The organism is Streptomyces sp. NPDC096310 (assembly GCF_044763125.1).
Classification (GTDB): Bacteria; Actinomycetota; Actinomycetes; order Streptomycetales; family Streptomycetaceae; genus Streptomyces.
This window is the reverse complement of record NZ_JBIWFO010000013.1, coordinates 123,802-181,472: the sequence shown is the minus strand read 5'-3', so window position 1 is coordinate 181,472 and position 57,671 is coordinate 123,802. Positions and strand designations below refer to the sequence as shown.

General features: G+C 70.6%; 49 protein-coding genes and 2 pseudogenes (2 of these 51 only partly in view). 36 read left to right on the top strand and 15 right to left on the bottom strand.

Translation table 11 applies throughout. The features are described 5' to 3' along the window. Positions 1-518, bottom strand: the 5' portion of a protein-coding gene (locus ACIQ7D_RS23820; RefSeq protein WP_403940637.1) for a rhomboid family intramembrane serine protease. It extends 19 nt beyond the left edge of the window; 518 of the gene's 537 nt are visible here — the first part of the coding sequence; its start codon is at positions 516-518; its stop codon lies beyond the left edge, outside the window. 194 nt (positions 519-712) lie between these two features. On the opposite strand from ACIQ7D_RS23820, the gene ACIQ7D_RS23815 reads away from it, so the two are divergent. From ACIQ7D_RS23815 to ACIQ7D_RS23790, 6 genes are all read left to right on the top strand, one after another. Next, positions 713-1,441: a UbiX family flavin prenyltransferase gene (locus ACIQ7D_RS23815; protein WP_403940599.1), complete on the top strand. Its 729-nt coding sequence runs from the start codon at positions 713-715 to the stop codon at positions 1,439-1,441. Between the two features lie 105 nt (positions 1,442-1,546). Further along, positions 1,547-1,999, top strand: coding sequence for an Lrp/AsnC family transcriptional regulator (locus ACIQ7D_RS23810; RefSeq protein ID WP_403940597.1), 453 nt, complete (start codon positions 1,547-1,549; stop codon positions 1,997-1,999). 117 nt (positions 2,000-2,116) lie between these two features. Continuing rightward, positions 2,117-3,280: an aminofutalosine synthase MqnE gene (mqnE, locus tag ACIQ7D_RS23805; protein WP_403940635.1), complete on the top strand. Its 1,164-nt coding sequence runs from the start codon at positions 2,117-2,119 to the stop codon at positions 3,278-3,280. A gap of 13 nt (positions 3,281-3,293) precedes the next feature. Then, on the top strand, positions 3,294-3,824 hold the full coding sequence (locus ACIQ7D_RS23800) for a GNAT family N-acetyltransferase (RefSeq protein ID WP_403940595.1): 531 nt from the start codon (positions 3,294-3,296) through the stop codon (positions 3,822-3,824). Between the two features lie 104 nt (positions 3,825-3,928). Then, the gene (locus ACIQ7D_RS23795; protein WP_403940633.1) at positions 3,929-4,183 is read left to right on the top strand and encodes a DUF4229 domain-containing protein; all 255 of its coding nucleotides are present in this window, start codon (positions 3,929-3,931) and stop codon (positions 4,181-4,183) included. Positions 4,184-4,839: 656 nt separating this feature from the next. Continuing rightward, positions 4,840-6,942, top strand: coding sequence for an AMP-dependent synthetase/ligase (locus tag ACIQ7D_RS23790; RefSeq protein ID WP_403940631.1), 2,103 nt, complete (start codon positions 4,840-4,842; stop codon positions 6,940-6,942). 170 nt (positions 6,943-7,112) lie between these two features. On the opposite strand, the gene ACIQ7D_RS23785 is transcribed toward ACIQ7D_RS23790, so the two are convergent. Beyond that, entirely contained in the window at positions 7,113-7,316 is a 204-nt protein-coding gene (locus ACIQ7D_RS23785; protein WP_365814426.1) for a cold-shock protein, read from the bottom strand. A 479-nt stretch (positions 7,317-7,795) separates the two neighbouring features. Here ACIQ7D_RS23785 and ACIQ7D_RS23780 point away from each other — a divergent pair, with 479 nt between their 5' ends. From ACIQ7D_RS23780 to ACIQ7D_RS23760, 5 genes are all read left to right on the top strand, one after another. After that, complete coding sequence (locus tag ACIQ7D_RS23780) at positions 7,796-8,608, top strand: menaquinone biosynthetic enzyme MqnA/MqnD family protein (protein ID WP_403940630.1); 813 nt, start codon at positions 7,796-7,798, stop codon at positions 8,606-8,608. A 68-nt stretch (positions 8,609-8,676) separates the two neighbouring features. Further along, on the top strand, positions 8,677-10,587 hold the full coding sequence (locus ACIQ7D_RS23775) for a serine/threonine-protein kinase (RefSeq protein WP_403940594.1): 1,911 nt from the start codon (positions 8,677-8,679) through the stop codon (positions 10,585-10,587). A 103-nt stretch (positions 10,588-10,690) separates the two neighbouring features. Continuing rightward, positions 10,691-11,890, top strand: a complete 1,200-nt coding sequence (gene mqnC / locus ACIQ7D_RS23770) for a cyclic dehypoxanthinyl futalosine synthase (protein WP_403940592.1) — start codon at positions 10,691-10,693, stop codon at positions 11,888-11,890. Positions 11,891-11,924: 34 nt separating this feature from the next. Then, the gene (locus ACIQ7D_RS23765) at positions 11,925-12,395 is read left to right on the top strand and encodes an imidazolonepropionase-like domain-containing protein (protein WP_403940590.1); all 471 of its coding nucleotides are present in this window, start codon (positions 11,925-11,927) and stop codon (positions 12,393-12,395) included. 104 nt (positions 12,396-12,499) lie between these two features. Next, entirely contained in the window at positions 12,500-15,643 is a 3,144-nt protein-coding gene (locus ACIQ7D_RS23760) for a glycoside hydrolase family 2 TIM barrel-domain containing protein (RefSeq protein ID WP_403940588.1), read from the top strand. A 69-nt stretch (positions 15,644-15,712) separates the two neighbouring features. Here the strand turns inward: ACIQ7D_RS23760 and ACIQ7D_RS23755 are convergent, their stop codons facing one another. Next, on the bottom strand, positions 15,713-16,324 hold the full coding sequence (locus ACIQ7D_RS23755) for a hypothetical protein (RefSeq protein ID WP_403940586.1): 612 nt from the start codon (positions 16,322-16,324) through the stop codon (positions 15,713-15,715). On the opposite strand from ACIQ7D_RS23755, the pseudogene ACIQ7D_RS23750 reads away from it, so the two are divergent. From ACIQ7D_RS23750 to ACIQ7D_RS23740, 3 genes and pseudogenes are all read left to right on the top strand, one after another. Next, positions 16,323-17,196, top strand: a pseudogene (locus ACIQ7D_RS23750) (glycosyltransferase); the annotation flags it as partial. The gene ACIQ7D_RS23755 and the pseudogene ACIQ7D_RS23750 overlap by 2 nt on opposite strands. Positions 17,197-17,270: 74 nt before the next feature. Next, entirely contained in the window at positions 17,271-18,080 is an 810-nt protein-coding gene (locus tag ACIQ7D_RS23745) for an acyltransferase family protein (protein WP_403940628.1), read from the top strand. 110 nt (positions 18,081-18,190) lie between these two features. Then, complete coding sequence (locus ACIQ7D_RS23740) at positions 18,191-18,883, top strand: demethylmenaquinone methyltransferase (protein WP_403940584.1); 693 nt, start codon at positions 18,191-18,193, stop codon at positions 18,881-18,883. 83 nt (positions 18,884-18,966) lie between these two features. Here ACIQ7D_RS23740 and ACIQ7D_RS23735 read toward each other — a convergent pair whose 3' ends face one another. Next, positions 18,967-19,485: a GNAT family N-acetyltransferase gene (locus ACIQ7D_RS23735; protein ID WP_403940582.1), complete on the bottom strand. Its 519-nt coding sequence runs from the start codon at positions 19,483-19,485 to the stop codon at positions 18,967-18,969. A 97-nt stretch (positions 19,486-19,582) separates the two neighbouring features. On the opposite strand from ACIQ7D_RS23735, the gene ACIQ7D_RS23730 reads away from it, so the two are divergent. Further along, positions 19,583-20,875: a geranylgeranyl reductase family protein gene (locus ACIQ7D_RS23730; protein ID WP_403940580.1), complete on the top strand. Its 1,293-nt coding sequence runs from the start codon at positions 19,583-19,585 to the stop codon at positions 20,873-20,875. Positions 20,876-21,084: 209 nt separating this feature from the next. On the opposite strand, the gene ACIQ7D_RS23725 is transcribed toward ACIQ7D_RS23730, so the two are convergent. Both ACIQ7D_RS23725 and ACIQ7D_RS23720 read right to left on the bottom strand, forming a co-directional pair. Continuing rightward, entirely contained in the window at positions 21,085-21,636 is a 552-nt protein-coding gene (locus tag ACIQ7D_RS23725; RefSeq protein ID WP_403940578.1) for a glycoside hydrolase family 25 protein, read from the bottom strand. 110 nt (positions 21,637-21,746) lie between these two features. Next, a complete protein-coding gene (locus ACIQ7D_RS23720) occupies positions 21,747-22,697 on the bottom strand; it encodes a helix-turn-helix domain-containing protein (protein WP_403940576.1) in 951 nt (316 codons plus the stop codon). Positions 22,698-22,807: 110 nt separating this feature from the next. Here ACIQ7D_RS23720 and ACIQ7D_RS23715 point away from each other — a divergent pair, with 110 nt between their 5' ends. Together ACIQ7D_RS23715 and ACIQ7D_RS23710 are read left to right on the top strand one after the other, a co-directional pair. Next, positions 22,808-23,341, top strand: a complete 534-nt coding sequence (locus ACIQ7D_RS23715) for an ATP-binding protein (protein WP_403940575.1) — start codon at positions 22,808-22,810, stop codon at positions 23,339-23,341. Next, positions 23,338-23,460, top strand: a complete 123-nt coding sequence (locus ACIQ7D_RS23710; RefSeq protein ID WP_403940573.1) for a hypothetical protein — start codon at positions 23,338-23,340, stop codon at positions 23,458-23,460. Before ACIQ7D_RS23715 ends, ACIQ7D_RS23710 begins: the two co-directional genes overlap by 4 nt. 1,547 nt (positions 23,461-25,007) lie before the next feature. On the opposite strand, the gene ACIQ7D_RS23705 is transcribed toward ACIQ7D_RS23710, so the two are convergent. Continuing rightward, positions 25,008-25,871 carry a C40 family peptidase gene (locus tag ACIQ7D_RS23705; protein ID WP_403940571.1) on the bottom strand — a complete coding sequence of 288 codons (864 nt, stop codon included), beginning with the start codon at positions 25,869-25,871 and terminating at the stop codon, positions 25,008-25,010. Positions 25,872-26,730: 859 nt separating this feature from the next. Here ACIQ7D_RS23705 and ACIQ7D_RS23700 point away from each other — a divergent pair. From ACIQ7D_RS23700 to nuoN, 14 genes are all read left to right on the top strand, one after another. Further along, a complete protein-coding gene (locus ACIQ7D_RS23700) occupies positions 26,731-27,090 on the top strand; it encodes an NADH-quinone oxidoreductase subunit A (RefSeq protein WP_385003910.1) in 360 nt (119 codons plus the stop codon). Between the two features lie 19 nt (positions 27,091-27,109). Next, positions 27,110-27,664: an NADH-quinone oxidoreductase subunit B family protein gene (locus ACIQ7D_RS23695; RefSeq protein WP_313944763.1), complete on the top strand. Its 555-nt coding sequence runs from the start codon at positions 27,110-27,112 to the stop codon at positions 27,662-27,664. Further along, a complete protein-coding gene (locus ACIQ7D_RS23690; protein WP_403940568.1) occupies positions 27,661-28,443 on the top strand; it encodes an NADH-quinone oxidoreductase subunit C in 783 nt (260 codons plus the stop codon). The genes ACIQ7D_RS23695 and ACIQ7D_RS23690 overlap by 4 nt, the downstream gene beginning before the upstream one ends. Further along, positions 28,443-29,810: an NADH-quinone oxidoreductase subunit D gene (locus tag ACIQ7D_RS23685; RefSeq protein ID WP_403940566.1), complete on the top strand. Its 1,368-nt coding sequence runs from the start codon at positions 28,443-28,445 to the stop codon at positions 29,808-29,810. Before ACIQ7D_RS23690 ends, ACIQ7D_RS23685 begins: the two co-directional genes overlap by 1 nt. Positions 29,811-29,845: 35 nt before the next feature. Further along, positions 29,846-30,688, top strand: a complete 843-nt coding sequence (gene nuoE / locus ACIQ7D_RS23680; protein ID WP_403940627.1) for an NADH-quinone oxidoreductase subunit NuoE — start codon at positions 29,846-29,848, stop codon at positions 30,686-30,688. Continuing rightward, positions 30,688-32,049, top strand: a complete 1,362-nt coding sequence (gene nuoF / locus ACIQ7D_RS23675; RefSeq protein ID WP_403940564.1) for an NADH-quinone oxidoreductase subunit NuoF — start codon at positions 30,688-30,690, stop codon at positions 32,047-32,049. The genes nuoE and nuoF overlap by 1 nt, the downstream gene beginning before the upstream one ends. Then, positions 32,046-34,661, top strand: coding sequence for an NADH-quinone oxidoreductase subunit G (locus tag ACIQ7D_RS23670; RefSeq protein ID WP_403940561.1), 2,616 nt, complete (start codon positions 32,046-32,048; stop codon positions 34,659-34,661). The genes nuoF and ACIQ7D_RS23670 overlap by 4 nt, the downstream gene beginning before the upstream one ends. Next, the gene (gene nuoH / locus ACIQ7D_RS23665; protein WP_403940559.1) at positions 34,658-36,058 is read left to right on the top strand and encodes an NADH-quinone oxidoreductase subunit NuoH; all 1,401 of its coding nucleotides are present in this window, start codon (positions 34,658-34,660) and stop codon (positions 36,056-36,058) included. The genes ACIQ7D_RS23670 and nuoH overlap by 4 nt, the downstream gene beginning before the upstream one ends. A 61-nt stretch (positions 36,059-36,119) precedes the next feature. Further along, positions 36,120-36,701 carry an NADH-quinone oxidoreductase subunit NuoI gene (gene nuoI, locus ACIQ7D_RS23660; protein ID WP_403940625.1) on the top strand — a complete coding sequence of 194 codons (582 nt, stop codon included), beginning with the start codon at positions 36,120-36,122 and terminating at the stop codon, positions 36,699-36,701. Then, positions 36,698-37,621 (top strand): NADH-quinone oxidoreductase subunit J, encoded by a 924-nt coding sequence (locus ACIQ7D_RS23655; protein WP_403940557.1) that lies wholly within the window; start codon positions 36,698-36,700, stop codon positions 37,619-37,621. The genes nuoI and ACIQ7D_RS23655 overlap by 4 nt, the downstream gene beginning before the upstream one ends. Next, positions 37,618-37,917: an NADH-quinone oxidoreductase subunit NuoK gene (gene nuoK / locus ACIQ7D_RS23650; RefSeq protein ID WP_403940555.1), complete on the top strand. Its 300-nt coding sequence runs from the start codon at positions 37,618-37,620 to the stop codon at positions 37,915-37,917. The genes ACIQ7D_RS23655 and nuoK overlap by 4 nt, the downstream gene beginning before the upstream one ends. A gap of 14 nt (positions 37,918-37,931) precedes the next feature. Continuing rightward, the gene (gene nuoL, locus ACIQ7D_RS23645; RefSeq protein ID WP_403940553.1) at positions 37,932-39,851 is read left to right on the top strand and encodes an NADH-quinone oxidoreductase subunit L; all 1,920 of its coding nucleotides are present in this window, start codon (positions 37,932-37,934) and stop codon (positions 39,849-39,851) included. A 6-nt stretch (positions 39,852-39,857) separates the two neighbouring features. Beyond that, positions 39,858-41,462 (top strand): NADH-quinone oxidoreductase subunit M, encoded by a 1,605-nt coding sequence (locus ACIQ7D_RS23640; protein WP_403940551.1) that lies wholly within the window; start codon positions 39,858-39,860, stop codon positions 41,460-41,462. After that, positions 41,459-43,111, top strand: a complete 1,653-nt coding sequence (gene nuoN, locus ACIQ7D_RS23635; protein WP_403940549.1) for an NADH-quinone oxidoreductase subunit NuoN — start codon at positions 41,459-41,461, stop codon at positions 43,109-43,111. The genes ACIQ7D_RS23640 and nuoN overlap by 4 nt, the downstream gene beginning before the upstream one ends. 100 nt (positions 43,112-43,211) lie before the next feature. Here the strand turns inward: nuoN and ACIQ7D_RS23630 are convergent, their stop codons facing one another. The 4 genes from ACIQ7D_RS23630 to ACIQ7D_RS23615 all read right to left on the bottom strand — a co-directional run bounded on the left by ACIQ7D_RS23630 (position 43,212) and on the right by ACIQ7D_RS23615 (position 48,935). Beyond that, positions 43,212-43,817, bottom strand: a complete 606-nt coding sequence (locus tag ACIQ7D_RS23630) for a Uma2 family endonuclease (RefSeq protein WP_403940623.1) — start codon at positions 43,815-43,817, stop codon at positions 43,212-43,214. A gap of 117 nt (positions 43,818-43,934) precedes the next feature. Continuing rightward, positions 43,935-45,158 carry a fumarylacetoacetase gene (fahA, locus tag ACIQ7D_RS23625; protein ID WP_403940546.1) on the bottom strand — a complete coding sequence of 408 codons (1,224 nt, stop codon included), beginning with the start codon at positions 45,156-45,158 and terminating at the stop codon, positions 43,935-43,937. A gap of 165 nt (positions 45,159-45,323) precedes the next feature. Then, positions 45,324-47,411, bottom strand: coding sequence for a CocE/NonD family hydrolase (locus tag ACIQ7D_RS23620; protein WP_403940544.1), 2,088 nt, complete (start codon positions 47,409-47,411; stop codon positions 45,324-45,326). 33 nt (positions 47,412-47,444) lie between these two features. Then, on the bottom strand, positions 47,445-48,935 hold the full coding sequence (locus ACIQ7D_RS23615) for a peptide MFS transporter (RefSeq protein ID WP_403940621.1): 1,491 nt from the start codon (positions 48,933-48,935) through the stop codon (positions 47,445-47,447). A gap of 182 nt (positions 48,936-49,117) precedes the next feature. Here ACIQ7D_RS23615 and ACIQ7D_RS23610 point away from each other — a divergent pair, with 182 nt between their 5' ends. The 4 genes from ACIQ7D_RS23610 (at position 49,118) to ACIQ7D_RS23595 (ending at position 53,942) form a co-directional block, all read left to right on the top strand. After that, positions 49,118-50,128: a polyprenyl synthetase family protein gene (locus ACIQ7D_RS23610; protein ID WP_403940541.1), complete on the top strand. Its 1,011-nt coding sequence runs from the start codon at positions 49,118-49,120 to the stop codon at positions 50,126-50,128. Between the two features lie 442 nt (positions 50,129-50,570). After that, entirely contained in the window at positions 50,571-51,869 is a 1,299-nt protein-coding gene (locus tag ACIQ7D_RS23605) for an outer membrane lipoprotein carrier protein LolA (RefSeq protein ID WP_403940539.1), read from the top strand. Positions 51,870-52,009: 140 nt separating this feature from the next. Then, the gene (locus tag ACIQ7D_RS23600; RefSeq protein ID WP_403940537.1) at positions 52,010-52,981 is read left to right on the top strand and encodes an ATP-binding cassette domain-containing protein; all 972 of its coding nucleotides are present in this window, start codon (positions 52,010-52,012) and stop codon (positions 52,979-52,981) included. Continuing rightward, positions 52,968-53,942 (top strand): ABC transporter permease, encoded by a 975-nt coding sequence (locus ACIQ7D_RS23595; RefSeq protein ID WP_403940535.1) that lies wholly within the window; start codon positions 52,968-52,970, stop codon positions 53,940-53,942. The genes ACIQ7D_RS23600 and ACIQ7D_RS23595 overlap by 14 nt, the downstream gene beginning before the upstream one ends. Before the next feature lie 70 nt (positions 53,943-54,012). Here ACIQ7D_RS23595 and ACIQ7D_RS23590 read toward each other — a convergent pair whose 3' ends face one another. Beyond that, positions 54,013-55,056 carry a M28 family metallopeptidase gene (locus ACIQ7D_RS23590; RefSeq protein WP_403940534.1) on the bottom strand — a complete coding sequence of 348 codons (1,044 nt, stop codon included), beginning with the start codon at positions 55,054-55,056 and terminating at the stop codon, positions 54,013-54,015. Between the two features lie 248 nt (positions 55,057-55,304). Next, positions 55,305-56,048: pseudogene (locus ACIQ7D_RS23585) on the bottom strand (helix-turn-helix transcriptional regulator); the annotation flags it as partial. A gap of 26 nt (positions 56,049-56,074) precedes the next feature. Between ACIQ7D_RS23585 and ACIQ7D_RS23580 the strand changes: the two are divergent. Next, on the top strand, positions 56,075-56,443 hold the full coding sequence (locus ACIQ7D_RS23580) for a VOC family protein (RefSeq protein WP_403940620.1): 369 nt from the start codon (positions 56,075-56,077) through the stop codon (positions 56,441-56,443). Positions 56,444-56,545: 102 nt separating this feature from the next. On the opposite strand, the gene ACIQ7D_RS23575 is transcribed toward ACIQ7D_RS23580, so the two are convergent. Next, a complete protein-coding gene (locus ACIQ7D_RS23575) occupies positions 56,546-57,001 on the bottom strand; it encodes a VOC family protein (RefSeq protein WP_403940532.1) in 456 nt (151 codons plus the stop codon). Between the two features lie 67 nt (positions 57,002-57,068). Continuing rightward, a protein-coding gene (gene rarD / locus ACIQ7D_RS23570) for an EamA family transporter RarD (protein ID WP_403940530.1) crosses the window boundary here: on the bottom strand, positions 57,069-57,671 show its 3' portion. It continues 420 nt past the right edge of the window; the window shows 603 of its 1,023 coding nt (coding positions 421-1,023); its start codon lies off the right edge, out of view — the gene reads right to left on this strand; it ends in the stop codon at positions 57,069-57,071.

Genomic DNA, 57,671 nt, shown 5'->3' with positions numbered 1-57,671 from the left:
ACGGGCGGCTTCCTGCGGAACATGAAGGCGGCCATGACCCCGCCGATCAGCCCGAAGAGATGGCCCTGCCAGCTCACCGCCGGGTTGGTCGGCAGGACGCCCCAGAGCGCCGAGCCGTACACCGCGAGCACCAGCAGGCCGGTCACCATGTCCACCGCGCTGCGGTCCACGAAGCCGCGCACCAGCAGATAGCCGAGCAGCCCGAAGACGACGCCCGAGGCGCCCGCCGTGACCGAGTGGTCGGCGGCGGTGAGCCAGACGCCCAGACCCCCGACGACCATGATCGTCAGGATGACGGCGGCGAACCTCCGCAGCCCGTTGAGCGCGGCGAGGAAGCCGAGGATCAGCAGGGGCACGGTGTTGGACGCGAGATGGTCGAAGCCGTGGTGCAGGAACGCCATCGGGATGACGTCGCGCAGCTCACCGAAGTCGCGCGGGCTCAGCCCGTACGTGCTCAGCGAGCCCGTCGCGGTGTTCACCGCCTCCAGGATCCAGAGCAGCGCGACCCACCCGGCCATCAGCGCGGCGGCGCCCTTCACACGGTCGGCGCGGGTACGCGGGGTCGAGGCGGTCGAGGTGGTCGGTCCGACGGGTGAGTACGGCATCGCAGGCCCCCTGTGGTCCACGGTGATCCATGTGGCTCCCTTCTGCGGAGAACGTCCGGGACCCGGCCGTCGGTTCCTGACCGGGGCCGCCGGATAGGCTCGGAACCGTGAAGCCCGGATCGAACGCAGACCACCACAGTCCGCCCCGGCCGAGGCGCCCCTGGGTCGTCGGGGTCTCCGGCGCGTCGGGGACGCCGTACGCCGCGGCCGTGCTGCGCGGGCTGCTGGCGGCCGGCGAGAGCGTCGACCTCGTCGTCAGCAGGGCGTCCCGGCTGACGCTGCTCGACGAGACGGGCATCGCCTTCCGGGACGCGCACTGGCGGGAGGACCTGGCCGCCTGGCTGGCGCGCGGCGCCGACGGCAAGCCGGGGACCTTCACGGGCGGGCCGGCGTCCGATCTCTCGGACGTACGGCACTGGGCCGCCGGGGACCTGGCGGCCGGGCCGTCCTCCGGTTCGTACCCCTCGAAGGGGATGCTGATCGTGCCCGCCTCGACGGCGTGCGTGGCCGGGGTGGCGCTCGGGCTCTCGAAGGACCTGCTCCAGCGGACGGCGAGCGTCACGCTGAAGGAGCGCAGGAAGCTGGTCGTCGCCGTACGGGAGACGCCGCTGAACGGGCAGACGCTGGAGCACCTGGTGACGCTGGACCGGGCGGGAGCCGTGGTGCTGCCCGCCTCACCGGCGTTCTACGCGGGGGCGACGCACATCCAGGACCTGGTCGACTTCGTCGCCGGGCGGGTGCTGGACGCGGCCGGGGTGGAGCACGGGCTGTACCGCCGTTGGGAGGGGGAGCTGGGGGGCTCCCGTGCGCGGGGCGACGGGCTGAGCCACGGCTGATCATTCGTTTGATCATTTGGTAAATTCGCAGGACTTCGCCTCTTCATGCCTTAGATTCTCTCTATATCTTTGCGGGATCACTGAATAATGGAAGGTTTCAGGCATATGGACGCCGTGGACAGGCAGCTCATCCAGGCCCTCAGGGAGAACGGCAGAGCCTCGTACGCGGAGCTGGGCCGGCTCGTCGGGCTCTCCGGGCCCAGCGTCACCGACCGCATCAACCGTCTCGAAGCGGCGGGCGTCATCACCGGCTACCGCGCCACCGTCGACTCCGCCTCGCTCGGCCTCGGCGTCACCGCGCTGATCGGGATCTCGCTCTCCGACGCCGCCGACCACGAGGACGTGGCGCGCCGGATGCGCGACCTCGGGGAGATCGAGGACTGCTGGTTCATCGCGGGCGACGACTCGTACATGCTCAAGGTGCGCGCGAGCGACGTCGACGGTCTGGAGAAGACGATCGGGCGGCTGAGCGGTACGAAGGGCGTCTCCCGGACCCGTACGACCATCGTGCTCTCCACGAAGTGGGAGAACAGGGTGGGCGAACTGCCCGAGGACTGACCGAGGACCGACCGAGGACTGCCCGAGGGCCGCCTCGGGTTCTGTCGGTCGGAGGGCGTAGGCTCGACTGGCCCGATTGGTAGACGTATGGGAGGCGGCCTGATGACTGCATCTGTCCTGGATGTGGGTCTCAAGCGCGAGCTGGAAGCCAAGGTCCTGGCCGGTGAGCGGCTGACGCGCGAAGACGGCATCGCCCTCTACGAGTCGGACGACCTCGCCTGGCTCGGCGGACTCGCCCACGAGGTGCGGACCCGTAAGAACGGCGACGTGGTCCACTTCAACGTCAACCGCCACCTCAACATGACGAACGTGTGCACCGCGTCGTGCGCGTACTGCTCGTTCCAGCGCAAGCCGGGCGAGAAGGACGCGTACACGATGCGCATCGAGGAGGCCGTCCGCCTCGCCAAGGCGATGGAGGGCGAGAGCCTCACCGAGCTGCACATCGTCAACGGCCTCCACCCGACGCTCCCGTGGCGGTACTACCCGCGCTCGCTCAGCGCGCTCAAGGAGGCCCTGCCCGAGGTCTCCCTCAAGGCGTTCACCGCCACCGAGATCCATCACTTCGAGACGATCTCGGGGCTCTCCGCCTCCGAGATCCTCGACGAGCTGATCGAGGCCGGCCTGGAGTCGCTGACCGGCGGCGGCGCCGAGATCTTCGACTGGGAGGTCCGGCAGCACATCGTGGACCACGCCACCCACTGGGAGGACTGGTCGCGCATCCACCGCCTCGCACACGAGAAGGGGCTCAAGACCCCGTGCACGATGCTGTACGGGCACATCGAGGAGCCCCGGCACCGGGTGGACCACGTCCTGCGGCTGCGTGAACTCCAGGACGAGACCGGCGGCTTCCAGGTCTTCATCCCGCTGCGCTACCAGCACGACTTCGTGGACATGAAGGACGGCAAGATCCGCAACCGCCTCCAGGCGCGTACGTCGATGGCGACCGGCGCCGAGGCGCTGAAGACCTTCGCGGTCTCCCGGCTGCTCTTCGACAACGTCCCCCATGTCAAGGTCTTCTGGGTGATGCACGGCGTGCAGACGGCGCAGCTCGCCCTCCAGCACGGCGCGGACGACATGGACGGCTCGGTCGTCGAGTACAAGATCACGCACGACGCGGACAACTACGGCACGCCCAACAAGCTCGGCCGTGAGGATCTGCTCGACCTCATCCGCGACGCGGGCTTCCGCCCCGTCGAGCGGAACACCCGCTACGAGATCATCCGCGAGTACCCGGGCCCGGACCCGGACCGCCGCGAGACCCCGCAGGCGATGCGGGTCTGAGACGGGGCTTCCGATGGCGCTCATATTCGAGCTGGACCCGGCGGTGGACCGCGCCCTGAGCGACGGGGTCCTCGCCCTGTGGACGGATGTCTCCAACGCCGGTGGCGCGGTGGGGTTCGTACCGCCGGTGACGGCCGAGGACATCCGGCCCGAGCTGGTCAGACACTTCGCGACGATGGCAGAAGGCCGCACCCGGCTGCTGGTCGGGTACGACGAGGAGGGCGCCGTCGCCGCGGTGGCCTTCCTCACCCTCAACACCCACCGGCTGATGCGCCACTGGCTCTGGCTCTACACGGTGATGGTCCACCCCCGGTACCAGGGCCGGGGGTACGGCCGCGACCTCATGGCCGCCGCGGCCGACGCGGCACGCTCCGTCGAGGGCATCGAGGCGATACGGCTCACCTGCCGGGGCGGCACCGGCGCCGACGCGTTCTACGCGGCCTGCGGCTACAAGGAGGTCGGCCGGGTGCCGGACGCGATCAGGGTCGCCCCGGGCGACAACCGCGACGACATCACGATGCTGCTCCCGCTGGACCGGCGCTGAACGGTGCGTGCTTCACTGGTGGTACGCCTTTCGCCCATACGGAAGAAGAGAGAAGGCCCGCTGTGACCGCTGTGAAGACAGGCGCCACCCTCCGGTACACCGCGATGCGCCTGGGAATCTTCGTCGCCAGCTTCGTCGTCGTCGCCGGACTGGTCCAGGTCGGCGTACTGCCCAAGGGGCTCGGCGACTCGAACTTCATCTGGGTGCTGCTGCTCGCCATCGTCATCTCGGCGCCGCTCAGCTTCGTTCTGCTGCGCAAGCAGCGCGACGCCATGTCCCAGCAGATCGTCGGCAAGGTCGACACCGCGAAGGCCCGGCTGGAGGCCAACCGGGCGCAGGAGGACGGCGCCGTTCAGTGACGCCCGTCGTTCCGTCGACACCGTCCCGTTGACGTCGCCCCGTAGCGCCTTCCAGGGGCGGGCTCAGCGGCTCCGCCGGCTCAGGTCGCCGGGGGCGACGAGCCCCGTCTCGTAGGCGACACCGCCACCGACGGCCTGCCCGCGGGCGCGCTGGCCGGCACGCAGTCCTACGTCACCCTCAAGCAGGCATTCTCCGCGCAGGCCGACGCGCGCCTCACCATCGCGGAGGTGCTGCACAACGAGTAGCGGGGGCGCGGCTGTTGCCGGGCCGTAGGCTGGTCAGGACAGGGTCAGGGGCCCGGCAGGGGGAGCGGGCGTGGGGGCGGGGGCCACGGGGGCCACGCGAGTCCGCCGCCCTGCTCGCCGCCGTCTCGGCGGGACCGGCTGGGGAAGTCCGAGTTTTTCGGTGAGGAATCGGCCGGGTGCTGTGCCGGAGAAGTGCAGATGGCGGCCGGCCGTTGTCCTGAATCCCTGCGCGGTCGTAGCGTGACCATCAGTAAGGCTACTGAAGGGGCGGGAGCTGCGGGATCATCGAACGCTTCGGGCTGTGCGGGGACTCGGCTCGAACGCGCCTGACCCGCGCATCATGGCTACAGCCAGTACAGCAAGGCCGAACGAGGAGCACCCCCGTGTCCGACGCCCCGCCCGCCGACGCTCTGCCCGCCACCGCCGTACCCGTACCGCTGCCGGTGCCGGTGTCCGTACCGCCGCTGGTCGAGCCCGCGAAGGTCTGGCAGGACGGGGTGGTCAGAGAGGTGTCCGTACCGCCGCTCGCGCAACCCGTACGGCGCGGCTCGCTCGCGGGCATCCCCTTCGACAACGCCCGTGAGGCGCCGGACGCGGTCGTCATCAGCCGCAAGCGGACCGGGGCCGCGCCGGCGGCCAGGACCAGGCCGGGGCGCGGCAGGAGCGGCAGCGGCAGGAGCGGCAGCGGCGCGCAGTGGCAGGACATCACCGCCGCCGCCTTCGCCGCCGAGGTGCTGGCCGTCGCCAAAGGGCTGATCGCGCAGGGGCTGCGCCCCGGCGACCGGCTCGCGATCATGTCCCGTACGACCTACGAGTGGACGCTGCTGGACTTCGCCGCCTGGGCCGCCGGCCTGGTCACCGTCCCCATCTACCCGACCTCCTCGGCCTTCCAGGTCCGCTGGATCCTCCAGGACTCGGGCGCCGTCGCCTGCGTCGTCGAGGACGGGATCCAGGCGCGGCTGATCCGCCAGGAACGGGACCGGCTGCCCGGGCTCACCCGGCTGTGGACGGTGGAGAAGGGCGCCGTGGACACCCTGTGCGCGGCGGGGCGGGACATCCCGGACGAGGACGTCACCGTACGGCGGGCGGCCCTCGGCCCCGACTCCGTCGCGACTGTCAGCTACACCTCGGGGACCACGGGGCGCCCCAAGGGCTGCGTCCTCACGCACGGCAACTTCTTCGCCGAGGTGGACAACGCGATCGAACTGCTGCACCCGGTCTTCAAGGCGCCGGGCCAGGAGCGGTACGCCCCGGCCGCCCCGTCGGACGGATCCGCCGTGTCGGACGGGCCCGTTCCGTCCGACGCGTCCGGCACGCTGTCCACGCTTCTCTTCCTGCCGCTCTCCCATGTCTTCGGCCGGATGGTCGCGATCGGCTGTCTGCGCGCGCGGGTCCGGCTGGGCCACGCGCCCTCCATCAGGACCGAGGACCTGCTCGCGGACCTGGCCGGGTTCCGGCCGACGTTCCTGCTGGCCATCCCGTACGTCCTGGAGAAGGTCTACAACACGGGCCGCGCCACGGCGGAGCGGATGGGCCGGGGCGCCTCCTTCGACCGCGCCGCGCGGATCGCCCAGGCGTACGGCGCGGCGGTCGAGGCGGCCGTACACGGCGAGGGGCCCGGCCCGTCGTTCGGGCTGCGGGCCCTGCGGGCGCTCTACGAACCACTGGTCTACCGGCGGATCCGGGCCGCCCTGGGCGGCCGGGTGAAGTATGTGATCTGCGGCGGCTCCCCGCTCGGGCGCAGGCTGGCCGCGTTCTACTCGGGCGCCGGGGTGGTGACCTTCGAGGGGTACGGGCTGACCGAGACCACGGCGGCGTCGACCGTCACCCCGCCGCTCAAACCCCGGCTGGGCACGGTCGGCTGGCCGATGCCCGGTACCTCCGTACGGATCGCGGACGACGGGGAGGTGCTGCTGCGCGGCGCCCATGTCTTCGCGGGCTACTGGGACGCGGAGCGCGGCGAGGCCGTACGGACTCTGGAGCCGGACCCGGAGGCGGGCGCGGAGGTGGGGGCCGGTACGTGGGCGGCGGACGGCTGGTTGGCCACCGGGGATCTGGGGGCGCTGGACGCGGGCGGCTATCTGACGATCACCGGGCGCAAGAAGGACGTCATCATCACGTCCAGCGGCAAGAACATCGTCCCGGCGCCGCTGGAGGACTGGCTGCGCGCCCACCCGCTGGTCAGCCAGTGTCTGGTGGTCGGCGACAACCGTCCCTACGCGGGCGCCCTGATCACGCTGGAGCCGGAGGGCCTGGCGCACTGGCGGCTGATGCGGGGGAAGCAGGGCGCGCCGCTCGCCGCCCTCGTCCACGACAAGGAGTTGCGCGCCGCGCTCCAGCGGGCGATCGACGAGGCGAACCGGCTGGTCTCCCGCGCGGAGTCCATCCGCCGCTTCCACATCCTCGACGTGGACTTCACGGAGGCGGCGGGCCATCTCACGCCCACCCTGAAGCTGCGGCGTGCGGCGATCGCCGAGGACTTCGCGGCGGAGATAGCCGGCCTGTACACGTAAAGGGTCGTATACGGTGAACAGTCGTTCTCCTCGAATCCTCGGGGAATTCCAGGAGGCGGGCGGGGTAGGCGCGGGATAAAGGCAGGAGCCCCGCCTTCCCCACCCGAGTGGGAGAAGCAGGGCTCCTTGGGTACTGCGTGTAAGACGTCCGCGATCGCCGGACCTGGCAACTAGGCCGGGGTGACGTTCTCCGCCTGCGGGCCCTTCGGACCCTGAGTGACGTCGAAGGTCACTACCTGGTTCTCCTCAAGGGCACGGAAGCCGCTTGCGTTGATCGCGGAATAGTGGACGAAGACATCCGGGCCGCCGCCGTCCTGGGCGATGAAGCCGAAGCCCTTTTCAGCGTTGAACCACTTGACGGTTCCGGTAGCCATAAGCCCTCCTTGGGCCAAAGGGTTGCCCTGCTCCAGAACCTGCAAAGAAGTCTGAAAACTACAAAAGCCTGCGGGTCACATGCTCCGCAGGCTCTGTACTGCAAGGGAAACCAAACTGCAACTTGCGGCGAGCCTAGCACGCACCCTGTGCGCAGCGGTAGAGGGAAAGATCACTTCACCCGGACGTTTGTATAAGGGCCCGACGTGCTGACGAAACGGGGTCGCCAAGGGGGTGCCACGGGGTGGCCGGCCGGGCGACACAGGCCCGGCTCCGCGCCCCCGGAGCACTTCCCCGTACGGCACGGGTCTAGCCTCACGCTGTGGACAGTCCAGAGGAAAAGTCAGCGGCAGAAGCGACAGCGGAGACCCGGGCGGCGGCAGCGGCGGCGGGTGCGCCCGGCCCCGCCGGGGGCGACGGCGAGGACCACGGCGAGGCCGGCGGCAGCGGCGGCCGCGGCACCCGCCCGCGCGTCGGCCATATCCAGTTCCTGAACTGCCTGCCCCTCTATTGGGGGCTCGCCAGGACCGGATCCCTTCTTGATCTGGAACTGACGAAGGACACTCCGGAGAAGCTCAGTGAACGACTCGTGCGCGGCGAGCTGGATATCGCCCCCGTCACCCTCGTCGAATTCCTCCGCAACGCCGACGATCTCGTCGCCTTCCCCGATCTCGCGGTCGGCTGCGACGGCTCCGTCATGTCGTGCGTGATCGTCTCGCAGGTCCCGCTGGACCAGCTCGACGGCGCCCGTGTCGCCCTGGGCTCCACGTCCCGTACCTCGGTACGGCTGGCCCAGCTCCTGCTGAGCGAGCAGTACGGCGTAAGCCCCGACTACTACACCTGCCCGCCGGACCTCGGCCTGATGATGCGGGAGGCCGAGGCGGCCGTCCTCATCGGCGACGCAGCCCTGCGCGCCTCGCTCCACGACGCGCCCCGGCTCGGGCTCCAGGTCCATGACCTGGGGCAGATGTGGAAGGACTGGACCGGGCTGCCGTTCGTCTTCGCGGTCTGGGCGGCGCGCAAGGAGTACCTGGCGCGCGAGCCGGAGCTGGTCCGGGAGGTCCACCGGACGTTCCTCGCCTCCCGGGACCTCTCCCTGGTCGAGGTGGCGACGGTCGCCAAGCACGCCGCGCGCTGGGAGACCTTCGACGCGGAACTGCTGGAGCGGTACTTCACGACGCTCGACTTCCGCTTCGGCCCCGACCAGCTCGCCGGGGTGGCGGAGTTCGCGCGCCGGACGGGACCGACGACCGGATTCCCCGCCGATGTCCCGGTGGAACTGCTGACCGTCTGACTCCTAAGGTGCTTCCCACAGGGACGAAGGGCACGCCGTGAGGCACGCCTTCGACAGGGGGGACCGGCATGCAGCCGCTCGACAGAGGCGATCCGCCGGCCATCGGCCCGTACCGGCTGCTCGGGCGGCTGGGCGCCGGTGGGATGGGCCGTGTCTATCTCGGGCGCTCGGCGGGCGGCCGTACGGTCGCGGTCAAGGCCGTCCATCCGCGCTACGCGGCGGACGAGGAGTTCCGGGCCCGCTTCCGGCGCGAGGTGGACGCGGCCCGGCGGGTCGGCACCGGTCCCGGCGGGCCGCGCTGGTCGGCGCCCGTGCTGGACGCGGACCCGGAGGCGGACATTCCGTGGGTGGTCACGGGCTATGTGGCGGGCCCCTCGCTGACCCAGGCCGTCGCGAGCCACGGGCCGCTGCCCGAGACCTCCGTACGCGCGCTGGGCGCCGGTCTCGCGGAGGCGCTGGCGGCCGTCCACGCCCTGGGGCTGATCCACCGGGACGTCAAGCCGTCGAACGTACTGCTCGCCCTGGACGGCCCCCGGCTGATCGACTTCGGTATCGCCCGCGCCACCGACGGCAGTACCGCCTCGCTCACCTCGACGGGCGTCTCGGTCGGCTCACCGGGGTACATGGCGCCCGAGCAGATACTCGGCCGGGCCGTCACCGGCGCGGCCGACGTGTTCTCGATGGGCGCGGTCCTCACGTACGCCACGACCGGGCGGAGCCCCTTCCCCGGTGACATTTCGGCCGCCGCACTGCTCTACAAGGTGGTGCACGAGGAGCCCGATCTCGGCACGCTGCGGGGCGAGTTGCGGGATGTCGTCGCGCGCTGCCTGGCCAAGGACGCGGCGGCGCGGCCCGCTCCAGCCGAGGTCGGCCGGCTCCTCGCCGCCGACGGGGCGGGGGCGCTGGTGGCGGGCGGCTGGCTGCCGGGACCGCTGGTCGAGGAGGTCAGCCGGGCGGTGGTGCGGCTGCTGGACCTGGAGACGGCGGGGCACGGCCCCGACGCGCCGCCCGGACACCCCGGGCCGGAACAGACGGCCGGGCCCGGCCAGGCGACCGAGGACGGTTTCGGCCCCGGCCCCGCTCCTGTGCGGACCGGCCCCGGTCCCGAGCCCGAGCAGACCGGCCCCGTGCCCTTCAGCAGCGCCTCCGTCGGCGGCCCGCCCCTCACCGCCCCCTCCGCCAGCTCCTCCCTCGGCTCCTTCGGCCCGCCCGTACCCCTGCCCGTGCCGCACACGCCGCCGCCCACCGCGCCGCCCACGGTGGGCACCCCGGCGGACCAGGACGCCCGGCGGACCTTCTCGGTCTCCGCCGATCTGCGTACGCGTCCCGCCCCGGGCCACGGGGACGGTTCCGGTACGGCCGCCACCCATGTGCCCGGCGCCGCGCCCCGCCGCCCCGTGCGCCGGGTGAGCTGCACCGTCGCCCTCGCCGTGGCGGGCGTCCTCGCCGCGGTGACGGTCGGCGGCACCCTCCTCCTCAACCAGATGCGCGGCACCACGTCCGGCGACGAGAACGGCGACGCCGCGAGCCGCCCGTCCCAGACCATCCCCGCCACCCGCGAACCCTCCGACGGCGTCCCCTCGGGCCGTACCTCGGAGGCCGCCCCCGCCGGGGTGCCCGCGTCCTTCGTCGGCACCTGGAGCGGGCCGGTCACCGAGCGCAGCGGACTGCCGCACGGCACGCTCACCGCCGTGTTCGTCAAGGGCGCGCAGGGCGAGGACATCGTCCGTACGACGACCCGGATCACCGTGCTCGGCAAGACCGTGGAGTGCTTCGGCGTCGGCAAGCTGGTCTCCGCCACCGCCGATGTGCTGCGCGTCGAGGAGCGTACGGACGCGTCGAAGCGCGGTACGCAGTCCCTGTGCACCACGGGCGGTTCCGCCGAGTTGACGTTCACGCGCACCTCCGGCACCACCCTGCGCTACGTGTCCGCCGAGGAGGGCGCGGGCACCCCGGAGGGAACCCTCACCAAGGAGTGAGCGGTACACGCGGACACCCGCCCGCCATGGCGCCCGCCGACCACCGCGGAGCCTGGCGTAGGCTGAATCGGTCGTGACAACCCCTTGGGAAGGACCCGCCCCGGTGACCGAGAAGGCCGACCTCACGTCCGTTCTGGCCCGTGCAGCCGCGGGTGGGCGCATCACCCCCGAGGAGGCCCTCGACCTCTACCGCTCGGCGCCGCTGCACGCGCTGGGCGCCGCGGCCGACGGCGCCCGCCGCCGCCGGTACGCCGGTACGGAGCACATCGCGACGTACATCATCGAGCGGAACATCAACTACACCAACGTCTGTGTGACGGCCTGCAAGTTCTGCGCCTTCTACGCAGCGCCCAAGGACACCGCCAAGGGGTGGACCCGCGACCTCGACGACATCCTGCGCCGCTGCGCGGAGACCGTCGAACTGGGCGGTACGCAGATCATGTTCCAGGGCGGGCACCACCCGGACTTCGGCGTCGAGTACTACGAGAAGCACTTCGCGGCGATCAAGCAGGCGTACCCGCAGCTCGTCATCCACTCCCTCGGCGCCTCCGAGATCGAGCACATGGCCCGGATCTCCCAGGTCTCCGTCGAGGAGGCCATCCAGCGCATTCACACCGCCGGTCTCGACTCCTTCGCGGGCGCGGGCGCCGAGCTCCTGCCCGCCCGGCCCCGCAAGGCGATCGCGCCGCTCAAGGAGTCCGGCGAACGCTGGCTGGAGATCATGGAGGCCGCGCACGGGCTGGGCGTCGAGTCCACGTCCACGATGCTGATGGGAACGGGCGAGACCAACGCCGAACGCATCGAGCACCTGCGGATGATCCGCGACGTACAGGACCGGACGGGCGGCTTCCGCGCGTTCATCCCGTACACCTACCAGCCCGAGAACAACCACCTCAAGGGCCGCACGCAGGCCACGCTCTTCGAGTACCTGCGGATGATCGCGATCGCCCGGCTCTTCCTCGACAACGTCGCCCACATCCAGGGCTCGTGGCTGACCACCGGCAAGGAGGTCGGCCAGCTCTCGCTGCACTACGGGGCGGACGACCTCGGGTCGATCATGCTGGAGGAGAACGTCGTCTCCTCGGCCGGCGCCAGGCACCGCTCCAACCGGCTGGAGATCATCGACCTGATCCGCAAGGCGGGCCGCGTCCCGGCGCAGCGCGCCACGACGTACGAGCACCTGGTGGTCCACGACGACCCGGCGAACGACCCGGTCGACGAGCGGGTCGCGTCGCACATCTCGTCGACGGCGATCGAGGGCGGCACGGCCCACCCCGAGCTGAAGCTCATCGCCACCAACTGACCTGCCGTCGGACCGGGTTCTGTGAGGCGCTGAGGTGGAGACCCTGCACGTGGCCGACGTGCTCCGGTACACGTGGGACGACGACGGCGGCGGCGACGGTGCGCCGGTCACGGACGGCGCCGTGGTGGTCGGCCGGGACCGGATCGTCGCGGTCGGTACGTACGAGGAGCTGCGGGTACGGTTCCCCGCCGCGCGGGTACGGAAGTGGGCCGGTGCGCTCGGCCCCGGGCGCGTCCACGAGGGGCCGCTGCCCGACGCCCCGAGTCCGCGCGAGCGGATCCACGCCGTCCTGAAGCGGGGCGCGGTCGCGGTGCTCGACGCGTATGTCGCACAGGACCCGGCGCTGCGCGCGGCCGCCGCGCGGGTGGGCGTTCTCGTCCTGCCGGCCGCCGGGCGACCCGCGATCACCGGCCCCGGGGCCCGTGCGGACCTCGCCGTGTTCGACGCGGACGGGCGCTGTCTCGCCACGGTGTGCGCGGGACGCCTGGTGCACCGCCGCGCCTGACACACCCGTCGCGTCCGGCCCGTCGCACGCCCCCTTGACATGCACCTGTTTGAAACTGTCAGAATCCGTGCGCTGAACCCAACAGGCCGATCAAAGGGGATCGCATGGGCGTCACTCGCAGGTCGTTACTGATCGCCGGAGCGGTCGCCCCCGTGGCGGGAGCGCTCGCCACGGCCACCCCCGCGCGGGGCGCCACCGCGCGCTCCGCCACCGCGCCCCTCGGCGCGCCCGGGCGGCGGAGCATCCCGCTCACCGACGGCTGGCGCTTCGCCCAGGTCAACCCCGGCGGGATCACCGACCCGACCGGTGCGTACGCGGACGCCCAGGACCCGGGCCACGACGACTCCGGCTGGCGTACCGTCACGGTGCCGCACGACTGGAGCATCGAGCTGACCCCGACGACCGGATCGGGCACCAGGAGCCACACCGGGTTCCTCCCCGGCGGCCTCGGCTGGTACCGCCGGTCCTTCACCCTGCCGCGCGAGTCGGCCGGCCGGCGGATCTCCGTCGAGTTCGACGGCGTCTACATGGACGCGAACATCTACTGCAACGGGCGGCTCGTCGGCAATCACCCGTACGGCTACACCGGCTTCGCCCTCGACCTCACCGACCTCGTCCACACCGACGGCGCCACCCGCAACGTACTCGCCGTCGAGGTACGCAACCGCCTGCCCAGCAGCCGCTGGTACTCGGGCAGCGGGATCTACCGCCACGCCCGGCTGGTCGTCACCGAGCCCGTGCACGTGGCGCGCTGGGGGACCCGGGTGACCACCCCGGAGCTGGCCGCCACCCTGCGCACCGGGCACGCGACCGTACGGGCGGTGACGGACGTCGTCAACGCGTCGGAGAGCGGGGCGCGCGTCACCGTCGTCTCCACGGTCAAGGACCCCGAGGGCCGCACCGTGGCCAGGACGAGTTCCCCCGTCACCGTCGCAGCCGCCGCCACGGAGTCCGCCACACAGGAACTGGACGTCACCCGGCCCCAGCTGTGGTCGTTCGAGAACCCGCGGCTGTACGCCCTGGAGACGGAGGTACGGGTCGACGGGCGGACCACCGACACCTACCGCACCCCCTTCGGCTTCCGGCACTTCGGCATCGACCCCGACCACGGGTTCTCGCTCAACGGCACCTACGCCAAGATCCAGGGCGTCGACCTCCACCACGACCTCGGCGCGCTCGGCGCCGCCGTCAGCACCGACGCCCTGCTGCGCCAGATGACGATCATGAAGTCCATGGGCGTCAACGCCTTCCGCACCTCGCACAACCCGCCCTCTCCGGAGATGATCGCGGTCTGCGAGCGACTGGGCATCATCATGCTGGTGGAGGCGTTCGACTGCTGGCGCAGAGGCAAGAACACCTACGACTACGGCCGCTTCTTCGACGAGCACTGCGAGACGGACATCGCCGAGATGGTCGACGCGGCCCGCAACTCCCCGGCCGTCGTCATGTGGTCCATCGGCAACGAGATCACCGACTCGACCACCACCGAGGGACTGGCCATGGCCCAGCGCCTCATCGACGCCGTCAGGGCACACGACGACACCCGGCCCGTCGTCATCGGCTCCGACAAGTACCGCGACCTCCCCGCCGCCGGCTCCCCCGCCGACCTCATGCTCGCCAAGATCGACGGCCTCGGCCTCAACTACAACACCGCCGCCTCGGTGGACGCCCTCCACGCCCGCTACCCGCACCTGTTCCTCTTCGAGTCCGAGTCCTCCTCCGAGACCTCCACCCGCGGCAGCTACCAGGACCCGGAGCACCTCAACACCGGCGAGAACCACACCCCGGGCAAGCGCGAGCCGTCCTCGTACGACAACAACCTCGCCGCGTGGACGATGAGCGGCGAGTACGGCCTGAAGAAGGACCGGGACCGGAAGTTCTTCGCCGGGCAGTTCCTCTGGTCGGGCATCGACTACATCGGCGAGCCCACGCCGTACGACGTCTTCCCGGTCAAGGCGTCGTTCTTCGGCGCGGTGGACACGGCGGGCTTCCCCAAGGACATGTACCACCTCTTCCGCAGCCAGTGGACCGCCGAACCGATGGTCCATCTGCTGCCCATGGACTGGACCGGCCACCGGCCGGGCGAGACCGTCGAGGTGTGGGCGTACTCCAACGTCGCGACCGTGGAGCTGTTCCTCGACGGGAGATCGCTCGGCGTACGCCGCTTCGACACCAAGACGACCGGCGACGGCCGCGCGTATCTGGAGACCACCGAGGCCACCGGCGACGACAAGACCGTCACCTCCGGCCCGTATCCCGGCAGTTACACCAGCCCGGGCGGCAGCGCCGGGAAACTCCACCTCACCTGGAAGGTGCCGTTCGCGCCCGGCGAGCTGAGGGCGGTGGCCCGGCAGGACGGCCGGGTGGTCGCCACCGATGTGCTGCGCACCGCGGGCCCCGCCCACTCCGTACGGCTCACCCCGGACCGTACGACCCTGAAGGCCGGCGGCACGTCGCTCTGCTTCGTGACGGCGGAGATCACCGACCGGCACGGCGTCCTGGTACCCGACGCCGACCACCTGATCTCCTTCCAGGTCACCGGCGGCCGGCTGGCCGGTGTCGACAACGGACGCCAGGAGAGCGCCGAGCGCTACCAGGCGAGCACCCGCACCGCCTTCCACGGCAAGGCCCTGGCCATCGTCCGCTCCGGCACCGCGGCGGGGCCCCTCACCGTCACCGCCCGCTCGGCGGGGCTGCGCAAGGCGACCGTCACCGTACGGACCACCGGGGGCACCGGCTCCACCGGAAAGCCGGTCCCGCCCGCCCCGCCCTTCGGACCCGACCCCGGGCCCGGCGCCCCGGCGTACCCGCTCGCGGACGCCAGTTACTCGGGGGCGCCGGGGACGCTGCCCTCGGCGATGCTGGACGGCGATCCGGCCACCGGCTGGTCCAACGCCTTCCAGAAGCCGGCCACCCGGCTGCTGCCCGCCTTCAACGGGGCCAGAGCGGCCGACCGGGTCACGGTGACCTGGGCCCGCAAGCGCCGGTTCCGCCGCGTGGAGGTCTCCTTCACCACCGACGCGACACACACCCTGCCCGCCACCGTCGAAGTCTCCTGCTGGGACGGGCGCCGCTACGTCCCGGTGCGCGGGGCGACGGTCACCTGGGCCACCGCCTCGGACGCGCCCACCGTCATCACCTTCGACCCGGTACGCGGCTCCCGGCTGCGCCTGGACCTGACGAGCCGCCACCCGGGCGCGGCCGACGGAGCCCAGCGGATCAGCGCCTTCGCCGCCCCGGACGCCTGAGACACGGGGGCGCTCCGGCGGAGGGATACGGTACGGGGCCGGGCCGGCGCCGGGTGGGCACCGGTCCGGTCAGTCCGACGCCAGCGCCTCGGCGAACGCCCCCGCCGTCTGCTCGACACCGCTGCACGTGTCGGACGCCGTGGCCGTCGACACCCCGTCCGCGCATGCCCGGTCCCGGAACGTCGCCCACATCGAGAGCGCCCCCACCCCCTCCTCCCGGGCGAAACGGCGCAGCCGTGCGGCGTCCGCGAGGGTGAAGGTCTCGCCCGTGACATCGTTGACGCCCGCCATCGCCGTGACGTGGAGCGCCCGCCACGCCCGCGCCGACGACAGCCCCAGCGTGGACGCGATCTGGTCATGGGCCACACGCGCCGCCCGCTCCGCGTACACGGCCATGTTCCCGGTGTACGAGGACCCGTAGTTCATCGCCATGACGTTGACGGCGGAGAGCCGCACACCGCGCTCCGCCGCGTCGGAGAGCAGCGCCGTACCGCTCTTCTCCAGACCGTCGGGCATCACCGGCAGGGTGTACGTGACATCCAGCCCCCGCTCCTCCTGGAGCCGGACGATCGCCTTGTTCCGCAGGGCGACGGAGGCGCTGTCGGTCAGCGCGTCCCCCTCGATGTCGAAATCGGCCCTGGTCGCGCCGACCGCGTCAAACGGGAGATAGCCCAGACCCAACAACGGGGTGCGGCAGGCCGCGTACGACCTCGTCGTGATGATGGACGGCGACACCGTCTTCGAGCCCGACACCGTACGGGAGTTGGTGCAGCCGTTCGGGGACGGGCGGGTCGGCGCCGTCGCGGGATACGCCAAGGTCGGCAACCGCGACACCGTCATCGGGGCCTGGCAGCACATCGAGTACGTGATGGGCTTCAACCTCGACCGCCGTATGTACGACGTCCTCGGCTGCATGCCCACCATCCCCGGCGCGATCGGCGCCTTCCGCCGCCGGGCCGTGCTCGAAGCCGGCGGCATGAGCGAGGACACCCTGGCCGAGGACACCGACATCACCATCGCCCTGCACCGGGCCGGCCGGCGGGTCGTGTACGCGGAGCACGCGCGCGCCTGGACCGAGGCCCCGGCGAGCGTCGGGCAGCTCTGGCGCCAGCGCTACCGCTGGAGTTACGGCACGATGCAGGCGCTGTGGAAGCACCGCGGCTCCGTCCTGGACAGGGGGCCCTCGGGCCGGTTCGGCCGGGTCGGTATGCCGCTGGTGGTGCTCTTCCAGATCGTCACGCCCGTCTTCGCGCCGCTCATCGACGTGTTCACCGTCTACGCGATGATCTTCGTGGACTTCCGGGCGTCCCTGCTGGCCTGGCTGGCGGTCCTCCTCGTCCAACTGCTCTGCACGGCCTACGCGTTCCGGCTCGACAAGGAGAAGTACCGCTATCTGCTGATGATGCCGTTGCAGCAGATCGCCTACCGGCAGTTGATGTATCTGGTACTGATCCACTCCAGCGTCACGGCGCTCACGGGCGGCCGGCTGCGCTGGCAGAAGCTCAAGCGCACCGGCGGTCGGCGCGCCCGGCCCCGGCACGGGACCCGCCTGACGGCGGGCGCACACCGCAGGGGAGCGCTGCCGCCGGAGACGGTACGGAGCAGACTGCGGCGGCTGCTGGTGCCGATGTGGGTGTTCGGCGCCGTTCTCGTCGTGGCCATGGCCCGCCACGGATGGCTGCCGGGCGCCGACGCCCTCTACTGGGTGCTGCCGGTCGGGGACCCGCCCGGCGACGCCTGGGGCGAGCAGGCGTGGGCGGTGCTCTGGTACCTGCGGACGTATCTGTGGTTCGTCCTGCTCTCGCCCGTGCTGCTGAGGCTCTTCCGGCGAGCGCCGCTCCCCGCCCTGCTGCTGTCGCTCGTCCCGGTCGTGGTCTTCGAGACGCTGTGGACCCTGCCGGACGGCCGGCTCGGCGCCGCGCTCGGCGACCTCTCCGTCTTCCTCTTCAGCTGGCTGCTCGGTTTCGCGCACCGCGACGGGCTGCTCGACCGGCTGCGCTCGGGGCGCGTGCTCCCGGCGGCGCTCGCGCTGATGGCGGTCGGCGGATGGCGGGCGTTCCACCACCAGGTGGACGGCAGCTACGACCTGGACGACATCCCGCTCGCGCAGGCGCTGTGGTCCGCGGGGTTCGTGGTGCTGCTGTTGCGGTTCCGGCCGGACTTCGGGTGGCTCGCGCGGCGTCCGGTGGCCGACCGGGTCGTCCGGGTCTTCAACGCCCGTGCGGTGACCATCTACCTCTGGCACGAGGTCGCGCTGATGGTGAGCGTGCCGGTGATCGACGCGATGTGGAACATCCCCGCCTTCGAGCGCGACCTGCCGCTCGACAGCCCGTGGTTCCAGTTCGGGATCGCCTGGGTGCTGATCGCGGCGGCCGTGGCGCTCTTCGGCTGGGTGGAGGACGTGGCGGCGCAACGGCGGCCGAGGCTGCTGCCCTGACACGGGGCGGCGGAGCATGCCCTGCAACAGGAGACCGAGCATGCCTTGCCACGGGCGAGCGGGCGTGCCCTGCCCCAGGCGACCGGGCACGCCCTGCCACAATGGAGGGCGTGACCCGAGCCTCCCTGGACAAGCAGCCGCACGAAGTCGCCTCGATGTTCGACGGCGTGGCGGAGAACTACGACCTCACCAACGACGTCCTCTCGCTCGGCCAGGACCGGCGCTGGCGCAAGGAGGTCGCCGAGGCGGTGCACGCGCGCCCCGCCGAGAAGGTCCTCGACCTGGCGGCCGGCACGGCCACCTCCTCGCAGGCGTTCGTCGCGACCGGCGCGTACGTCGTGCCGTGCGACTTCTCGCTGGGCATGCTGCGGGAGGGCAAGAAGCGGCACGCCTGGATGCCGTTCACGGCGGGCGACGCGATGAGGCTGCCCTTCGCCGACGAGGTCTTCGACGCGGTGACGATCTCCTTCGGCCTCCGCAACGTCCACGACACCGACGCGGCGCTGCGCGAGCTGTACCGGGTGACGAAGCCGGGCGGCCGGGTCGTGATCTGCGAGTTCTCGCACCCGACCTGGGCGCCGTTCCGTACCGTCTACACGGAGTACCTGATGCGGGCGCTCCCGCCGGTCGCGCGCGCCGTGGCGTCCAACCCGGACGCGTACGTCTACCTCGCCGAGTCCATCCGCGACTGGCCCGACCAGCCCGCACTGGCGGCCCGGCTCCAGGGGGCGGGCTGGTCGAAGGTGGCGTGGCGGAACCTGACGGGCGGGATCGTGGCGCTGCACCGGGGCGTACGGGCCTGACGCGCCCCCGGGCGGCCGGCCCGTACGCCCCCGCGCCGGCTCACTCACCGGGTGCGCGCCGGCTGGGCGGCGGCCGCGCGGCGTCACAACTCCAGCCGGAAGCAGTACGCCTCCTTCCGGGACACCGGACCCACGTACGTCTCCGCCAGCTCCATCCCCAGCCGCCGCGTCACCGCGACCGAGCGCGCGTTACGGGAGTCCACCATCGCCACGACCCGGCCGACGCCCGCCGCCCGTACCCGCTCCAGCGTGGTCCGCGCGGCGGCGGTCACGTACCCCCGGCCCCAGTGCGCCCGGCCCAGCCGCCAGCCGATCTCGATCTCGCCCACCGGCCCGAACGACGCGTGCGGCCAGGGCTGGGCGCCGGTGAACCCGATCACCTCACCGGATTCGTCCAGCATCGTCCAGAAGCAGAAGCCGCGCTCGGCGTCGTGGCGGCGCTGCCGGGCGGTCAGCTCCTCGTACACGGACATCTCGGCCGACGTACCGCCGTGGAACTCCATCACCTCGGGGTGGTCGAAGAGGCGGTGCCAGGCGAAGGCGTCCTCCTCGGTGGGGACGCGGAGCTGCACCAGGGGGAGCGGTTCGGTCACAGGGGTCATGGCGGCAGCCCTTCACTGGGGGATCAGTACGCACCCATAGACTGCACAGGACCAGTGCCCTCCGGTACACGATTTCGAGTCTTCGGGAGAACCCGCTGTGACCGAGCCCCAGCCCCTCTCCGAGAACAGCGCGGACGTCATCGTCGTCGGCGCCGGTCCGGCCGGCTCCACGACCGCGTACTACCTCGCCAAGGCGGGCCTGGACGTGCTGTTGCTGGAGAAGACCGCGTTCCCGCGCGAGAAGGTGTGCGGTGACGGGCTCACCCCGCGCGCCACCAAGCAGCTCGTGTCGATGGGCATCGACATCTCCGAAGAGGCCGGCTGGCTGCGCAACAAGGGGCTGCGGATCATCGGCGGCGGCCAGCGGCTCCAGCTCGACTGGCCGGACCTGGCGGCGTACCCGGACTACGGCCTGGTCCGCAAGCGCGACGACTTCGACGAGCAGCTCGCCCGGCAGGCGCAGAAGGCCGGCGCCCGGCTGCACGAGCGCTGCAACGTCGGCGCCCCGATCACCGACGCCCGCACGGGCCGGATCACCGGCGTCCACGCCAAGCTGGGCGAGGAGAAGAGCCCGGTCACCTTCCACGCCCCGCTCGTCGTCGCCGCCGACGGCAACTCGACGCGGCTGTCGCTGGCGATGGGGCTGCACCGCCGCGAGGACCGCCCGATGGGCGTGGCCGTGCGGACGTACTTCACCTCGCCCCGCCACGACGACGACTACCTGGAGTCCTGGCTGGAGCTGTGGGACCGGCGCGGCCCGGGCCCCGACAAGCTGCTGCCCGGCTACGGCTGGGTCTTCGGCATGGGCGACGGCACGTCCAACGTCGGCCTCGGCATCCTCAACTCCTCCTCCGCGTACAAGGAGCTGGACTGGCGCGAGGTGCTGAAGGCGTGGTGCGCGTCGATGCCGGAGGAATGGGGCTACACCCCGGACAACATGACGATGCCGATCCGCGGCGCGGCGCTCCCGATGGCGTTCAACCGCCAGCCGCACTACACCAAGGGCCTGCTGCTCGTCGGCGACGCGGGCGGCATGGTCAACCCGTTCAACGGCGAGGGCATCGCGTACGCCATGGAGTCGGGCCAGATCGCGGCGGACGTCATCGTCCAGGCCCACGCCCGCGCGACCCCGGCACAGCGCGAACTCGCCCTGCTGCACTACCCGAAGGTGCTCAAGGAGACCTACGGCGGCTATTACACGATGGGCCGCGCCTTCGTGAAGCTCATCGGCAACCCGAAGGTCATGAAACTCGCGACGGAACGCGGCCTGACGCATCCGCTGCTGATGAAGTTCACACTGAAGATGCTGGCGAACCTGACGGACCCGACGGGCGGCGACGCGATGGACCGCGTCATCAACGGGCTTTCGAAGGTGGCGCCGAAGGCGTGACGCCGAGCGAGGCGCGACAGGGCGCCGTCGCGGCGCAGGGGGCAACGGACGGCGCTCGGGGTTCGGCGTACGGGGCAGGACGTACGGGGTTCGGCGTACGGGGCAGGACGTACGGGGTTCGGCGTACGGGGCAAGAGCGTACGGAGTTCGGCGTACGGGGCGGGGCACCGACCGGTCCCGGGGCGGGGGCCCGGACCCGGCAGGGGATCTCAGCCCTTTCTGGCCCACTTCTTCAGCGCGGCACGGTCGGCGAACTGACCGAGGTTCGTGTCGAGCGGGCTGTCGGTGTACTGGTGGAACTTCCACGCGGCCTGGATCCGGGGCTTCCCGGCGGTCACGTAATCCGCGATCCACAGGGCGTCGCCCGCGTTACTGGTGGTGTCACGGTTCAGCCAGTAGTCCCGGTTGCAGTACAGCCCGACGCGATGGGTGTCCCCACGCAGCCGCTTCACCTCGGCGAGGAAGGAGTCCTTCTCCGCGTTGGAGACGTCGCTGTCCTCCCAGTCCGCGAAGAGGGGATCGTAGGCGATGCTGGAGCACTTCTCGACGAAGTACCTGGCCTGGGCCTTCATGTCCCCGGCCCGCAGGAAGTGGTAGAACCCGACCACGAGCCCGGCCGCCCGGCCGTGGGTGGCTTGGGCGACCATCCTCGGGTTGATGTACGAGGTGCCCTCGGTGGCCTTGACGAAGACGAAGTCGAAGCCGGCGGTGGTGTAGTTCGAACTCTGATACGACGAGACGTCGATGCCTTTTATGGTCATGTGGGGAGCTTCCTCCTGGCCAGAAGATGTGGGGATCGTCTGGCGTGTGGTGCGAAATGACGTAAGTGTCTTCTACCCAGGAGGAGTTAGCATGCCATCACTCGATCGGGTTAAGTGCGAGGTTGATCAGATCTTGAGGAACCCGACCGGAACCCTGGACCTCGCCCCCACGACCTCGGCTGCTGGAGCTGGACCTGTGTGAGACGACGACGCTGGGACCGGGTCGGGACGCGTGAGCCCAGGTAGTCGTCCACCATGGCGGACCGGCTCATACCGATGGACATACCGGGAGGCAACGCCTGGGTCCGGAGCTGCTGGTAGACCCTTCCGTACGACCCCACCTCGTCCGGATCCTGAAAGAGCTGACCATCGTCCACGCTCTCGGTATAGGCGAATTCGGTGCCGTCCGGCATGGTCAGAAGAGTGAGTGAACCGCCCAGATGCGCATGTTCGCCGGAGCTGAAGGCGAGCACATGAAACGTGAAGCGCGGATTGTCCGTGACGTCGAGGAGCCGGGCGAGCTGGTTGCGCATGACGGCGACACCGCCCATGGGCCGTCGCAGTACCGACTCATCGATGATCAGGTGAATTTCGGGCGCCTCGGGCCCGTTCAGCAACGCCTGGCGATCGAGACGCGCGGCGACCCGTTCCTGGAGCTGTTCCTTCGACTTCAGATTACGGCCCTTGCGCAGCACGGCGTGGGCGTAGTCCTCCGTCTGGAGCAGGCCGGGAACGGTGTGCGACATGTAGACGGAGATCCGCACGGCGCACTTCTCCGCCACCATGAAGCCATGAGACCAGTTCGGATACCTCTCACGTCGAACGTGCGGCCACATTTCCTCCAGTAGTCCATCGGCATCCAACGTCGTGTCCAGCGCGCGGGCGAGATGGATGGTGGGCTTACTGCCGGTGGCCAATTCGACTTGGGCGATGCGCGAATGCTCAACGCTGACCAAGCGCCCCGGCTCTCGCTGCGTCAGTCCCTTTCGCGCACGAAGACGGCGTACGCGACCGCCGAAGAGTCCGGCCACCGACAAGGAGGTGTCAATTTCTTTGGCCATAGCCTCACTCCCGAATTTTAGTAATCGATCGATCAAGGCAATCCCTCTGTTGAGCTTACGGGCGTTCCGCAACCCTTGGACACGGAACGTGAGTACAAGGACGCGGAAGGATGCGGTGTGTGGTGGGCGAGGAAGCGGAAGCGACGACTGCGGCAACGCCGGGCAGCAGCGGCGCGCGGCGACGGCTGTCCCTGATGATCGCCGCGCACGGCATGGACGGGTCCCTGCTGGTGCGCAAGGCGCGGGAGCCGGAGTCCGTCCTCTGTGAGGATTCCCTCGCATACACCCCCGTCGTCGGCAGCGTGCCCCTGGTCCGGCACCGCGCCGGCCGACTGGCGGTCGAGTGGGGGCATCCCGAACTGGCCTGGTCGGCCGCGCTGCTGGTCAGCGAGCTGGCCACGAACGCCCTGCTGTACGGCTGCCTGCGGGACCGCCTGTTCCGGGTACGGCTCGCGCTGACGGAGAGCGCGCTCCGTATCGAGGGGAGCGACCCGCGAGGTGAGCGCTTGCCGGTGCCGCGCATCGCCGACGACGAGGAGTGCTTCGGCAGGGGCCTGCTGATCGTCGAACAGGTCGCGGACCGCTGGGGCGTCGAGCCCCGGGAAGCCGGCAAGACGGTGTGGTGCGAACTGTGGACCCGGTGAACTGCCGCGCCCTGTGGGGCGTTGTGGTGCTCTGCGTCACCTTCGCGGTACTGGTGGCGGGCATCCTGTACGCCCGCCCCCGCCCGCCCGGCTCGCACGACCATTCCCCGGCCCCCTGAACCTCCCCTGCTGGTGGGCGCGGAGGCTGGGTACACGTACACCTGTCACTGCCACGTGGACCCGATCCGCGTCCTGGTCCGGGTCGCGGAGACCCGCGTAAGCAGGGCCACGGTGGCTGGTGAGGGCGCGGTCGTGGTGTGGGGTGGTGACGGGCTTCGTCAAGCGTCTACCGGCCGGATGAGGGTCGGGCTTCATGCCCCGCTGGTCACTGTCGGGTGTTGGCTGCGGGTTCGGGCGGTGGCCTGTCGGGGTGGGCCGGGGGTGTGTGGTGTCGGGCGGTCCGCCCCCTCCAGCTCTGATGGTCGCGGCTCCAGGGTGCGCGTCAAGGGCGCTCCTTCGTCGCGTCGGCTTCGCCGATGTCGCTGCGCTCCACCCTTGACCCGCACCCTTGCGCCGCTGGGAGAGCTTTTTCGGGAGGGGGCGGGGGGGAAGGGTCCACTGGGGAACTGCGCTGTGCCTTCGGTGGGTTGCAGGCTGCCGGGCCTGTTCGCCCTGCGGGGCACGCGGTCGTGGAGTGGGGTGGTGACGCGTTTCGTCAAGCGTCCGTCGACCGGCCGTGTGCTGGGCTTCATGCCCCGCTGGTCACTGTCCGCTGGTGAGTGCGGGTTCAGGCGGTGGCCTGTCGGGGTGGGGTGGGTGCCGGGAGTCCCGATCAGGCGCTTCCTCACCCGAAAAGCATGCACTATGCCCCACTTTGCCCTATCTGGAAGGGGGTTGGGCGCCCGTCGTTCCACTCGTGCGGACCGAAAGCTCCGCTATGCGGGACTTTCGGTCCATGCACCCCCTCTGAGCACCACCCCCGCCCCACATGCCACACCCGCCCCGAAGTCACCTGGCCTCTCCACTCACGGCGGGTGACCAGCGGGGCATGAGCCCCGGCCAGCATCCGGTCGCCGGACGCTTGACGAAAGCCGCCACCACCCCACACCACTGCCGCGTGCCCCGCAGGGCGAACCGGCCCGGCAGCCTGCAATCCACCGACGGAACAGACGTGTTTCCCAGTGGACCCTTCCCCCCGCCCCCTCCCCCCTGCCTTTTCCAGCGGTGCAGGGACGGGGGTCAAGGGTGGAGCGCAGCGACATCGGCGAAGCCGACGCGACGGAGGAGCGCCCTTGACGCCCGGCCCGGAACCGCGATCATCGGATCAGGGAGGGGGCGGACCGCCCGCATAACGCGCCCCCGGCCCACCCCGACAGGCCACCGCCCGAACCCGCACCCACCACCCGACAGTGACCAGCGGGGCATGAAGCCCAACCCTCATCCGGCCGGTAGACGCTTGACGAAGCCCGTCACCACCCCACTCCACTGCCGCGCGCCCCGCAGGGCCAACCGGCCCGCCACCCTGCAACCCACCCGCCCGACACCACGCACCCGGGCCCGCCCCAACGGCGAAAGCCCGCATCCCCGGGGTGGGGTGCGGGTCTTCGCCGTGGCGCTTGAAGCTCGGCGCCTGAAGCGTGGCGCTTGAAGCTCGGGGCTTGAAGCCTGAGCCCTATATAGGGATCAGGGATCAGGGATCAGGGGTTAGGGATTACGGGTTAGGGATTTAGAGGACGCGGACCGCGCCGCTCGGCGGGTCGTAGTCCAGGGACGCCTGGACGACGCCCTTGCTCGGGTTCTGCGCGCCGACGAACTCGCCGCCGCCGATGTAGATCGCCGTGTGGTACGCGCTGCCCGCGCCGCCCCAGTAGAGGATGTCGCCCGGCTGGAGGTTGTCCAGGGAGACCTGTGTGCCCGCCACCGACTGGTCCTGCGAGACGCGGGGGAGGTCGACGCCGATCTGGCTGAACGCGGCCTGGACGAGGCCGGAGCAGTCCCAGGCGTTCGGGCCAGTGGAGCCCATGATGTACGCGTCGCCCACCTGTGCCTGCGCGAAGGCGACCACGGCGGCGGCCGAGCCGGTCGCCTGCGAGGTGGCCTTGGAGACGGTGCTGGTGGCGGACGACGAGCCGGTGGAGGAGCCGGAGTTCGACGAGGAGTTGCTGAGCGTCGTGCGCTCGGCGGTACGGGAGGCGCGCTCGGCGGCCGCGGCCGCCTTCGCGCGGGCCTCGTCGGCCTTCCGCTTGGCCTCCGCCTTGCGCTCGGCTTCGGCCTTGCGCTCGGCCTCCGCCTTCGCGGTCTTGGCGGTCTTGGCCGCCTTCGCGGCGGCGATGTTCTGCTGGGCCTGGAGGTCGAGGGTGTTGGCCACCCGCTGGGTCGCGTCGGCCGACCGGGCGAAGTCGCCGGCGAGGCCCGAGGTGAGGGTGGGCATTTCGATGGTCTCGGTCACCGGCTCGGCGTTCGCCGGCGCGGCGGCACCTGCGACCGCGATCGTGCTGAGGACGCCACCGGCGACTCCGGCGCGAAGGCTGACGCGCGGGGTGCTCCGGCGGGGTTTCCGGTGGCTGGGTATCTGAGCGGTGTGGGACATGAGACCAACGGCTATCAGGTCAGCCCGGGTTCGCGTCAAGAAACGTGGGGTGCGCCACAGTTGTGTCCGGAATCTGTGAATCCGCTTTCCGCTGGCCTTTATTGACGCCGTAACGGGCAAACCGGGCATGAGTGATCATGGCCGTGATCACGGGCTTTCCGATAAAGGTCCGAATTGCCTGCCGCTTACCATCGCTTCGCACTCATGGCCAAGCCCCCTTCTTTGGGGGGTTGAGTGAAGTGACGCAGGTCACTTTTTGGACGCGTAGGTAACAGGTCGGTCACCGTTCGACTGTCGGTCCGGTCACATGAGGTGTGGGACGTTCCCGGATGAGGTCTTTCCGTCGTTCCCGCGAGTCCGTTCCGCCGCTCGCGCGCCCGCGCGAGCGGAGTCCCCGTGCCCATGCCGAGCCCGTGCCGGGTTGCTCGTGAATGCGCGCACATATCCCTATCGGTCCACCCGGAGCCCGTCGGTAGCTCGCCCGGGTGACGCGCGGCGGCCGTATCACTCGAAAGTGTCTCATCGCCAATTTGCTTGTACGGTGCATCTCTTGATAGGGCGGCAGGCCTCTGATCAGCACTGACCGGCTCGAATGTCACGTCTGGTGATCGCGTGGCCGCTTCGCGTATGAAGATCACCCCTCATCCGGCTTCATGATCCTTCGTCAGGTGGTGGAGATCACAAAGTCACCGTTGTACCCCGTGTCGCAGATCACAGGTCACCGGGCATAGGATGCGGGGCAGCCGGGCTTGTGAACTGCCTCACATGTACGCGATCTTCGGCGATCCGCGGCGAGGCGGCGAGGCGGTCCGCCCGGTGCGATCCAACGGTCAAGGACGACTGGAAGGAGCTGAGGGGCGTGAATGCCTACGCACCCATCCTCGTGCTCGGCGCCCTGGGGGCCGGGTTTGCGATCTTCTCCGTGGTCATGGCCACGCTTATCGGCCCAAGGCGCTACAACCGGGCGAAAGTCGAAGCGTACGAGTGCGGCATCGAGCCCACGCCGACGCCGGCCGGGGGCGGCCGATTCCCCATCAAGTACTACCTGACGGCGATGCTCTTCATCATTTTCGATATTGAGGTCGTCTTCCTTTACCCCTGGGCGGTCACCTTCGACTCCCTGGGGATTTTCGGGCTCGTGGAGATGCTGCTCTTCGTGCTCACCGTCTTCGTCGCCTACGCGTATGTGTGGCGGCGCGGCGGTCTGGAATGGGACTAAAGGGGCTGAGGGGCCACCAATGGGACTCGAAGAGAAGCTGCCGAGCGGTTTCCTGCTGACCACCGTCGAACAGGCGTCGGGCTGGGTACGGAAGTCCTCCGTCTTCCCCGCCACGTTCGGTCTCGCCTGCTGCGCCATCGAGATGATGACGACCGGCGCCGGGCGGTACGACCTGGCGCGGTTCGGCATGGAGGTCTTCCGCGGCTCGCCGCGCCAGGCCGATCTGATGATCGTGGCGGGGCGGGTGAGCCAGAAGATGGCGCCCGTCCTGCGGCAGGTCTACGACCAGATGCCCAACCCCAAGTGGGTGATCTCCATGGGGGTCTGTGCCTCGTCGGGCGGGATGTTCAACAACTACGCGATCGTGCAGGGCGTCGACCATGTCGTCCCTGTCGACATCTACCTGCCCGGCTGCCCACCACGTCCCGAGATGCTGATGGACGCCATCCTCAAGCTCCACCAGAAGATCCAGAGCTCCAAGCTCGGGGTCAACGCGGAGGAAGCCGCCCGCGAGGCGGAGGAGGCGGCCCTCAAGGCTCTCCCGTTGATCGAGATGAAGGGGCTGCTGCGGTGAGCGACAAGCAGCGATCCGGGGACGACAGCCGACGGCCCGGTGACGACAGCCGCCCCGCGGACGGCGCATCGCCCTCCGGGGAGAACGTTCCCTCCGCGCGGGACCGGACCGACGAGCCCATCCGCGTACAGAAGGGCATGTTCGGCGCCAACAACGGCGGGGACACCTCCGGATACGGCGGGCTCGTACGGACCGTGACGCTGCCGGGTGCTTCCTCCCGGCCGTACGGCGGCCCCGGCGGCGTCTTCGACGAGATCGCCGACGAGCTGGAGGGCGCGCTGGAGGAGCAGGGCCTGGTCCCCGGCAACGCCATCGGGAAGACGGTCGTCGACCGCGGCGAGCTGACCTTCCACATCGAGCGCGAGCATCTCGTCCAGGTGGCCCGCACCCTGCGCGACGACCCGGCCCTGCGCTTCGAGCTGTGCACGGGGGTGTCCGGCGTCCACTACCCCACCGACAAGGGCCGCGAGCTGCACGCCGTCTACCACCTGCGCTCGCTCACCCACGGCCGGCTGATCCGCCTGGAGGTCTCCGCCCCGGACGCCGACCCGCACGTACCGTCCCTGGTCGCGGTCTATCCGACCAACGACTGGCACGAGCGCGAGACGTACGACTTCTTCGGCCTGATCTTCGACGGCCACCCCGCCCTGACCCGGATCATGATGCCGGACGACTGGCAGGGCTTCCCGCAGCGCAAGGACTACCCGCTCGGCGGTATCCCCGTCGAGTACAAGGGCGCCCAGATCCCGGCTCCGGACCAGCGGAGGTCGTACTCCTGATGACCACTTCACACGCCTCCGCGCCGCAGGACTCCGCCCCGGACGCCTTCGACGCGCTCGGCTCCGGCCGGGAGACCACCGAAGGCACCGTCTACACGGTCACCGGCGGCGACTGGGACGAGGTCGTCCAGTCCGCCGCCAAGGCCGACGACGAGCGGATCGTCGTCAACATGGGTCCCCAGCACCCGTCCACCCACGGGGTGCTGCGACTGATCCTGGAGATCGAGGGCGAGACCGTCACCGAGGCCCGCTGCGGCATCGGCTACCTGCACACCGGCATCGAGAAGAACCTCGAATTCCGCAACTGGACGCAGGGCACCACCTTCGTCACGCGCATGGACTACCTGACGTCGTTCTTCAACGAGACGGCGTACTGCCTGGGCGTCGAGAAGCTGCTCGGCATCGAGGACGACATCCCGGACCGGGCCACGCTCATCCGCGTCCTGCTGATGGAGCTGAACCGGCTCTCGTCGCACCTCGTCTGTCTCGCCACCGGCGGGATGGAGCTGGGCGCGACCACGATAATGATCTACGGATTCCGCGATCGTGAACTGATTCTCGATGCCTACGAGATGATCACGGGACTGCGGATGAACCACGCGTTCATCCGCCCCGGCGGGCTCGCCCAGGACTTCCCCCCGGGCGCCGTCGACTCCCTGCGCGAGCTGCTGAAGAAGCTGCGGAAGAACCTGCCGGAGTACGACAAGCTCGCCACCGGCAACCCGATCTTCAAGGCCCGTATGCAGGACGTCGGCTATCTCGACCTGACCGGCTGCATGGCGCTGGGCGCCACCGGCCCCATCCTGCGCTCCGCCGGGCTCCCGCACGACCTGCGCAGGAGCGACCCGTACTGCGGGTACGAGACGTTCGAGTTCGACGTCCCGACCGCCGACACCTGCGACGCGTACGGCCGCTTCCTCATCCGCCTGGAGGAGATGCGCCAGTCGCTGCGGATCGTCGAACAGTGCCTGGACCGGCTGGAGCCGGGCCCGGTGATGGTCGCCGACAAGAAGATCGCCTGGCCCGCGCAGCTCGCGCTCGGCCCGGACGGGCTCGGCAACTCCCTCGACCACATCAAGAACATCATGGGCACGTCCATGGAGGCTCTGATCCATCACTTCAAGCTGGTGACGGAGGGCTTCCGGGTCCCGGCCGGTCAGGCGTACGCCGCCGTGGAGTCGCCCAAGGGCGAACTCGGCGCGCATGTCGTCTCCGACGGGGGCACCCGCCCGTACCGCGTGCACTTCCGCGATCCGTCCTTCACCAATCTCCAGGCCATGGCGGCGATGTGCGAGGGCGGCCAGGTCGCCGACGTCATCGTCGCCGTCGCGTCCATCGACCCCGTGATGGGAGGCGTCGACCGGTGACCGCCACACCGCCCAAAGCCGAGGTCAGCCTCGGGATGCCGCAGCTCCCCGCCCCCGCCTACCCGGACGAGGTACGCGCCCGGCTCGAAGGGGACGCCAAGGAGATCATCGGCCGCTACCCGGACTCCCGCTCCGCGCTGCTGCCGCTGCTCCACCTCACGCAGTCGGAGGAGGGGTTCGTCTCCCGTACGGGGATGGCCTTCTGCGCCGAACAGCTCGGCCTGACCACCGCCGAGGTCACCGCCGTCGCCACCTTCTACTCCATGTACCGGCGCGAACCCGGCGGCGAGTACCAGGTCGGCGTCTGCACCAACACGCTCTGCGCGGTGATGGGCGGCGACGCGATCTTCGACTCGCTGAAGTCGCACCTCGGCGTCGACAACCACGGGACGACCCCCGACGGCAAGATCACCCTCGAACACATCGAGTGCAACGCGGCCTGCGACTTCGCGCCCGTGGTGATGGTCAACTGGGAGTTCTTCGACAACCAGACGCCGGACACCGCACTGCGCCTCGTCGACGACCTGCGCGACGGACGAACCGTCGCACCCACCCGGGGCGCGCCGCTGTGCACGTACAAGGAGACCGCGCGCATCCTGGCCGGCTTCCCCGACGAGCGTCCCGGCGCCGTCGAGGCCACCGGCGGTGCCGGCCCCGCGTCGCTGGTCGGGCTGCGGCTCGCCAAGGGCGAGGCGCCGCAGCGGGTGGTACGCCCCCGGGACGGCGCGGACCCCCACGACCGGGGCCCCCGCGCCACCGCTCCGCACGACGCGCCGCAGCCGGGCGCCGAGCACCTCAGCTCGCACGACGCGCCGCAGCAGACCTCGGCCTCCGACCCGGAGCACCCGGCCGGACCCGTAGCCGAGGAGGGGGAGTGATGACCATGGCCACCGAGCTCAACGAGAACGGGACCAGCCCGGAGAAGCTCCTCGCGCCCGTCCTGTCCGCCTTCTGGGACCAGCCCGAACCATGGACGCTGGCCACCTACGAGCGGCACGAGGGGTACGAGGGGCTGCGCAAGGCGCTGGCCATGTCGCCCGACGACCTCATCGCGTACGTCAAGGACTCGGGCCTGCGCGGGCGCGGCGGCGCCGGCTTCCCCACCGGGATGAAGTGGCAGTTCATCCCGCAGGGCGACGGCAAGCCGCACTATCTGGTCGTCAACGCGGACGAGTCGGAACCCGGCACCTGCAAGGACATCCCTCTTCTCTTCGCCAACCCGCACTCCCTCATCGAGGGCATCGTGATCGCCTGTTACGCGATCCGCTCGCGGCAGGCGTTCATCTATCTGCGCGGCGAGGTCGTCCCCGTACTGCGCAGGCTCCACGAGGCGGTGCGCGAGGCGTACGCGGCGGGGTATCTCGGCACGAACATCCTGGGCAGCGGACTCGACCTCGATGTCGTCGTGCACGCGGGCGCGGGCGCGTACATCTGCGGTGAGGAGACCGCGCTGCTCGACTCCCTGGAGGGGCGTCGCGGACAGCCCCGGCTGCGTCCTCCCTTCCCGGCGGTGGCGGGCCTGTACGCCTGCCCCACTGTGGTGAACAACGTCGAGTCCATCGCGTCGGTTCCCGCGATCCTCAACCGGGGCAAGGACTGGTTCAGGTCCATGGGCAGCGACAAGTCCCCGGGCTTCACCCTCTACTCGCTCAGCGGGCATGTCACCAACCCCGGCCAGTACGAGGCTCCGCTCGGCGTCACGCTGCGCCAGCTCCTCGACATGAGCGGCGGTATCCGGGCCGGGCACCGCCTCAAGTTCTGGACGCCGGGCGGCTCCTCGACCCCGATGTTCACCGAGGAGCACCTCGACGTCCCGCTCGACTACGAGGGCGTCGGCGCCGCCGGTTCCATGCTCGGCACCAAGGCGCTCCAGTGCTTCGACGAGACGACCTGCGTCGTACGGGCCGTCACCCGCTGGACCGAGTTCTACGCACACGAGTCCTGCGGCAAGTGCACACCGTGCCGCGAGGGGACGTACTGGCTCGTCCAGTTGCTCCGCGACATCGAGGAGGGCAAGGGCGAGCTGTCCGACCTCGACAAACTGGGCGACATCGCCGACAACATCAACGGCAAGTCCTTCTGCGCGCTCGGCGACGGCGCCGCCTCCCCGATCTTCTCCTCGCTCAAGTACTTCCGCGCGGAGTACGAGCAGCACATCACCGGCAAGGGCTGCCCCTTCGACCCCGCGAAGTCCACCGTGTGGGCAGACCAGAACCCGCACCTGGAGGTGAACGCATGACGGTGACGACGAATGCTCCCTCCGGGGGCGGTGAAGCCGCGGTTCCGCCCGAAGACCTCGTCTCGCTGACGATCGACGGCATCGGAATCTCCGTCCCCAAGGGGACGCTGGTGATCCGCGCCGCCGAACAGCTCGGCATCGAGATCCCGCGCTTCTGCGACCATCCGCTCCTCGACCCGGCCGGCGCCTGCCGCCAGTGCATCGTCGAGGTCGAGGGCCAGCGCAAACCGATGGCGTCCTGCACGATCACCTGCACCGACGGCATGGTCGTCAAGTCGCAGTTGACGTCACCGGTCGCCGAGAAGGCCCAGCGCGGGGTGATGGAGCTGCTGCTCATCAACCACCCGCTGGACTGCCCGGTCTGCGACAAGGGCGGCGAGTGCCCGCTCCAGAACCAGGCCATGCAGGTCGGTGACCCCGACACCCGCTTCGAGGGCAAGAAGCGTACGTTCGAGAAGCCCGTGCCGATCTCCACCCAGGTGCTGCTCGACCGGGAGCGGTGCGTGCTCTGCGCCCGCTGCACCCGGTTCTCGAACCAGATCGCCGGCGACCCGATGATCGAACTGATCGAGCGCGGCGCCCTCCAGCAGGTCGGCATCGGCGAGGGCGACCCCTTCGAGTCGTACTTCTCCGGCAACACCATCCAGATCTGCCCGGTCGGCGCGCTCACCTCTGCCGCGTACCGCTTCCGCTCCCGCCCCTTCGACCTGGTCTCCTCACCGAGCGTGTGCGAGCACTGCGCGGGCGGCTGCGCGACCCGTACGGACCACCGGCGCGGCAAGGTCATGCGGCGGCTGGCGGCCAACGAGCCCGAGGTCAACGAGGAATGGCTCTGCGACAAGGGCCGCTTCGGCTTCCGGTACGCCCAGAAGCGCGACCGGCTCACCACCCCGCTGGTGCGGAACGCGGACGGTGTCCTCGCACCGGCGAGCTGGCCGGAGGCGCTGGAGGCGGCGGCGCGCGGCCTGGGCGCGGCCCGGGGCAGGACCGGTGTGCTGACCGGCGGCCGGCTCACCGTCGAGGACGCGTACGCCTACGCCAAGTTCGCGCGCGTCGCCCTCGACACGAACGACATCGACTTCCGCGCCCGCGTGCACAGCGGTGAGGAGGCCGACTTCCTCGCGGCGTACGTCGCGGGCCGGGGCCATGACCTCGACGGTACGGGGATCACGTACACCACGCTGGAGGCCGCCCCGGCGGTGCTGCTCGCGGGGTTCGAGTCCGAGGAGGAGGCGCCCGGCGTCTTCCTGCGGCTGCGCAAGGCGCACCGCAAGCACGGCCAGCGGACCTACGCCCTGGCCACGCACGCCACCCGGGGCCTGGAGAAGGCGGGCGGCACGCTGCTGCCCGCCGCGCCGGGCACCGAGACGGAGTGGCTGACGGCACTTTCTCACGAGGGGCTGGTCTCGGAGACCGGGCTCGACGCGGACGGTACGGCCGCCGCGCGGGCGCTGCGCGAACCCGGCGCCGTGATCGTGGTCGGGGAGCGGCTGGCGGCCGTACCCGGCGGGCTCACCGCGGCGGCGCGTGCCGCCACCGCGACCGGCGCCCGGCTGGTGTGGATCCCGCGCCGGGCCGGCGAGCGCGGCGCGCTGGAGGCGGGCGCGCTCCCGTCGCTGCTGCCCGGCGGCCGGCCGGCCACGGATCCGCGGGCCCGTGAGGAAACCGCGGCGGTGTGGGGCGTACGCGAACTGCCGCACCGGTACGGCCGGGACACCGGCCAGATCGTCCGGGCCGCCGCCAACGGCGAGCTGAGCGCGCTGCTGGTCGCGGGCGTGGAAATCGCGGATCTGCCCGACCCGGCGGCGGCGCGGACCGCGCTGGACGAGGTCGGCTTCCTGGTCTCGCTGGAGCTGCGGCCCAGCGAGGTCACCGAGCGCGCCGATGTGGTCTTCCCGGTCGCCGCGGTCGCGGAGAAGCCCGGTACCTTCCTCAACTGGGAGGGCAGGGCGCGGCTGTTCGAGGCGGCGCTGAAGCCGGAGCAGATGACGCGGCGGCTCGCGCCGGGCGACGCGCGGGTGCTGCACATGCTCGCGGACACCCTCGACGTCGACTTCGCGCTGCCGGACCTCCGTGCCGTACGGGCCGAACTCGACCGGCTCGGCGGCTGGGACGGGCCACGTGCCACCGAGCCGACGGAATCGGCCCGTCCGGTGCCCAGGCCCGGCGACGGCGAGGCGGTCCTCGCGGGCCACCGGATGCTGCTGGACCTGGGCAGGCTCCAGGAGGGCGACGCGGCGCTGGCGGGTACGCGCCATGCGGCGGTGGCCCGGCTCTCCGCCGCGACGGCCGCCGAGACGGGCGTCAAGGACGGCGACGACCTGACCGTCTCCGGCCCGGCGGGCACGGTCACCCTGCCGCTGACGGTGACCGCGATGCCGGACCGGGTGGTGTGGCTGCCGCTGAACTCCACGGGAGGCGGCGTCCTCGCGGACACCGGTTCGCAGCCGGGGACGCTCGTACGGATCGGCCCGGCGGAACCGGCCGGTGCCGCACAGGACTCCACCGCGCGGCCCGGTTCCTCACCGTCCGGTCCCTCGCCGTCCGGCTCTTCACCGTCCGGTTCCTCGCCGTCCGGTCCCGCCGACGCAGCACCGGAGGTGCGCGCATGACCGCCTTCGCCCACATCGCGGCGGCCCCCGGGAGCGTCCTCGCCGCCGAGGACCTGTCGATGTTCGGCCGCGACCCCTGGTGGCTCGTGGTCGTCAAGGCCGTGTTCTGCTTCGCGTTCCTGATGGTGACCGTGCTCTTCGCCATCGTGTGGGAGCGCAAGGTCGTCGCCTGGATGCAGTTGCGTATCGGCCCCAACCGGCACGGCCCCTGGGGCATGCTCCAGTCGCTCGCCGACGGCGTGAAGCTGATGTTCAAGGAAGACATCATCGTCAAGCGCGCCGACAAGGTCGTCTACGTCCTCGCGCCGATCATCGCGGCCATCCCCGCGTTCATGGCGATCGCGGTGATCCCCTTCGGGCCCGCGGGCAACGAGGTCTCGATCTTCGGCCAGCGCACCACGATGCAACTCACCGACCTGCCCATCGCGATGCTCTACATCCTCGCGGTCGCCTCGGTCGGCATCTACGGCATCGTGCTCGCGGGATGGTCCTCGGGGTCGACGTACCCGCTGCTCGGCGGGTTGCGCTCGTGCGCGCAGATGATCTCGTACGAGATCGCCATGGGCGCCGCTTTCGCCTCGGTCTTCCTCTACTCCGGGTCGATGTCGACCTCGGCGATCGTCGAGGCGCAGGCGGACCGCTGGTACGTACTGCTGCTGCCGTTCTCCTTCATCATCTACATCGTCACGATGGTGGCGGAGACCAACCGCAACCCGTTCGACATGCCGGAGTCCGAGGGCGACCTGGTCGGCGGCTTCAACACCGAGTACTCGTCCATCAAGTTCGCGATGTTCATGCTCGCCGAGTACGTCAACATGGTGACCGTCTCGGCCGTCGCGACGACGCTCTTCCTCGGCGGCTGGCGCGCCCCGTGGCCGATCTCCACCTTCTGGGAGGGCGCGAACCACGGCTGGTGGCCGATGCTCTGGTTCGTTCTCAAGGTCCAGCTGCTGCTCTTCTTCTTCATCTGGCTGCGCGGCACGCTGCCCCGCGTCCGCTACGACCAGCTCATGAAGCTCGGCTGGAAGGTCCTGATCCCGGTCTCGCTGGTCTGGCTGATGCTCGTCGCGACCGTACGGGCGCTGCGCAACGAGAACTACTCCTTCCAGACGATCCTGCTGTACGTGGCCGGGGCGATCATCACGCTCCTGCTGCTCTCGTTCATCGCGGACATGTTCCGCGACCGGAAGGACAGGGCCGAGGCGGAACACGAACCGGAGCCACCGGCCTTCGATCCGATGGCGGGCGGTTTCCCCGTACCGCCGCTGCCCGGACAGACGCTGCCGCCGGTGCCGCGCAGGCGGCCCCGGCAGGAACGGGAGCTGATTGTCAGTGGCGGGGTCAATACTGTGAGTGACGGTACCGAGAGTGACGGAAAGGAGGCCGGCAGTGTCTGACTCTTCGCAGGACAACCTCCCGCAGCGGAGCGATCCGCAGGCGGACGTTCCGCAGGGCGACATCCCGCGTCCGCCGCGGAATCCGGTGGCCGGCTTCGGTCTGACCTTCAAGGCCATGTTCAAGAAGCGGCTGACGGAGCAGTATCCGGAGACGCCGAAGGTCACGGCGCCGCGCTTCCATGGCCGGCATCAGCTCAACCGCCATCCGGACGGCCTGGAGAAGTGCATCGGCTGCGAGCTGTGCGCGTGGGCCTGCCCGGCGGACGCGATCTATGTGGAAGGCGCGGACAACACGGAGGAGGAGCGCTACTCCCCGGGCGAGCGCTACGGCAGCGTCTACCAGATCAATTACGCGCGTTGCATCTTCTGCGGACTGTGCATCGAGGCCTGCCCGACCCGGGCGCTCACGATGACGAACGAGTTCGAGCTGGCCGACACCTCCCGCGAGAGCCTCATCTATACGAAGGAGCAGCTTCTCGCGGGCCTGGAGGAGGGCATGGTCGAGTCGCCGCACTCGATCTTCCCCGGCATGGACGAGCAGGACTACTACCGGGGCCTGGTCACGGAGGCCGCGCCCGGCACGGTCCGGCAGGTGGCCGCCGGCAAGGGCGAGAAGCCGCAGGACGAGGGGGCCGACGCATGAGCCTCCTGGCAAGCTCCCTGACCGCCCCGCTGGCCCCGTCGCTCGCGGCCGGATCGGTCACCTCGACCGGTGAGGCCGTCCAGTTCTGGATCCTCGGCACGGTCGCCGTGGTCGGCGCGCTCTGCACGATCCTGATGAAGAAGGCCGTGCACAGCGCGCTCAGTCTCGCCGCGACCATGATCATCCTGGCGATCTTCTACCTTGCCAACGGCGCCTACTTCCTGGGCGTCGTCCAGATCGTCGTCTACACCGGCGCGATCATGATGCTGTTCCTCTTCGTGGTCATGCTGGTCGGTGTCACCGCGGCAGACTCCCTGAAGGAGACGCTGAAGGGCCAGCGCTGGTGGGCCGCCGTCTGCGGGCTCGGCTTCGGTGTACTGCTCATCGCCGGGATCGGCCACGCCTCGCTGAACTCCTTCACGGGGCTCGCCCAGGCCAACGCGGGCGGCAACGTGGAGGGCCTGGCCGCCCTGATCTTCACGAAGTATGTCTTCGCCTTCGAGATCACCGGCGCGCTGCTGATCACCGCGGCGGTCGGCGCGATGGTGCTCACCCACCGGGAACGCACCGAGCGGGCCAGGACCCAGCGGGAGCTGGCCGAGGCGCGGGTACGGAGCGGCCAGTTGCCGCCGCTGCCCGCCCCCGGCGTCTACGCCCGGCACAACGCGGTGGACATCGCGGGCCTGCTGCCGGACGGCACCACCTCCGATCTGACGGTCAGCAGGACGCTGAAGGACCGGGGCCAGATCCGCGACGTGTCGAACGAGGCCATCGCGGACCTGAAGGCGCTGGAGCAGCGGTCGTCGGAGCGGCTGGGCCGTCGCGGCCTGAACCCCGCGGATTCCGGCCGGGGGGACCCTGGCGGCACGGATTCCGGCCGTACGGGTTCGGGACACGTGGACAAGGAGGTCAAGCGGTGAATCCGGTCAACTACCTCTACCTCGCCTCCCTGTTGTTCACCATCGGCGCCGCCGGTGTGCTGATCCGGCGGAACGCGATCGTGGTCTTCATGTGCATCGAGCTGATGCTGAACGCCTGCAATCTGGCGTTCGTCGCCTTCGCCCGGATGCACGGCAATCTCGACGGCCAGATCATCGCGTTCTTCACGATGGTCGTCGCCGCCGCGGAGGTCGTCGTCGGGCTCGCGATCATCGTCTCGCTGTTCCGTTCCCGCCACTCGGCCTCGGTCGACGACGCCAGCCTGATGAAGCTCTGAGGGGTCGCTGAATCGTGGAGAACTTGATTGCGCTGCTCGTCGCGGCGCCTCTGCTCGGAGCGGCGGTGCTGCTGTGCGGCGGCCGCAGGCTCGACCGCACGGGCCACTGGCTCGGCACACTGCTGGCCGCCGCGTCCTTCGTGATCGGCGTGGTGCTCTTCGGCGACATGCTCGGCAGGAGCGGTGAGGACCGCGCCCTGCACCAGCACCTGTTCTCCTGGATCCCCGTCGAGGGGTTCCAGGCGGACATCGCCTTCCAGCTCGACCAGTTGTCGATGACCTTCGTCCTGCTGATCACCGGTGTGGGCACCCTGATCCACATCTACTCGATCGGGTACATGGAGCACGACGAGCGGCGGCGCCGCTTCTTCGGCTATCTGAACCTGTTCCTGGCGGCGATGCTGCTGCTGGTCCTCGCGGACAACTACCTGCTGCTGTACTTCGGCTGGGAGGGCGTGGGCCTCGCCTCGTACCTGCTCATCGGGTTCTGGCAGCACAAGCCGAGCGCGGCGACGGCGGCGAAGAAGGCGTTCATCGTCAACCGTGTCGGTGACATGGGTCTGTCGATCGCGATCATGCTGATGTTCACGACGTTCGGGACGTTCGCCTTCGGCCCGGTCTTCGCGGCAACCGGTGACGCCACCGAGGGCACGCTGACGGCGATCGGCCTGCTGCTTCTGCTGGCCGCCTGCGGCAAGTCGGCACAGGTACCGCTCCAGTCCTGGCTGGGTGACGCGATGGAGGGCCCGACCCCGGTCTCGGCCCTGATCCACGCGGCGACGATGGTCACCGCGGGCGTCTACCTGATCACCCGCTCCTCCGCGATCTTCGACCTGGCCCCGGACGCCCAGTTGGCGGTCGTGGTGGTCGGCGCGGTGACGCTCCTGTTCGGTGCGATCGTCGGTTGCGCGAAGGACGACATCAAGAAGGCCCTCGCGGGGTCGACGATGTCGCAGATCGGCTACATGATCCTGGCGGCGGGCCTCGGCCCGATCGGCTATGTCTTCGCGATCATGCACCTGGTGACGCACGGCTTCTTCAAGGCCGGTCTCTTCCTCGGCGCCGGTTCGGTCATGCACGGCATGAACGACGAGGTCGACATGAGGAAGTACGGCGGCCTGCGGACATATATGCCCATCACCTTCGTCACCTTCGGCCTCGGCTACCTCGCGATCATCGGCTTCCCCGGCCTCTCCGGCTTCTTCTCCAAGGACATGATCATCGAGGCGGCCTTCGCCAAGGGCGGCACGGAGGGCTGGATCCTCGGCGCCGTCGCCCTGCTGGGCGCCGCGATCACCGCGTTCTACATGACCCGCGTGATGCTGATGACCTTCTTCGGCGAGAAGCGCTGGCAGCCCACAGCGTCCGACAGCGGCTCCGCCGCGGGCAAGGGCAACCCCCCGCACCCGCACGAGTCCCCGAAGTCCATGACCATCCCCATGATCATCCTGGCGTTCGGCTCGGTCTTCGCCGGCGGGTTCTTCTCCATCGGGGACCGCTTCGTCGGGTGGCTGGAGCCGGTCACCGGGTACGAACACGGACACGCGCCGGTCAGCGCGGCCGTCGTCACCGGCGCCACCATGGTCGTCCTGGTCATCGGGGTCGCCGTCGCCTGGTTCATGTACGGCCGCCGTCCCGTCCCGGTGGTCGCCCCGGGCGGCTCGCTCGCCACCCGCGCCGCCCGGCGCGATCTCCTCCAGGACGACTTCAACCATGTCGTCCTGGTCCGCGGCGGCGAACACCTCACCCGCTCCCTGGTGTACGTCGACCACACCCTGGTCGACGGGGTGGTCAACGGCACCGCGGCCTCGTTCGGCGGACTCTCAGGACGGCTGCGCAAGCTGCAGAACGGCTATGCCCGCACCTATGCGGTCTCGATGTTCGGAGGTACGGCAGTGCTCATCGCCGCGACCCTGCTGATGAGGGCGGTGTAACCGGATATGTCGTTCCCCCTTCTGACCGCGACGGCGGTGCTGCCCGCGATCGGGGCGATCGCCACGGCGGCCGTCCCGGCGGCCCGGCGTACCGCCGCCAAGTGGCTGGCGCTGTTCTTCTCGCTCGGCACGCTCGCGCTGGCCGCCGTGGTGCTGGTCCGCTTCGAGCCCGGCGGCGCCCGCTACCAGCTCACCGAGTCCCACGCCTGGATCGCGGACTTCGGGGTGCGGTACGAACTGGGCGTGGACGGCATCGGGGTGTCGCTCCTCGCGCTCACCGCGCTGCTGGTCCCGTTCGTGATCCTGGCGGGCTGGCATGATGCCGACCCGCTGGAGGACGTCAGCCCGAACCGCCGCTGGCGGCCGACCCAGGGCTTCTTCGCGCTGATCCTGATGGTCGAGGCGATGGTGATCCTCTCCTTCGAGGCCACCGACGTCTTCCTCTTCTACATCCTCTTCGAAGCCATGCTCATCCCGATGTACTTCCTCATCGGCGGCTTCGGCGACCGCGCCGCACCTGCTCAATTTGCCGCTACCGCGGCGGGGGGCGGCGACGAGGCGGCGGCGACCCAGCGCTCGTACGCGGCGGTCAAGTTCCTCCTCTACAACCTGGTCGGCGGACTGATCATGCTGGCCGCCGTCATCGGCCTCTACGTGGTCGCGGGCAGCTTCTCGCTCGCCGAGATCGCGGACGCGCGGGCCGCCGGCACCCTGTCCATGGCGACGAACACGGAGCGCCTACTCTTCCTGGGCTTCTTCTTCGCCTTCGCGGTGAAGGCCCCGCTGTGGCCACTGCACACCTGGCTGCCCAACGCCATGGGCGAGGCCACCGCGCCCGTCGCCGTACTGATCACCGCGGTCGTCGACAAGGTCGGCACGTTCGCGATGCTCCGCTTCTGCCTCCAGCTCTTCCCCGAGGCGTCCAAGTGGGCCACCCCCGCGATCCTGGTGCTGGCGCTGATCAGCATCGTCTACGGGGCGCTCCTCGCGGTCGGCCAGCGCGACATGAAGCGGCTGATCGCCTACGCGTCGATCTCGCACTTCGGCTTCATCATCATGGGCATCTTCGCGATGACCAGCCAGGGCCAGTCGGGCGCCACGCTCTACATGGTCAACCACGGGATCTCCACGGCCGCGCTGATGCTGGTGGCCGGCTTCCTGATCTCCCGGCGCGGCTCGCGGCTCATCGCCGACTACGGCGGGGTGCAGAAGGTCGCCCCGGTCCTCGCGGGCACGTTCCTGATCGGCGGGCTCGCCACGCTCTCCCTGCCGGGGCTCTCCCCGTTCGTCAGTGAATTCCTCGTCCTGGTCGGCACGTTCAGCCGGTATCCGGTGGTCGGCATCATCGCCACCCTTGGCATCGTGCTCGCCGCGCTCTATGTCCTGGTCCTCTACCAGCGCACCATGACCGGCGCGGTGAAGCCCGAGGTCAGGACCATGCCGGATCTGCGGATCCGGGAGCTGGTGGTCGTCACCCCGCTGATCGCGCTGCTTCTCTTCCTGGGCGTCTACCCGAAGCCGCTGACCGAGATCGTCAACCCGGCGGTGGAGCACACGATGTCCGACGTACAGAAGACCGATCCCAAGCCCGAGGTGGAGGCCGCTCCATGAGCGCGAATGTCGTCCACAACCTGTGGACAACGGCGGCGGCCGACGGAATCGCCAAGATCCCGGCCCCGAAGATCGAGTACGCGCAGCTCTCACCCGTGCTGATCGTGGTGGCCGCCGCGGTCCTGGGCATCCTGGCCGAGGCGTTCGTCCCCCGCAAGGCGCGCTACCACGCGCAGCTCTTCCTCTCCGTCGTCGCTCTCGCCGCGTCCTTCGCCGCGGTGGTCGGACTCGCGGCGGGCGGATACGGCACCACGAAGAAGCACATCGCCGCGATGGGTGCCATCGCCATCGACGGCCCGACGCTCTTCCTCCAGGGCACGATCCTGCTGGCGTCGGTCGTCGCCGTGTTCACCTTCGCCGAGCGCAGGCTCGACCCGGAAGCGCACGGCAACCGCGTCGACTCCTTCGTCGCGCAGGCCGCGTCCGTACCGGGGAGCGACAGCGAGAAGGCCGCGGTCAAGGCCGGGTTCACCACCACCGAGGTGTTCCCGCTGCTGATGTTCGCGGTCGCCGGCATGCTGGTCTTCCCGGCCGCCAACGACCTGCTGACGCTCTTCATCGCGCTGGAGGTCTTCTCCCTCCCGCTCTATCTGCTGTGCGCCCTGGCCCGTCGCAAGCGGCTGATGTCGCAGGAGGCCGCGGTCAAGTACTTCCTGCTGGGCGCCTTCTCCTCGGCCTTCCTGCTCTTCGGTGTCGCCCTGCTCTACGGGTACGCGGGCTCCGTCTCGTACGCCCGGATCGCCGAGGTCGTCGACGGCACGGTCCAGAGCGTCAACCCGGCGCTCGCCGACACCATGGGCAACGACGCGCTGCTGCTCATCGGCGGCGCGATGGTCCTGATGGGGCTGCTCTTCAAGGTCGGCGCCGTCCCGTTCCACATGTGGACCCCGGACGTCTACCAGGGCGCGCCCACCCCGGTCACCGGCTTCATGGCGGCGGCGACGAAGGTCGCCGCGTTCGGCGCGCTGCTGCGCCTGCTGTACGTGGTGCTGCCGGGCCTGCGCTGGGACTGGCGGCCGGTGATGTGGGGCGTCGTCATCATCACGATGCTGGGCGGCGCGATCGTCGCCATCACCCAGACCGACATCAAGCGGCTGCTGGCGTACTCCTCGATCGCGCACGCCGGGTTCATCCTGGCCGGGGTGATCGCGGGGAACAGCGCGGGGATCTCCTCCGTCCTCTTCTATCTGGCGGCGTACTCCTTCGTGACGATCGGCGCGTTCGCCGTCGTCACCCTGGTCCGCGACGCGGGCGGCGAGGCCACGCACCTCTCCCAGTGGGCGGGGCTCGGTCGGCGCTCGCCCCTGGTGGCCGCGGTCTTCGCCGTCTTCCTGCTCGCCTTCGCGGGTATCCCGCTGACCTCGGGTTTCTCGGGGAAGTTCGCCGTCTTCAAGGCGGCGGCCCAGGGCGGCGCGGGCACGCTGGTGGTGATCGGTGTGATCGCCTCGGCCATCGCGGCGTTCTTCTACATCCGGGTCATCGTGCTGATGTTCTTCAGCGAGCCGAAGCCTGAGGGCCCCACGGTCGCCGTGCCGTCGCCGCTCACGATGACGGCGATCGGCATGGGCGTCCTGGTCACCCTGGTCCTGGGCGTCGCCCCGCAGTACTTCCTCGACCTGGCGAGCCAGGCGGGAGGCTTCGTACGGTAGCGCCGCCCGGTGCGCACGGGGTGCGCACCGCGTATGTACGGCCGGGCCCGGCGCCTCCTCGGGGGAGGCGCCGGGCCCGGCCGCATCCGGCAGACTGCTACTACTGGCCAGCCGCCCGCCGACGTGCGGTGATGGCGGTGAGATCGAGATCGACCGAGAAGGGGACGGACACCTTCATTCGGTCATGGAAGATCCCGGTGCTTGTGTACACGCCCGTGGCCGGCTCCAGCTCGAAGGTGTAGACGACGGCTCGGTCGCCGTGGTTCTCCACGCGCCAGAAGTGCGGGATCTTGACCCGCGCGTACTTCAGAGGTTTGGTCTCGCGGTCCCGGGTCTTTGACTCCGGGGAGACAACCTCGATGGCCAGCAGTACCGACTCGGCGGGGAACCGGCACTGTTGCAGGTTCTGAACGGCATTCCCGCACACCACGACGACATCGGGCTCCGGCCGGTTGGACTCATCGATGTCGATGGTGAACTCGCGGATGACTTCCAGATCGTCAGGAACGAAGGACTGCAACTGCCATTCGAAGAATGTGACCGCGCGTGAGTGGAACAGGCTCTGCGGACTCACGAAAACAAGGCTCCCGTCGATCAGCTCCGTATGCGGAGGCAGGTTGGGAAGCCGGTCAAGGTCGTCGGCGGTCCAGCCACCCACGGGAGGGACCGCCCACCTGGCCTCCGGGGCCTCGGGCTCAGGTTCCACGCTCATCAGTGCTCCCATATGACGGAGTCTCGCGGCTCTCCCCAGGGTAACCGCCGGATACCGGATAAACCCCTACGAACGGGTGATCGGGTCACGTAGCGTTGACAGGGACGTGGCTCACGCGGCGGTGATGCGGCCCTTCACCTCGCCCAGGCCGACCTTCGTGCCGTCCGGGCCGGGGGCCCAGGCGGTCAGGGTGACCTCGTCGCCGTCCTCCAGGAAGGTGCGCTTGCCGCCGGGCAGTTCGACCGGCTCCGTACCGTTCCACGTCAGCTCCAGCAGACAGCCGCGCTGCTCGCGCGCGGGTCCGCTGACCGTGCCGGACGCGAAGACGTCCCCGGTGCGCAGGGAGGCGCCGTTGACGGTGAGATGGGCGAGCTGCTGCGCGGCGGTCCAGTACATCGTGGAGAACGGCGGCTCGGAGATCACCTCTCCGTTGAGCGCCACCGAGATCCGCAGGTCGAAACCGCCGGGCTCCTCGTCCTCCGCGTCATCCAGATAGGGGAGAACGGGGACCGCGCGCTCCGGGGGCGCCACCCGGGCCGCGTCCAGGGCCTCCAGCGGGGTCACCCACGCCGAGACCGAGGTGGCGAAGGACTTGCCGAGGAACGGGCCCAGCGGCACGTACTCCCAGGCCTGGATGTCCCGCGCCGACCAGTCGTTGAGGAGGGAAAGACCGAAGACATGGTCCCGGAAGGACGCCAGCTCCACCGGGGCGCCCTGCCGGGACGGCGTACCGATGACGAAGGCGACCTCCGCCTCGATGTCCAGCTTCGTGGAGGGCCCGAAGACCGGCGCCGGGTCGGCGGGCGCCTTGCGCTGGCCCGCCGGGCGCGTCACTTCCGTACCGGAGACGACGATCGTGCCGGCCCGTCCGTGGTAACCGATCGGGAGATGCTTCCAGTTGGGGGTCAGCGCCTCGCCGTCGGGGCGGAAGATGCGGCCCACGTTCGTGGCGTGGTGCTCGCTCGCGTAGAAGTCGACGTAGTCCGCGATCTCGTACGGCAGGTGCAGGGTGACCGCGCCCAGCGGATACAGCAGGGGCTCTATGTCGGCGCGGTGCGCGGGGACCGTGACCCAGGCGGTGAGCGCCCGGCGGACATCGCGCCAGGCCGTACGCCCCGCCGCCATCAGCGGGTTGAGGCTGGGCCTGGCCAGCAGCGCCGCGTACGGGGAGCCCAGCGCCAGCGCCGCCGCCCCCGCGTCGAGCACGTGGTCGCCGATGCGCACCCCGACCCGCCGTCGGTCGGGCTCGTCGGCGGTCGAGAAGACTCCGTACGGCAGGTTGTGCGGGCCGAAGGGGTCGCCCTCGGCGGTTTCGAGCGGGCTCTGCTCGGGCATCGGTGCTGCCTCGCTTTCCGGATCGATACGGGACACGTTACGTCGGTGTTGCCCAGCCGAGGCAGTAATAAAAGGTCCGTACGGATGGAAAGACCGAGGTGGGCGCGGGGGCGGGTGCGACAGCGCGTGCGGCGGCGGGGGGTGGCCGGGGCCGCCGTACCGGGGTCAGCCCGCCGTACGGGGGATTCGTTTCTCCCATGTCCGGTGGTGGACGATCTCCTCGCCGACGCGGCAGATCACCTCGTCCGTGGCGATGAAGTCGTCCGCGTCGCACCGGATCTCGGAGCGCGTCTCGACCCGGGTGTCCCAGGCCAGATCGGGCCGGTGGAGGCGGATCTCCCACCGGGAGAGGGTGTGCGCCGACAGCGGGTCGCGCTCCTGGATGGTGTACGTCTCCCGGGCGTCCTCGGAGAACTCCAGCCCGTCCGGGTAGAAGCGCGAGCCGCCGTAGCGCGGGTCGACCTCCAGCCGCCAGACGCCCTGGGCGACATCCCGTACCACCAGCCGCTCGGGACGCTCCTCGTCGAGCGTCGCGGGGAAGGAGACGCCCAGCGGCTCGGCCTGCTCCGGCGGTTCGAAGGAGATGGCCTCCGTGTCGGCCTCGGCGGGCGTACGGACGGGGAGGTCGAGCGAGCTGCCCGCCGGGTCGAGGGTGAACCCCGCCGACCGGGCCTGCGGCCAGATCCACGGCCAGTACGCGGAGGAGACGGCGAGCCGGATGCGGTGGCCGGGCGGGAAGGCGTGGCCGATGCCGTTCAGTTCGAAGGTGACGTCCTCGGTAGCTCCCTGCGGCCAGGGGTCGATCCGGTCGCGGCCGTGCCGGGCCGAGAGGTTGAGGACGCCGCGCGTGACCAGCGTGGAGGAGCCGTCCGGCGCGACGTCGCACAGCCGGGCGATCACCTGGCCGGCCGGGGCGTCCGCCCGGAGTCGCAGCCGGACGCGCGGACGCCCGAGGATCTCGATGCCGGACGCGCTCCCGGCCGCCTGCCCGGCCGCCTCGTCCGCCACCCGGAAGTCGCCCGTCACCCGGAAGTCGCCCGTCACCCGGAAGTCGAAACAGGCCGACCTGGCGTCCTCGTCGCGCTGGTCGGGCGGCAGATCCGCGTCGTTCCCGAACGGGAAGAAGCGGCCCGCGTCCAGACCGGTGTGTTGTGGCGAGTTGACGACAACCGGTTCCCCCTGGAAGGCGTACGGCGTCGGCGTGACGTTCGGGGAGGGCCACGCCCGGTCGCCGACCCAGCGGCCGGGCAGCTCGGGGTAGACCGTCGCGGGCGGGTGCGAGCCGCTGATCCAGGAGCGCAGCAGCGGCTCGTCCATCACCCCTGTCTCCCGCCCCTTGAGGTGCTGGTCCCACCAGCGCAGGGTCTCCTGGAGGAAGCCGATGGCCGGCCCGGGCGGCAGCCCCCGGTCCGGGTACTGGTGCGACCAGGGGCCGATCAGCCCCCGTACCCGCCCGGGATCGAGGTGTTCGACCAGCCGCAGCACGGTGTCCCGGTACGGGTCGTGCCAGCCGCCCACGGCCAGGACGGCGGCCCGGATCGCGCCGTACTCCTCGCTGACGCTGCCGTGCTTCCAGTAGGCGTCGCGGGTCTGGTGGTCCAGCCAGGTGTGCAGGAACGGTTCGACGGCGTCGAGGCGCCGCAGCCACATCTCCCGCCACGCGCTCCCCACGTACGCCGGGTCCGGCGGCCGGCAGACGAAGGCGAGCATCGTCGCCGCCCAGGCGTGCATGTCGACGGCGAGGACCGAACCGCCCATGTAGTGGACGTCGTTGTCGTACCGGTCGTCGGAGGAACAGACGGTGACGATCGCCGCCAGCGGTGCGGGGGCGAGGGCGGCGAGCTGGAGCGCGTTGAAACCGCCCCAGGAGATGCCGAACATGCCGACCTTCCCGGTGCACCAGGGCTGTGCGGCGAGCCAGTCGATCACCTCGACGCCGTCGGCCAGCTCGGTCGCGTCGTACTCGTCGCCGGGCAGCCCCTCGCTGTTGCCGTGCCCGCGCACGTCGACGCGTACGGAGGCGTAGCCGTGGCCCGCGTACCAGGGGTGGCGCTGGTGGTCGCGCGGCGCCGTCCAGTCGGTGAGCCGGTACGGGAGGTATTCGAGCAGTGCGGGGACGGGCTCGTCGGTGACGGGGCGCCAGACGCGCGCGTACAGCAGGGTGCCGTCGGCGAGGGGGATCCGTACGTCCTCGTGGGTGGTCCCGTACGGGAAGTCGGTGCGGACGGCGGGGGTGCGGACGGTGGGGGACATGCCGGTCACCTCGCTGGGGGAGTGGGACGGGGCTCAGTGGACGGGGTACATCGTGCGGCGCAGCCAGGGCGCCGCCGCGATCACGGCGAGGCCCGCCACGACCGCGACGGCCCCGTTGACGCCGAAGTACGCGGGCTGCGAGACCTGCCCGTAGAGCTTCACGGTCTGGGCCTGGATGCCGTTGGCGAGCGCCAGGGAGAGGAACCAGAGGGCCATGGTCTGGCCGGCGAACGCCCTCGGCGCGAGCTTGGTGGAGGCGGAGAGGCCGGAGGTCTCCACGAGGATGTCGCCGAGGCCGAGCAGCAGGTACGAGGCGACGATCCACCACGCGGCCATCCGGTAGTCGGTGCCGGTGTGCCCGGACGTCGGCAGGACCATCAGGAGGAAGGACAGCCCGCCGAGGATCACCCCGATGGCGATCTTGTTGGAGGCGTGCGGCTGGCGCGGGCCCATCCGTACCCAGACCGCGGCGACGACCGGCGCGAGCGCGACCTCGAAGGCGCCGAGCGCGGAGGCGTACCAGCCCGCGGGGAAGTGGAATCCGAGGATCGAGGTGTCGGCGTTGGTCGACGCGAGAAGGATCATTGTCGAGTACGCCTGGAAGAGGATGAAGTTGAAGAACACCGACGCGAGGAAGAGCACCACGTAGGGGCGGAGCCGGCCGCGCTCCTCGGCCGTCACACGCGGGCTGCGGAACATCACCACGAAGTAGACGACGGGCGCGACCACGGAGAGCACGGTGAGGATGTCGGCGAAGCGTCCGATGGTGAGCCATCCGGCGAGTGCGAGGGCCACGGCCACGACGGCCGTCATTGCCGCGCCCGCGATCATCAGCCGGACGGCACGGCGCAGGACGGCGGGTGCGAGCGCGAACTCGGCGGCGTGTTTGCGGCCGGCGAGATGGCGTCTGCCCGCCACGTACTGGATCAGGCCGAGGGTCATCCCGACGGCCGCGGCGGAGAATGCCCAGTGCCAGCTCACATGATCGCCGAGCCACCCCGTGACCAGCGGGCCGAGGAAGGCGCCGATGTTGATGCCCATGTAGTAGAGGGCGAAACCGGCGTCCCTGCGCTCGTCCTCCGTACGGTAGAGCTTGCCGACCAGGGCGGAGACGTTCGGCTTGAGCAGCCCCGTACCGGCGCTGATCAGGCCGAGCCCCACCCAGGTCATGGCGGCCGTGGGGACCGCCATGGCGTAGTGCCCGACGGCGATCAGGACGCCGCCCCAGAGGACACCGCGGTACGAGCCGAGGATCCGGTCGGCGAGCCAGCCGCCGGCGACCGAGAGCAGGTAGACGAGGGTCCCGTACGCCGCGGAGACGGAGGCGGCGGTGCCGGGCGCCATGCCCAGACCGCCGTCCTGGACGGTGGCGACGAAGTAGAGGACGAGGATGGCCTGCATGCCGAGGAACGAGAAGCGCTCCCAGACCTCCAGACCCGACAGGGTCGCCAGTCCCCGGGGGTGGCCGAGGAAGGCGCGGTCGTCGCCCGGCGGGGGTTGCCCGTCGGGTTGCTCGTCGTTCACTTCGGGGCCGGTCGTCGTTCCGGGCAAAAGGGCTGCTCCTGGTCGAAAGGTCGATCCCGAACATACCGGCGGAGCCGGGAAGGCGCCCATGGTGATCGAAACGCGACCGGATACGCTGACTTGAGTGATGGCAGCGACACATCGGCAATCCGTGTGATCGTCAGCAGACAGGAGTACCTCTCGTGACCGTCGTCGGGCCGTTCGGGCTGAGCGTGCGGGACCAGGCTCTTGAGGCCGATGTCCAGACCGGATTGGCGGCTGTCGAGGCGGGGCTCCTCGATGCCACCAAGAGCGAGGTGCCCTTCATCACGGAGGCCGCTCAGCACCTCGTACGGGCGGGCGGCAAACGATTCCGGCCGCTGTTGGTCATGCTCGCGTCACAATTCGGGGATCCGTACGCGCCCGGGGTCGTCCCGGCCGCCGTCGTCGTCGAGTTGACGCATCTCGCGACGCTCTACCACGACGACGTCATGGACGAGGCCGAGGTACGCCGCGGGGTGGAGAGCGCCAACGCCCGGTGGGACAACTCGGTCGCCGTCCTCACGGGTGATTTCCTCTTCGCCCGCGCGTCGCACCTGGTGGCGGACCTGGGCCCGGTGGCCGTCCGGGTCCAGGCGGAGGCGTTCGAACGGCTGGTGACGGGCCAGATCCTGGAGACGGCGGGCCCGCGCGGCGGCATCGACCCCGTCAGCCACTACCTCGACGTCATCGGCGGCAAGACGGGCTCGCTGATCACGGTCGCCGGGCGCTTCGGCGCGATGATGTCCGGCGCCGACGAGACGGTCGTCGAAGTCCTCACCCAGTACGGGGAACGGCTCGGCGTCGCCTTCCAGCTCGCCGACGACGTCCTCGACATCGCCAGCGACTCCCACGAGTCCGGCAAGACCCCCGGCACCGACCTGCGCGAGGGCATCCCGACCCTGCCGGTCCTGCTGCTGCGCGCCCAGGCCGAGCAGTACGGCAGGCCGGAGGACCTGGCCCTGGTCGAGCTGCTGGACGGCGACCTCGCGGACGACGGGCGGCTCGCCGAGGCGCTGCGGCTGCTCCGCGCGCATCCGGCGCTGGAGCAGGCGCGACGGGACACGGTGCGGTACGCGGAGGAGGCGCGGGCGACGCTGGCGCCGCTGCCGGAGTGCTACGCGAAGTCGGCGCTGGTGGAGCTGTGCGACGCGGTGGTCCACCGCGCGGGCTGACCGCCACGGCCAGGGCCTCTCGTTTGGATCTTGCTGGGCTCGCGTGCCCTGGCACCGCGTCTCGCGGCGTTGACGGCGGATACGGGGGCGCCGACGCTCACGCGTCGCCTCCCTCCTCCGCCTTGCGATCCACGGCACCAGACCCCGCTCCCTGACCCAGCCAGATCCAAACGAAAGACCCTAGGCGTGCGCCCCGGCGTCCTCACCCGCCCGGCGCAGGCGTACCCCGTTCGGCGTGCCGTCCCCTACGGGTCGGCGGAGTCATCTCATCCGCATGTCATCCCAGAGCAGTACGACAAGTTGAGCCCGGGGTCTGACGCTTACGCACCCCCGATTTGGTCAGATGGACAACACCACTCCTGACCAATTCGGGTGAGAATGGCGGCGGGGGGTGGACAAGTACAACGGACGGAAGGCCGCCGACCACGGAGGTAGGGCACACATGGCACCGAACGACAGCGCACCGGCGACCGAGGAGAGGGAGCCCGGCGCCGTCCGCCGCAAGGCGACACGTTACGCGCTCCCCGTCGCGGTGGCGGGGGTGGCCGCGGCGACCATCGGACTCGTTCCGGCGCTCGCCGCGACGGGTGACCCGGAACTGCCGAAGATCAGCGCACAGCAGCTCATCGAGAAGATCGCCGCGTCGGACACCGAGCAGCTCTCCGGCACGGTCAAGATCAGTACGGATCTGGGTATCCCGGCACTGGACAACCTGAGCGACCTGGCGGGCTCGTTCGCCCCGGAGGCCCAGGGCAAGGGCTCGGGCGGCGGCGCCGCGTCGGCGGACCCCGGCACCAGGCTGACGGAGCTGGCCACCGGCACGCACACCCTGCGGGTGGCGACGGACGGCCCCGACAAGCAGCGGCTGTCGGTCCTCGACGACACCTCCGAGTACAGCCTGATCCACAACGGCGACGAGGTCTGGGCCTACGACAGCGGCTCCAACACGGCCTACCACGCGACCGCTCCGAAGGGCGAGAAGGGTGCCGAGGGCGAGAAGGGCGCGAAGGGCCATGACGGCTCCGGGGGCAAGGACCAGGGCGCCGTCACCCCCAAGGACTTCGCCGAGCAGGCGCTGAAGGCCGCGGGCGACACCACCTCGGTGACCGTCGGCGGAACGTCGAAGGTGGCCGGGCGCGACGCGTACCGGCTGGTGATCAAGCCCGAGCAGAGCGGTTCCACGGTCGGCTCCATCACGGTCGCGGTGGACGCCAAGACGGGGACGCCGCTCAAGTTCACGCTGGCGCCCAGCAGCGGCGGCAAGGCCGTGGTCGACGTCGGCTTCACGAAGGTCGACTTCGCCAAGCCCGCCGCCGGCACTTTCGACTTCACGCCCCCCAAGGGCGCGAAGGTGACGGAGGCGAGCGACGCGGACAAGGCGGCGGGAGCGCACGGACCGGACCAGGCGGGCAAGGAACTGCCGCTGGGCCCCGGCGCACTCGGTGAGCTGGGCGCGCTCGGCGGTGCGAAGGGCGACACCAAGGTCATCGGGAAGGGCTGGAGCTCGGTGTACGTGCTGACGTCACCCGAGGGTGCCAACGGCGCGGCGAAGCCGGAGAACGCCCCGGCCGAGGCGCAGCAGTTCCTGGACGCGCTCGGCGACAAGGTCACCGGGAAGTTCGGCTCGGGGACGGTCTTCCAGACCCGTATCGTCAACGCGCTGATGACCGACGACGGCAAGGTCTACGTCGGCGCTGTCACCAAGGACGCGCTGGTCAAGGCCGCAGACCAGGCCAAGTGACGCCGTAGCGTTCCGCCCCGCCGCAGGAACCGCGCGGCGGGGCGGAACGCTGACCGGGCCCGGTCCGTTCTCGGGAGGGCACCACGGACGGGACGCCCCGGGACACGGCGCCACCGGCCGGGGAGAAGGGGGGCAGCGGGATGACAGCGGTACCCGCACCGGCACCCGCGGCGGTCATCGAGACGCGCGGTCTGACCAAGCGGTACGGCGGCGGTCAGCTCGCCGTCGACCACCTCGACCTGGCGGTGCCCGCGGGCAGCGTCTTCGGCTTCCTCGGGCCCAACGGCTCCGGCAAGACCACCACCATCCGGATGCTGATGGGCCTGATCGAGCCCACGGCCGGCTCGGCCACCCTCCTCGGCCACCGCATGCCGCGCGCCGCCCGCACCGTTCTGCCCCGGGTGGGGGCGCTGATCGAGGGGCCCGCGCTGTACGGGCATCTGAGCGGCCGCGACAATCTCGTACGGTACGACTCCGCCGACCCCACGGCCGATCCCCGGACCCGCGCGGCCCGCGTGACCGGGGCGCTGGAGCGGGTCGGGCTGACGGCGGCGGCGGGCAAGAAGGCGAAGGCGTACTCCCTGGGGATGAAACAGCGGCTCGGGCTGGCCTCCGCGCTGCTGCGGCCCCGCGACCTGCTGGTGCTGGACGAACCGACGAACGGGCTCGACCCGCAGGGCATGCGGGAGATCAGGACGCTGGTGCGGGAGCTGGCCGCGGACGGCACGACGGTCTTCCTCTCCTCGCACCTCCTCGACGAGATCGAACAGGTCTGCAGCCATGTCGCCGTGATGAACCAGGGGAAGCTGATCACCCAGGGGACGGTCGCCGAGCTGGCGGCCGGCACCCGGGGCAGACTCGCCGTCACGACCCCGGACCCGGGCGAGGCGGCCCGGGTGCTCAAGGAGCACGGGGTCACGGATGTGACGGTGGCGGGAGACCGTGTCACCGGCGAGCTGCCGGCCGGCGAGGACGGACCGGCGGACCCCGCCGATCTCAACGCCGCGCTGGTCGGCGCGGGGGTACGGGTACGCGCCTTCGGCCAGGAGCGCGCCTCACTGGAGGACGCCTTTGTCGCGCTGACGGGGGAGGGGTTCGATGTCGCGGGCTGACGCGGGTACGGGGACGGGCGCCGGACGGGCTTCCGGGTCGGTCACAGAACCGGGGCCTGAGCCGGGGCCCGAGCGCGCTCCGTACGGAGGGGCCCGCGAGCCGGGCGCCGAGGCCGGGGCGACGCGGCTGCTGTGGACGTTCGGGCTGCTCCGCTCCGAGCTGACGGTCACCTTCCGGCGCTGGCGGACCCTCGCCCTGCTGGGCGTGCTGGCCGCCGTCCCCGTCCTCATCGGCATCGCGGTGAAGATCGAGACGGGCGACGGCGGGGGCGGTGGCGGCCGGGGCGGCGGGCCCGCCTTTATCGGGCAGGTCACCAACAACGGGCTGTTCCTGGTCTTCGCCGCGCTCGCCGCGACGCTGCCCGTCTTCCTCCCGATGGCGGTCGGCGTCATAGCCGGCGACGCGATCGCGGGCGAGGCCAACGGCGGGACGCTGCGCTATCTGCTGGTCGCCCCGGCGGGCCGCACCCGGCTGCTGCTCGTCAAGTACGCCTCCACCCTGGCGTTCTGCCTGGTCGCGACGGTGGTCGTGGCCGCGTCCGCGCTCGCCGTCGGGGCGCTGCTCTTCCCGCTCGGGGATGTCACCACGATCTCCGGCGTCCGGATCTCCTTCGGCGAGGGCATGGTGCGGGCGCTGCTGATCGCGCTGGTCGTGGCGGCCTCGCTGATCGGGTTCGCGGCGCTCGGGCTCTTCATATCGACCCTGACCACCAGCGGGATCGCGGCGATGGCGGCCACGGTCGGGCTGCTGATCACGGTGCAGATCCTGGACGCGATCCCGCAGCTCCACGCCGTACAGCCATATCTCTTCTCGCACCACTGGCTGTCCTTCGCGGACCTGCTCCGCCAGCCCGTCCTCTGGGACGGCATCGTCGAGAACCTGGGGCTCCAGGCGCTGTACGCGGCGGTGTTCGGCTCGGCGGCCTGGGCGCGCCTGACGACGCGGGACATCACGACCTGAGGGCCGCCGGACGGCGAAGCCTCTCCCGTACGCACCGGTGGCGTACGGGAGAGGCGCGACGCGAGAGGTCCTAGGCGGCGCCGGAGAGCGTCCAGACCGCGTAGGCGATGGCGTCGCTGTTGCGGTCGAGGGCCGTGTCGTTGATGTTCGACAGGCTGTCGCACGAGCGGTGGTAGCAGGCGTCGAAGGCGCGCCCGGAGGTGCCGCCCCACTTCTGCGCCTGCGCCGCGGTCTTGATGTAGTCGGCGCCGCTGAAGAGCCCGCCGACCGGGATGCCCACGTTCTTGAACGGGGCGTGGTCGGAGCGGCCGTCGCCCTCGGTCTCGATCTCCGTGGCGATGCCGAGGCCCGCGTAGTAGTTCTTGAAGGTCTGCTCGATCGTCGGGTCGTCGTCGTACACGAAGTAGCCCGGGTTCGGACTGCCGACCATGTCGAAGTTCAGATAGCCGCTGATCTTCGCGCGCTCGGCGGTCGGCAGGTTGTTCACGTAGTACCGCGATCCGACAAGCCCCAGCTCCTCCGCACCCCACCAGGCGAACCGGAGGTGCTTGGTCGGCTTGAGCTGGGCACGGGAGACGGCGAGCGCGGTCTCCAGGATGGCGGCCGAGCCGGAGCCGTTGTCGTTCATCCCGGCGCCCGCGGTGACGGAGTCGAGGTGCGACCCGGCCATGACGATCTGGTTCGCGTTGCCGCCGGGCCAGTCGGCGATCAGGTTGTAGCCGGTGGCGCCACCGGACGTGAACTGCTGTACGGAGGTGGTGAACCCGGCCGCGTCCAGCTTGCCCTTCACATAGTTCAGCGAGGCGAGATAGCCGGCGCGGCCGTGGGCGCGGTTGCCGCCGTTGGCGGCGGCGATCGACGAGAGCTGAGTGAGGTGCGCCTTGACGTTGGCGAGCGGGATGTCGGGCGCGGCCAGCACGGCGGACGGGGCGGACGCACGGGCGGGGGCCTGTGCCGACTGGGCGGGGGCTGCGGCGCCGAGGAGCCCGACGAGAGCGAGCCCGGTGGCCGCGGCGGTCGCGGCGGCGGTGGTCCTGCGGCCGGGTACGCGGCCGGGTATGCCGCCGGGTATGGAGCTGGTCGTGCGGCGCGTGCCAGGAACGGAGAGCTTCATGTGGGGGCTCCGGATTCCGAACGGGGACAGGAAAGGACGGAACGTGCGGGACGCCCCACGGCATGGGTGGCGTGGGGCGTTGAAGCTGCTGGAGCGAGCTGGGGGTGCTGGAGCTGTTGGTGCGGCGTGCGTGCTGAATGCTGGGGGAGAGCTTGACTCCCCGTCAAGAGCGAAGACCGGTCAGAAGGGTTCGCTGAACGGACACGCCCGCCGGGCCCACCACCGGATGCCGTGCGGGAGGTGACGGATCACGGTGTCGGGCCGGTCTCCGGTCCTGTAGTGCGCGCGGCGCGGGTGTAGCGGGTGGCGAGGTCCGCGAAGGCCGCGGCCAGTGGGGGCGGGTCGATGACGTCGACCTCGGTGTCGAAGCGGCCGAGAGCGGTGGCGAGTCCGGTCCATGACCAGGAGCCGAGGGTGAGCCGGCAGTGGTGCGGGCCGAGCTCCTCGACGATTCCGTCCCGGGCGAAGGGCACGACGTCGGCGGCCGGCAGATGGAGGACGACCTCGCCCCGGCAGGGCCAGTCGGTGCTGGTGCCGTCGTTGCCGCGGAACCGGCTGGTGATGAAGGTGGAGACGGTACCGCCGGGAAGCTCGCGCGGGGTGAAGCGCGGGCCGGTGGGGGTACGGGGCCGGATGCGGTCGACGCGGAAGACGCGCCAGTTCTCACGGTGGAGGTCCCAGGCCACGAGATACCAGCGATGACGCCACGTCACCAGGTGGTGGGGGTGCACCCGGCGGGGGGCGTCGGCCGGGGCGCCCAGAGTGCCCGGGCCCGGGGCGTAGTCGAAGCGCAGCTCCTCGCGGGCGTGGATGACACGGCTCAGCTCCATCAGGACCTGGGCGTCGACCTGGGCGGTGTCGTCGGCCGCGGGCAGCTGTACGGCGGTGACGCGCAGCAGGTCGATACGGTGGCGCAGGCGGGGCGGCATCACCTGGCGGAGGGTGGCCAGGGCACGGGCGGCGTCCTCCGCGACGGCGGTGCCGGCGGCCGCGGGTCCGGGGCGCCGCACGTGAGGCACTGGACTTCTACCGGTCCGTCTTCGGCGGCCGTACCGTCGCCGTCACCTACAAGGACGCGGGCGCCGTCCGGAACGAGAGCGAGGCGGACCGGGTGATGTGGGGCGAGGTGGCCGGCGACAACGGCTTCCACGTCATGGCCTACGACGTGCCCTCGTCGCTGCCCTGGAACCAGGGCGAGAACCCGTTCTTCGTCTCCGTGCGCGGCGACGACGCCGAGGAGATCAGCGCCCTGTGGGGCAAGCTCGCCGAGGGCTCGACCGTGGTGCGCCCGCTGGAGCCCGCGCAGTGGGCGCCGCTGTACGGCATGGTCACCGACCGCTTCGGAGTCACCTGGGTCCTGGATGTCACCGCTCCGTACAACGGCTGAACGGACACGTAACGAAGCGGAAGGAAGAGGCCATCGTGCGGATGCGGATGCGGATGCGGATGTGGTTCGCTCCACGGGGTCCGCAGTTCCGCGTTCCGCTGGTCAGTGCAGGCAGAACTCTCCGCCCTCCGGGTCGGCCATGACGATCCATTCGCCGCCCGGCTCCCGCACCCGGCGCAGTACCGTCGCGCCCAGCGCCGTCAGGCGCTCGGCCTCCGCGTCGCGCGTGCCCGGGGCGGCGTGCACGTCGAGGTGGAGGCGGTTCTTGCCGGTCTTGGGTTCCGGGACGCGCTGGAAGAGGATGCGGCGGCCGAGGCCGGTGCCGGTGCGCTCGTCGTGCGGGTCGTCAGGATGGCGGACGGCGACCAGGTCCCGCCAGGCGCGGCGCCCGCGCACGGTCACGACATCGGCGTCCGACGCGTGACTGTGGGCCAGCAGACCCTCGATGAGCGTGCTGTTGTCCTCGACGAGGTAGCCGAGGGTCGCGGCCCAGAACTCCGCCTGGGCGTGCGGGTCGGCGGCGTCGGCGACGACTTTCCAGTGCAGAGGTGGTGTCATGCCCTCATTTATAGACGGGGGTACTGACAACGCCCCGGGTCCCGCACGCCCCGTGCGCCACCCGAGGTCAGCGCTCCGGGTCTCCGGTCGCCGGTTCCGGGGTGAGTGGCGGGGTGGTGAGGGCGATGGCCGGCGGGGTGGCCGGCGGCGCGGGCCCGTCCGTCTTCTCCCGGGCGCGGGCCGTCAGCCGTACTGCCTCCGCCCGCGTCCTGCGCGCCGTCCGCAGCGCGTCCCAGGTCAGGATCGTCAGCGCCAGCCACACCAGCGAGAAGCCCGCCCAGCGCTCGGCCGGCATCGCCTCGTGGAAGTAGAGGACGCCCAGCAGGAACTGGAAGACCGGCGCCAGGTACTGGAGCAGCCCCAGCGTCGACAGCGGTACGCGGATCGCCGCCGCGCCGAAGCAGATCAGCGGCACGGCCGTGACGAGCCCGGTCGACGCCAGCAGCGCGAGATGGCCGGGGCCCTCCGAGCCGGCGGTGGCCGAGCCGGTCGTGCCCAGCCAGACCAGATAGCCGAGGGCGGGCAGGAACAGCACCGCGGTCTCCGCCGACAGCGACTCCAGGCCGCCGAGGTTGACCTTCTTCTTGGCCAGACCGTACGTCGCGAACGAGAAGGCCAGCGTCAGCGAGACCCACGGGGGCCGCCCGGCCCCCACGGCGAGCACCACCAC

What these genes read in the sequence shown, in the direction of transcription:
- ACIQ7D_RS23810 (WP_403940597.1), top strand. Translation starts at nt 1,547, where the DNA reads ATGGACGCCGTGGACAGGCAGCTCATCCAGGCCCTCAGGGAGAACGGC.
- ACIQ7D_RS23800 (WP_403940595.1), top strand. Translation starts at nt 3,294, where the DNA reads ATGGCGCTCATATTCGAGCTGGACCCGGCGGTGGACCGCGCCCTGAGC.
- ACIQ7D_RS23795 (WP_403940633.1), top strand. Translation starts at nt 3,929, where the DNA reads ATGCGCCTGGGAATCTTCGTCGCCAGCTTCGTCGTCGTCGCCGGACTG.
- ACIQ7D_RS23785 (WP_365814426.1), bottom strand. Translation starts at nt 7,316, where the DNA reads ATGGCTACCGGAACCGTCAAGTGGTTCAACGCTGAAAAGGGCTTCGGC.
- ACIQ7D_RS23775 (WP_403940594.1), top strand. Translation starts at nt 8,677, where the DNA reads ATGCAGCCGCTCGACAGAGGCGATCCGCCGGCCATCGGCCCGTACCGG.
- ACIQ7D_RS23760 (WP_403940588.1), top strand. Translation starts at nt 12,500, where the DNA reads ATGGGCGTCACTCGCAGGTCGTTACTGATCGCCGGAGCGGTCGCCCCC.
- ACIQ7D_RS23745 (WP_403940628.1), top strand. Translation starts at nt 17,271, where the DNA reads ATGTGGGTGTTCGGCGCCGTTCTCGTCGTGGCCATGGCCCGCCACGGA.
- ACIQ7D_RS23735 (WP_403940582.1), bottom strand. Translation starts at nt 19,485, where the DNA reads ATGACCCCTGTGACCGAACCGCTCCCCCTGGTGCAGCTCCGCGTCCCC.
- ACIQ7D_RS23725 (WP_403940578.1), bottom strand. Translation starts at nt 21,636, where the DNA reads ATGACCATAAAAGGCATCGACGTCTCGTCGTATCAGAGTTCGAACTAC.
- ACIQ7D_RS23720 (WP_403940576.1), bottom strand. Translation starts at nt 22,697, where the DNA reads ATGGCCAAAGAAATTGACACCTCCTTGTCGGTGGCCGGACTCTTCGGC.
- ACIQ7D_RS23715 (WP_403940575.1), top strand. Translation starts at nt 22,808, where the DNA reads ATGCGGTGTGTGGTGGGCGAGGAAGCGGAAGCGACGACTGCGGCAACG.
- ACIQ7D_RS23705 (WP_403940571.1), bottom strand. Translation starts at nt 25,871, where the DNA reads ATGTCCCACACCGCTCAGATACCCAGCCACCGGAAACCCCGCCGGAGC.
- ACIQ7D_RS23695 (WP_313944763.1), top strand. Translation starts at nt 27,110, where the DNA reads ATGGGACTCGAAGAGAAGCTGCCGAGCGGTTTCCTGCTGACCACCGTC.
- ACIQ7D_RS23685 (WP_403940566.1), top strand. Translation starts at nt 28,443, where the DNA reads ATGACCACTTCACACGCCTCCGCGCCGCAGGACTCCGCCCCGGACGCC.
- nuoE (WP_403940627.1), top strand. Translation starts at nt 29,846, where the DNA reads ATGCCGCAGCTCCCCGCCCCCGCCTACCCGGACGAGGTACGCGCCCGG.
- nuoF (WP_403940564.1), top strand. Translation starts at nt 30,688, where the DNA reads ATGACCATGGCCACCGAGCTCAACGAGAACGGGACCAGCCCGGAGAAG.
- ACIQ7D_RS23670 (WP_403940561.1), top strand. Translation starts at nt 32,046, where the DNA reads ATGACGGTGACGACGAATGCTCCCTCCGGGGGCGGTGAAGCCGCGGTT.
- nuoH (WP_403940559.1), top strand. Translation starts at nt 34,658, where the DNA reads ATGACCGCCTTCGCCCACATCGCGGCGGCCCCCGGGAGCGTCCTCGCC.
- ACIQ7D_RS23655 (WP_403940557.1), top strand. Translation starts at nt 36,698, where the DNA reads ATGAGCCTCCTGGCAAGCTCCCTGACCGCCCCGCTGGCCCCGTCGCTC.
- ACIQ7D_RS23640 (WP_403940551.1), top strand. Translation starts at nt 39,858, where the DNA reads ATGTCGTTCCCCCTTCTGACCGCGACGGCGGTGCTGCCCGCGATCGGG.
- nuoN (WP_403940549.1), top strand. Translation starts at nt 41,459, where the DNA reads ATGAGCGCGAATGTCGTCCACAACCTGTGGACAACGGCGGCGGCCGAC.
- fahA (WP_403940546.1), bottom strand. Translation starts at nt 45,158, where the DNA reads ATGCCCGAGCAGAGCCCGCTCGAAACCGCCGAGGGCGACCCCTTCGGC.
- ACIQ7D_RS23620 (WP_403940544.1), bottom strand. Translation starts at nt 47,411, where the DNA reads ATGTCCCCCACCGTCCGCACCCCCGCCGTCCGCACCGACTTCCCGTAC.
- ACIQ7D_RS23605 (WP_403940539.1), top strand. Translation starts at nt 50,571, where the DNA reads ATGGCACCGAACGACAGCGCACCGGCGACCGAGGAGAGGGAGCCCGGC.
- ACIQ7D_RS23600 (WP_403940537.1), top strand. Translation starts at nt 52,010, where the DNA reads ATGACAGCGGTACCCGCACCGGCACCCGCGGCGGTCATCGAGACGCGC.
- ACIQ7D_RS23595 (WP_403940535.1), top strand. Translation starts at nt 52,968, where the DNA reads ATGTCGCGGGCTGACGCGGGTACGGGGACGGGCGCCGGACGGGCTTCC.
- ACIQ7D_RS23590 (WP_403940534.1), bottom strand. Translation starts at nt 55,056, where the DNA reads ATGAAGCTCTCCGTTCCTGGCACGCGCCGCACGACCAGCTCCATACCC.
- ACIQ7D_RS23575 (WP_403940532.1), bottom strand. Translation starts at nt 57,001, where the DNA reads ATGACACCACCTCTGCACTGGAAAGTCGTCGCCGACGCCGCCGACCCG.